This is a genomic window from Nitrosospira sp. CT, from assembly GCF_059489795.1.
Map to the genome: position 1 here is coordinate 1 of NZ_JCAHZJ010000046.1, position 41,760 is coordinate 41,760.

The following is a 41,760-nucleotide window of genomic DNA, read 5'->3' on the forward strand; positions in this document are numbered from 1 at the left end:
CAAGCTTGTGCAGGTCGCCAAGATGGTGAAAGCGGCAATGACGGGCAAGCGTCCCACGGATATGGGGGAGCACGCGCAAGTTCGAGGCGACTGAAGTCTATTGAGCTAATCGTTCTTGAGAAGGAAGCAGGACGTGCCTCTGGGATAGTCGAATAGGGGCTCTGTTGTAACGATGACACCCGAATTGCGATTCGAGGTGAGTCGGCGCATTCGGGAAGAGTTTAACAAAGGCAAGCACTATTACGACCTCCACGGTCACCAGATCCAACTTCCATCAGATTGGCCAGCCTCCGAATCCTGATGCCCTGCACTGGCACAATGAAAATTGTCTTAAGGGATGAGTAATGGGATCGATCATCTCTGAGAACACCGATACCCTAATACGTATGGCGGCGTTCAACCAGGTCCGCAGGCTTGGAGAAATCCACGATCACCTCACTGCGGCCGAGTTGAACCCAGGTTTTGTCTTTCAAGGAGAGCGATTTCCCCTCATTAATCCGCAACGCGGCATTTTCAAGCCGCAACAGATGCGGTATCTGCTGTCGATCAAGACTGTATTTCCCAAGCCGGGAGCAAAGGTCTGGTACGACGACCAGCGCGACGTCCATCGACAGATTTTCGAGGGTGATGAGACCGTGGGCTATGCATTTATGGGCCAGAATCCGGACGCCGCCGACAACCGTTGGCTTCGGGAGGCATTTGAAAACCACATACCGATCATTTACTTTCTCGGTATTGCGCCGGGGCGCTATCAAGCCGTGTTGCCGGTCTTCATTTCTGGGTGGGATGCCAAGGCCTTAAAGGCACGCGTCGCATTCGGCGTTACCGACCAGACGGTGCTTGCACCGCCGGAGAATGCCCTCGAACGACGCTATGCACTGCGTGCGGTCAAACAACGCCTCCACCAGGCTTCTTTTCGGGAGGCGGTCATCACGGCCTACAACGGCCGCTGCGCACTTTCTGGATTACCGGAGGCGTTGTTGCTGGATGCCGCGCACATCATCCAAGACAAAGACGAGCAGTTCGGCCAGCCAGTCGTGCCGAATGGCATCCCGTTATCCAAAATTCATCACGCCGCATTTGACGCGCATCTGATCGGTATTGACCCGGACTATCGATTGCACGTCTCGGAACGTCTGCTGGTGCAGAAAGATGGTCCAATGCTCGAAGCCCTGAAACGACTGGACGGTGGGATGCTTCATCTGCCCGTGCGCAGCAAAGACCGGCCGGATCGCAATCGGCTGGCACAACGGTACGAGCGATTCGTGGCGGCAACTTGAGATAGCTGCATCATATGTTCAGCATCGGCTATTCCATGATGGCTGTTCAAAGGGCTAACCGAGGACGGTTCCCATGGTGGTTGGATCAATCACGGATTTCCACTCCCTTTTTCCAACACTGAAACTTCTCAAATATGCTCAAGTCCCCAGGCCCGGCGTAACTTCCCGCTAACGACGCAATGCCGCCTGTAAAGCCCGATCTTGTGGACTTGCTCGTAAACCTTTGTCATCTGCTTTCCTCCAGAGATACTCTTCGTAAACTCATCTGGATTACGGCCTATCGGATATTTATAAACGGTAGGCATAGGTTGTCCTGTTCGCATGCGATCTGGCTTCAAACTGCTTCCAAGGAAGAATGAGCATTTACACCTGCGGTAACGGTGTAGTCGATGTTTCCGGTTGTGCCTTTTCTTATCAATGCCGGCCCTTGCTGAAAGGCCCATATTCCCATGTTGTCATGACGCAGATTTCGGCTACTGTTGAAAAATGCCCGAACCATAATGGGACCTGTTGTCAGCCCTGTGATTGAATTTATCCTGATCCTGTAGCTCGGCGTATTCCCATTGGGCCGCCCAACATCATCTGAATGAATGGAGTCGAGCACTGGCATTGCGGGACTCAGTGAGCGAGGCGTGACTGGCAGCAGCAGATTCGCCCATGAGGAATCGTAGGATAAGGTCACAACATCGTTTTCCACGTGCAGACGAAGCGCGTCTACATCATGCCGGACATTGTCAATAAACATGGTGGAAATCTGGAGGAGTCGCACCGACTCGAACGTTCTTGTCTGCATGGGATCCGGTATCACGTCCTCTGTGAATTCAAACGTACCTGCCACATGGAGTATGGTAGCCAGGTCATGCGGCTCTTCCAGGGTCAAGAGCCAGGTGAGCGCCATGATCTGATTGGTCTTACCGCTTTTGAGTGAACGATTTGTGCGGGACGCCGTAATCCTGATCAGCAACCTGCCCGTGCCATTCTGATTGAGCTGGGAGGTGTCAATGGCAACGCGCTCCAACTGGGGATGAAAGAATAAGGTCTTTTCTGGACAGGAAGTCGATGTGCCGGAGATTGCCGGGCCGAGGACCAGGCTCTGACCGAACGGCAGCGGTGGGGTGGGATCAGCTCCGGGCTTGAGCCGCAGATAACCGGAAGAGTAGAGAACAAGAACCTGGGGGAAACGGCTTGTATTGGATGCGCGTTTCGCAAAGGATAAAAGCCTGGCCATCCCCATTGGCGCGCCGTCGACCAGGACTTCGAATGGATCTTCTGGAATGGCGGCTCGCAGCTTTTTTATAATCCACACGCCATCATGAAAAATCTCTGCCTTTTTCAAGACGTTGTCACCTTCCAAATCCAGTTACAGAATCCTTGAATTTCGAAGAACACATTAGATTGAGGCAATCGGTACTTGGTGATTTTCCTTAGGCGCTGCTGCGAGGATGGGGTATATGGGGCTTCCCCAATGTTCAGTTGAACAGCAATAGCAACCTTCGTCATCCCCTTTCCTGCAAGACGGACTACCTCCTGCCTGATTGCGTCGGGGGTTGGTTTTCTTCCTTTGTATTTACCTGCTGCCTTGGCCCTGGCCACACCTTCCCTCTGCCGCTCGAGCATCATTTCCCTCTCAAACTGGGCGATACCTCCCAATACGGTCAACATCAATTTTCCAGTAGGGGTGCTCGTATCCATTCCCAGATTAAGAACCCCTCATGTCATTCCAGGTTTGGTTCTAATCCCTCTGTCTTTGTTTTGTTCCTGCTGGGTTTTTTTCTTGCGCCACCGATTGCTGCCGGGGAAGGGGAGAACTTAAAGCGCTAGACTAAGAGTCTTATAGGGCGCGGCCTGAATCTAGCGGTTACAAAATGGTTACATTTTAGAAATACGATAAGGGCACGAAAACCGCTTAAACGCTGTAACCCCTATAAACACTGGCGCCCTGAACACGAATCGAACGTGTGACCTACCCCTTAGGAGGGGGTCGCTCTATCCACTGAGCTACCAGGGCGGTAACCGGGCATTTTACGCTAATATTCGGGTATGGAAAAACCCGATCAGATAGCCCTGCCCCAGCAACCTGTCCCCCAGAAAAAACTGCCCCGCACCGTGATCGTTCTCGGGCTGGTGAGTTTCTTCAACGATTTTGCTTCGGATATGGTCATTCCGCTCATTCCGATCCTGCTGGCGACGGTACTGGCAGCGGGACCGATAGCGCTCGGATTGATCGAAGGCGTTGCGGATGCGGTGGCGAGCCTGCTCAAGCTGTGGGCGGGACGGCACTCGGATATCATGAGCGGTCGGCGCAAGGGGCTTGCGGTCGCAGGATATACGCTTTCGAACATTACCCGTCCAATGCTCGGGCTGGCGGGCTCCTGGCCCTTGATTCTGGTATTGCGCAGCATCGACCGGGTAGGCAAGGGTTTGCGCAGCGCGCCGCGTGATGCGCTGGTCGCGGATGCGACGCCGCCGGGAATGCACGGCTACGCCTTCGGCTACCATCGCGCAATGGACAATGGGGGCGCCGTTGCAGGCAGCCTGGCCGCGGCGGCTGTGCTGGCATGGTCCGGCTTGAGCCTCACGGAGGTGATCCTCTGGTCCGCGGTACCAGGCGTCATCGCCGTGCTGCTGCTCGGTGTGGGAGTGAAGGAAGAAAAGGAAAATAAGAAAGAAGAGGAGGATGCGGCCAGTCATCGTGCAGCTTCTCCTGCCGAGCTTCCACCCTTGCGCTGGTCGCTCTTATCCCTCCCCATGCGACGCTATCTTCTGGTGCTGATGCTGTTTACGTTTGCCCGCACCTCGGAAACCTTCATCCTGCTGCTGGGACATGAGTTAGGGGTTGGAACCGTTGAATTACTGCTGCTGTGGTCGGCGCTGAGTCTCTGCAAAGCCGCAACCTCCATCTGGGGAGGCCAACTGGCGGATAGTCTGGGGCGTGGGACGTTGATGCTGATAGGCTGGTCCACGTTTTCGCTTTCGTTCCTGATGCTGGGTCAGGTAGCGGGGAGTAACGGATTATGGGCGGTAAGCATTTTTTACGGTTTATGCGCCGGGATGAGCGAGGGAGCGGAGCGCGCCATTATCAGCGATTATGCGCTGCCGCGGGAACGGGGGACTGCTTTTGGCTGGTATCACCTGATGGTGGGACTCGCGGCAATTCCCGCGGGACTGCTGTTCGGATCGCTCTGGCAGTTTCAGAGTGCGGCCACGGCGTTCTTTTTCGCGGGAGGACTGGCGACGGTAGCAGCGGTGCTGTTGCGGATGTGGGCGTTGCCCGCAAGAAAATTGAATGCGGGCTGAAGGGTGAGCTTCGGAGAAGCTCGCAAGGCATCGAACAAGTCAAGCCATACGTTTCATCAGCAGGCTGCGCTTTTGCTCTACTCACTATACGTTTATTTGCTTTCGAATAGAAGTTGTGTTGTCCGGGGCACAGTTCGATTCCTTCGAAAGCCCTACTATGCATCCATCGGCCTTCGACAAGCATGTCCTGAGCAGTGTTCGTCCCCTTTGACGGCTTGTCCTGAACCGTTCACTCCCTTCGACAGTTTCAGGGCGAACGGTCTCTGAATTTTGAATTTGCAGCTTGGGAATTTGGTAGAAAAACGTGCTTGCCCGCTTGCGCACTGCTGTCCGGAATAAATCAGCAGTCAATAGATTTCCGTTTTCTCGGAAAAGACCGGAGGGAGGATTTGCGCCTTCGTTCAAACCTGGATGGCTGGTTTCCCCTGCCTCGAGTGCAAACATCTGAACTGTGGATTCGCTTGACTGGGGCATTTGCTTTCCTCTTTCCCGAGGGTGTGTCAGCCGGCAATCTCGATCATAAAGGAATTTATCATGGCACAATTTACTGAAGAGCAATTGGCGCAGTTGAAGGAAGTTCTGCAACAGCGCTATCTGCAACTGCGGGAAGAGGTCCGGGACGAACTGGAGAGTTCGGGCGACCAGCACTATGCCGATCTGGCGGGCAGTGTCGCTGATCCGGGTGATGCTTCGGTAGCGGATATGCTGGTGGACGTGGATGCCAACCTCGTGGATCGCCAGGTGAACGAGATACGTGAGGTGGAAGCGGCGCTAAAACGCCTGGCGGAGCTGGATTACGGTGATTGTATCGACTGTGGGGGCGAAATAGGGTTCGAGCGGCTCATGGCTTATCCCACTGCGCAACGTTGTGTACGCTGTCAGGAAGTGCATGAGAAGACTTACATGCACGAGAACAAGCCCACCCTTTAAGCAAGTCGCTTTAAGCAGCGTCCCTGGATATCCTTTATATTTCATTGGGTTACTGACTGACTGCCCGAGGATGTTCTGAGCAGCACGAGCACAGCGCCGCTGCCGCCCTCCGCCGGACTTGCCTGGCAGAAAGCCAGCACATCCTCCCGTTGCGAGAGCCAGCCGCCAATCCGGGTTTTCAGGACCGGCTCCCGATTCTGCGATCCGAACCCCTTGCCGTGTATCACTCGCAGGCAGCGCTTGCCGCTTTCGCCGCTCGCATCCATGAACGCCACCAGCGCGAGCCTTGCTTCCTCCCGCGTAAACCCGTGCAGATCAAGTTGTGCCTCTATTTTCCAATAGCCTCGCCGCAGCCGGCGCAAGGTCTGGCGCGAGAGGCCGGGGCGCAAAAAAGCCCATTCATCACCTAGCTCCATCGGGCGGATATCGTCCGATAGCGCGTCATGGGCAGTAGAGCGGGCGGGTTGAAACTGAAGGGGTATGGGTGGGGGATGGCTGGCCGAAAGGATGGCCTTATCGGTTGGGGCAAGGGGCGCGACATCGCGCATGGCGTCACGAAACAGGGCAGCATCATTATCCCCGATGGATGCAGCGGTTCCCTCCCGCTTATCGCCCTCGGCAGCAGTTTCTGCCCACGGAGTGGTATGGATGCCAGGTTTTCTTTCCCGCCGTCTCATCTCGGTCCTGCGCAATTCCCCTCGGGTCAATTTCCCTCGGCGCCATGGATAACTTTAGATATCGATCGCGCCCCGGAAGACTCCAAAGCATGCGTGAGCCGGCAGATTATGCGAAAGTCCTGCTTCTGATTGCCGCTCGCCGCCTCAGGTCAAAACATCCAGGTATTTTTCGGCGTCCAGCGCGGCCATGCAGCCGGATCCCGCGCTGGTTACCGCCTGCCGGTAGATGTGGTCCTGTACGTCGCCGGCGGCAAAAACGCCGGGAATGCTGGTGGCAGTGGCGTTGCCATGTGTTCCCGCCTGCGTCGTGATGTAACCGTTTTCCATTTTTAGCTGGCCCTGAAAAATATCGGTGTTCGGCTTGTGACCAATGGCGATGAACACCCCCTGCAAGTCGATCGTTTTAGTCGAACTATCAAGAACGTTCTTTATGCGCATTCCCGTAACACCGCTATCGTCGCCAAGCACTTCGTCAAGCACATAGTGGAGTTCCAGCTTGATGTTGCCGTTTTTTGCCTTGTCCATCAGCTTGTCTATCAGGATTTTTTCGGAACGGAATTTATCGCGCCGGTGAACGACAGTCACGTTGCGGGCAATATTGGAAAGATAAAGCGCCTCTTCTACCGCTGTGTTGCCGCCTCCTATCACGGCCACCTCCTGCCCTTTGTAGAAAAAGCCGTCACAGGTGGCACAGGCCGAAACCCCCCTGCCCATGTACGCTTCCTCGGATGGCATACCCAGGTAGCGCGCAGAAGCGCCGGTGGCAATAATCAGCGCATCGCACGTGTAGGCACCCTGATCACCAATCAGGGTAAAAGGCTTTTCCGTGAGCCGCGCTGTATGTATGTGGTCGAAAATGATCTCGGTATCGAAACGTTCCGCATGCTTCTGAAAGCGTTCCATCAGTTCCGGGCCTTGCACGCCCATCGCATCCGCAGGCCAATTGTCCACATCCGTTGTGGTCATGAGCTGACCTCCCTGTGCCAGGCCGGTAATGAGCATGGGCTTGAGGTTGGCGCGGGCGGCATAGACCGCGGCGGTATAACCGGCAGGACCGGAACCGAGAATGAGAAGGCGTGCGTGTTTACTGGTCATTCCTGATCAAATTATTAGGGTTATTAAGAGACTTGCTTATAGATGCTGCTCGACCCAGCCGGTGACGCTTTCCAGGGCAGCAGGGAGGTTATCGGGCTCGGTTCCGCCTGCCTGCGCCAGATCGGCACGGCCACCCCCCTTGCCGCCCACCTGCTGGGCTACAAAATTAACGAGTTCACCTGCCTTGAGCCTTGCTGTCAGGTCGCTGGTTACGCCTGCGATCAGCTTGACTTTCCCATCTTCAACGGCAGCCAGCACTGTCACGCAGGATTTGAATTTATTCTTGAACTTGTCCACTGCTTCACGCAGCGTTTTCGGGTCTGCCTCTTCAAGGCACACCGCCAGTACTTTGACACCTTTTATCTCACGCACCCGGTCAGCAACATCGTCACCTTGTGAACTGGCCAGCTTCGATTTCATGCGCCCCAGCTCTCTTTCCAGATGCTTTACGTTATCGAGAATCTGGGTAATGCGTGCAGCGGCATCGTGGGGTTGCGCTTTCACCGCTTCCGCGACGCGCTGCAATTGCAGCTCCTGCTCCTGAATGTAAGTGAGCGCCCGCTCTCCGGTCACCGCTTCCACACGCCGAACTCCGGCGGCCACCCCTGATTCAGCCACGATCTTGAAGAGGCCGATGTCGCCGGTGCGCTTGACGTGGGTGCCACCGCACAACTCGCGCGAAGTACCGATGTCCAGTACACGCACTTCGTCGCCATATTTTTCGCCGAACAGCATCATGGCGCCCGATTTCTTTGCATCCTCGATTCCCATCATGCGCGCTTCGGTCGCAGCATTGACGAGAATTTCGGCATTCACCAGCATTTCCACCTTGCGGATTTCCGCATCCGTCACGGGCTGGTTGTGCGCAAAATCAAAGCGCGTCTTGCTGGCATCCACCAGCGAGCCTTTCTGAAGGACATGGTGACCCAATACTTCGCGCAGCGCCTTGTGCATGAGATGAGTGACCGAATGATTGCGCTCCGTTCGCGCCCGTGCGATGCGATCGACTTCCGCCAGCACGGCATCGCCTGTTACCAGCCGCCCGCTGCGCAGCAATCCCTTATGACCGAACACATCCGCCTGGATTTTCTGGGTGTCGGCAACAGCAAAAGTGCCGTTGGCAGCGAGCAGTTCGCCGCTATCCCCTACCTGGCCGCCAGACTCGGCATAGAAGGGGGTTTTATCAAGCACGATCACTGCCTCATCGCCCGCTTCGATAAACTCGACCCGGCTGCCCTCCTTATAGATAGCAAGAACCTGTCCTTCATGTTGCAGGCTTTCATACCCATGGAACGCCGTTGATGGGCCACTATAAGCAATGGCTTCCTGCATGACGAACTTGCTCGTGGTGCGTGCACGCTCGCGCTGGCGCTCCATTGCCTGGTCAAACCCAGCCTCGTCTATGGCAATCCCACGTTCGCGCGCAATGTCGGCGGTAAGGTCCAACGGAAAGCCGAAGGTATCGTAGAGACGGAACAGGGTTTCGCCATCCAGCATCCTGTCACCTCGCCGCAGCGCAGCTTCCAGTACCTGCATGCCGTTTTCCAGCGTTTCGGCAAAGCGCTCCTCTTCCTGCTTCAGTACCGCCGCCACCCGCGCTTTTGCCTCCATCAGTTCCGGATAGGCCTGCCCCATGACGCTCACCAGGTCTTCCACCAGCAGGTGGAAGAAAGGCTGTTTTTGTCCGAGCTTGTAACCGTGGCGAATAGCGCGCCGGATAATGCGCCGCAGGACATAGCCGCGACCTTCATTGCCTGGAATCACGCCATCGGCAATAAGAAAAGAACAGGCCCGGATATGGTCGGCGATGACATTGAGCGAACTGCTGGACAAATCGGTTGTGCTGGTCGCTCGTGCCGCAGCCTTGATCAATTCCTGAAACAGGTCGATTTCGTAGTTGCTGTGAACCTGTTGCATCACTGCGGAGATACGCTCCAGGCCCATGCCGGTATCGACCGAGGGGCGCGGCAGGGGATGCAAGGTGCCCGCGCTGTCGCGATTGTATTGCATGAACACCAGATTCCAGATTTCCACGTAGCGGTCGCCGTCCGCATTCGGTGTTCCAGGCGGGCCGCCGGGGATTTCCGGACCATGGTCGTAAAAAATCTCGGAACAGGGGCCGCAGGGCCCGGTGTCGCCCATCTGCCAGAAGTTGTCCTGAGTAGCGATACGGGTAAAACGGGAAGAATCAATGCCCACCTCATTCAGCCAGATATCGGCGGCCTCGTCATCCTCGGCATAAACCGTAATCCATAATCTCTCCTGGGGAATTTTCAGGATATCGGTGAGAAACTCCCAGGCGAACCTGATGGCGTTGCGCTTGAAATAGTCTCCAAAGCTGAAGTTGCCAAGCATCTCGAAGAATGTGTGATGGCGCGCGGTATAGCCCACATTCTCCAGATCATTGTGCTTGCCGCCCGCGCGCACGCAGCGCTGTGCACTTGCCGCGCGCACGTAGGGACGTTTGTCCTGGCCGAGAAATACATCCTTGAACTGTACCATGCCGGCATTGGTGAACAGCAATGTCGGATCGTTGCCGGGCACGAGGGGGCTGGATGCGACGATCGTATGACCGTGCACCTCAAAGAATTCAAGAAATTTTTGCCGTACTTCGCTGCTTTTCATCTCGCTTCATTTAATCAGACGGGACAGATTGCTTGCTGCCTGGCTTACTGTCTGGTTTATCCAATCCTTGATGGCCCATTCATGCCTCTCTATTTCCGTTATGGTCGTTCCCAGAGGTTCGCCGTTAATGATTGCAAGATTTTGGACCTTCACCTTGACGCTCAGTTCTTGGCCGCTTTTCGGCAAATCGTGATCAGTGAGGATAGCGATTTCCCCGCTGTCGTCTTTCAATACAAAAGACTTCATATCGATCAGCGGGATCCGCGTCAACTCCGTTACCACGCCATGCAGCACGACCTCCTTCCCATCAAAATTTGCAGGGGAGGTAGTGACTGCGTTGATGGGTGTAGCGCGAAGACGGTCACAACTGCCGAGCAAAATCCCGAGAGCAGCCACGAGGAACACAGCCTGTAGAAATTGAGCCGTGCGCCGGGACAAACGAGACAATTGAGGCAAGCGATTTTTCAACCTTCTTCCTTATCGGGGTGTTGCAACACCCGGCGCACCACTTCCGGCCTGAATCCGCGCCCCAACAGAAACCGTGTCTGCCTGCCGAAGGCTTTCGCATCCGCAGGCATTGCACCAAACTTTTTCCGCCATACTTCGTACGCGCTGCGCTGCTCGGCTTCCCTGAGATCAGGCAGGACTGCAGTGATCAAATTCTCTTCGATGCCTTTTTCGCGCAACTCCTGCACGATTCGCAAACTGCCAAACCTGGCCTTGCGCGTGTGCATTATCTGCTCGACCAGGCGAGCCGCCGACAGAAATCCGCGCTGCTCAAGGCCATCCAGTACAGAGGAAAGTTCTTCCGGAGTTTCGGCATGAGGCGCAAGCTTTTTTTCCAGTTCCAGCCGCGAATGTTCACGCCGGGCCAGATAACCCAACGCACGGGTTTTGAGGCTCACCGCGCGCGTCATGGCACCTTCGGGAATCTGCTTTCGGGATCTAAAAAGCTACACCGCCGCTTGCCACACTCATTCCACGGGTGCAGGTTCGGCCGGGTTGGAAACTCCGACAGCCGCCCGGATTTTCGACTCGATCTCCATGGCAATGTCGTGATGCTCTTTCAGATACTCGCGCGCGTTATCCTTGCCCTGGCCTATCTTGTCTCCCTTGTAGGCATACCAGGCGCCGGATTTATCAATCAGCTTGTGCTGCACGCCCAGTTCGACAATTTCGCCCTCGCGCGAAATGCCTTCTCCGTAGAGAATATCGAATTCCGCCTGCCTGAAGGGGGGCGCCACCTTGTTCTTGACCACCTTCACCCGGGTTTCGCTGCCAATCACCTCTTCGCCCTTCTTGATGGCACCGGTGCGGCGGATATCGAGACGCACGGATGCATAGAATTTCAGCGCATTGCCTCCGGTCGTGGTTTCGGGGCTGCCGAACATGACACCGATTTTCATGCGTATCTGATTGATGAAAATCACCATGGTATTGCTGCGCTTGATGTTACCGGTGAGCTTGCGCAACGCCTGCGACATCAGCCGGGCGTGAAGGCCCATTTGCGGCTCACCCATCTCACCTTCGATTTCCGCCCGCGGGGTGAGGGCCGCGACGGAATCCACAACCACCACATCGATCGAGCCGGAGCGCACCAGCATGTCGGCTATTTCCAGCGCCTGCTCACCGTTGTCCGGCTGTGAGATCAGCAAGTCCTGAACATTGACGCCGAGTTTTTGCGCGTATTGCGAATCCAGCGCGTGTTCCGCATCGATGAATGCCGCTGTGCCGCCCATTTTTTGCATCTCCGCGATTACTTGCAGAGTGAGTGTCGTCTTGCCCGAGGATTCCGGCCCATAGATTTCCACAATCCGCCCGCGTGGCAGGCCACCCACTCCCAGGGCAATATCCAGACCCAGCGAACCGGTGGAGATGACCTGCACGTCCTTGCCGACATCGCTTGCCCCCAGTCGCATGATCGAGCCTTTGCCGAACTGCTTTTCGATCTGGGAAAGCGCCGCCGCCAATGCCTTGCTTCTGTTTTCGTCCATGAAATTTTTTCCTTTGAAGATGGGTCAATTATCGCATACGTGACCCCTGCGGGAAAGCAGGGGAAAAATGACAACGTGTTCAGCGGACACCTGTTTTATCCGTGCCGGAAACATTCTTCTCCTCTAATGAACATTCGCCGGGGATCTTCATGGCAGGATATAAGTGTTGAAATACCGTTCGGCCTTGGACGGGTCCAGCTTGCGCAGCGTCTGGTAGATCTCGCGTATCCTGTCGCGCTCATCCAGAATGGCATAGTCCACCCCCAGGTTGTACCAGGCATCCGCATTCTCCGGCTGGAGCACCACTGTTTTCCGGTATGCCTCAACCGCCTCGCCGTGCAGTTTCAACTCGTCATAGGTCACTCCCAGCTTGTACCAAGCCCTTGAATTTTCCCGGTCGATCTGGAGCGCGTGCCGGTAGGCATGAATGGTATGCGCATATTTTTTGAGGTTATGGTAAGTATTGCCCAGGTCGTACCAGGCCTCGCCATTATCGGGATCCATGCGAAGCGCATCCTCGTAGGCCTGGCTTGCGTTATCGTAGTCTTTGAGATTCGCGTAGGCCGCTCCGAGTTTATGCCAGGCATCAGCATAGCCGGCATGGTGACGGATGGCCTCGCGGTATGCGTTGACCGCCTGGGAATATTGCTTGAGATTGCAGGAAGCAATCCCCACGTTAAACCAGGCAGCCGCATTCGACGGGTCGCGCCTGGTCTCCTGCTGCGAGAGTTTCAACAACCTGCGCCAGTCGCCCTTCTTTTCCAGCGCCAGCGTTTGATTGAGCCAGGCGAGCCCATGCCTTGGGTCCGCTGACTTTGGGTCCGTCGACCCGGGGGCTTGTGTCATTTCCGGGGGACTGCCAAGCCAATCCGACGGCAGGACGAAAGCAAGCGATTCACCTTCTACACGTTGCGGCGAGAGAATTCCGATCAGCCGGCCTTGTTCGTCGAATAGTCCCCCGCCGCTGAAACCCGGCAGGAGGGGTGCCGAAATTCTCATGTAGCGTGACCCTGCGTAGGGGCGCATTGCCGCCACCGCGCCTTCGCTCAGGATCGGGTCACGTCGATGTTCCTCCTGCAGCCTGGCTTTGCTCTCATCGCACATCGGGCAGATCCTCTCGCGCCCATTCCTTCTTTCCTCGCTGCTGTTTCCTTTCAACCTGCCGCCGAGCCTTGCGAGAGGCTGACCGATTGCATTTACCGGCTGTCCCACCCTGAGCTTTTCTACGCTGCCTAAAGCAAGCGACGGAGCGTGCATATCGGCAACATGCAGACGGCAAAGATTGAGATGTGTCTGCGGTGGCGCTGGTGTGGCCTTGAATGCCCTTCCCGACCAGCGCACCCGCGCGCTTTCTCCCTGAATGGCGACATCGCAGGTAGTGATTACCTGATCCGCGCCCAGCGCCACACCACTGCCTTGGGCGAGCAGTTCACCTCGTGCATTCAATATGTCGACAGATACGATACGGCCCCTTTCTTCCGTAAAAACCTGCTCGGGAGTTTTCGCGCTGGCGCGTGGCAAGAGCGGCAAAAACGAGGCAGATGCAAGCGCCACCAGCGCGAGAGGATAAATCGCGGTCATGTGCGCATTCTTCTCTTATTCGGGAGGGGCATGCAAATCATAGTACATAGTACGTCGACGGACTGGCGAAATCACATGAACCATGTGCGATGAAACAGACGGCGTGTAAAATAACAGGTATTTTTCACCGCAAAACCCACAGAACTGAATGAAAATTAACGAGGACTCTAACGATACCAACGACACCCCTCCAACCGTCTACCCCGGGAGGTCAAGAAGGATTCAGCCGCTGGCATATTTCATATTTACCACACGCTGGCTGCAATTGCCCCTGTACCTTGGGCTGATTCTTGCGCAGTGCGTCTACGTTTATCACTTCTGGGTGGAATTACTCGACCTGATCGGAGCAGTGATGGGCCACAAGGAAGCACTGGAGCACACCTTGGATTCGGTCTCCATCGAGGGTGCCGCTCCTCCCAAGAAGATTGGGGAAACGACAATCATGCTGGTCGTACTGGGACTGATCGACGTGGTGATGATCTCCAATCTGCTCATCATGGTGATCATCGGAGGTTATGAGACTTTTGTCTCCCGCATGAATCTGGAAGGACACCCCGATCAGCCGGAGTGGTTATCGCATGTCAACGCGACCGTGCTGAAAGTCAAGCTCTCCACTGCTATTATCGGCATCTCTTCCATTCATCTGCTGAAGACGTTCATCAACGCCAAGGCATATGACGAAAAAACGATCCTGGCCCAGACCGGGATTCACATAGTTTTCCTGTTGTCCGCCATTGCAATCGCCTATAGTGATCGGCTGATGTCCCGTAATGGGACGCATGAGAGCGATCATTGAGCGACGGAGAGTCATGCGACGGCGGGCGGGATACTGTGTAGCAGATCGATCAGGCCTTGCAGCGCTCCCGATACGGATTGGCGCCTTATCTCCTCGCGACTGCCGCTGAAATATCGCGTTTCGGCGAGCGCCATTCCCTCTTTCATTATCCAGGCAAAGCATACCATTCCGACCGGCTTTTCCTCGATACCGCCATCCGGTCCGGCAATACCGGTTACTGACACTGCCACCTGGGCATGACTGCGTGCAATCGCACCCGCGGCCATTTCGGAGGCTGTCTGTTCCGATACCGAACCGTACTGTTCGAGGGTGGCGTTACTCACGCCCAGCATTTCCTGTTTCGAAGCCGTAGCATAGGTAATGAAGCCGCGCTCATACCAGCCGGAACTCCCGGCGACTGAAGTAATGACCTGTCCCAGCCACCCGCCGGTACAGGATTCGGCCGTGACGAGCATCAATTCCTGCTGGGCAAGCGCTGTTCCCACCCGCATCGCCAGATCCTGAAGCATCATATCATCCATGTCGGTTGCTCCTCCTGAAATCCATTTCCCCGATACTTGCTAGAAAAATGCCCGCATCTGCGGCGCCTATTGGAACGTATTGGCTAACCGGTCACATAAGCCTTCCAGAAGGCCAGACACAAAAGCGTGAAGAAAGCCGCCAGCAGGTCGTCGAACATCACACCAAATCCGCCATGCAGTTTTTTTTCGTAGTAACGGATAGGTGCCGGTTTGATTATATCGAACAACCGAAACAGCAGAAATGCGAATGCCTGCCACATCAGGCCCTTGGGTGTAAAGAACAGCACCAGCAGGAAAGCGGTGACCTCATCCCAGACGATACCGCCGTGATCGGGATTCCTCAGTGCCCGGCCTGTCACCCCGCAAGCCCAGATACCGACACTAAACGCGGCAACAAGAAACAGGAGAAAACCGAAGGAATCGAAAATATATTCGAGTGCCCAGAACAGGGGGAACGCGATCAGGGTACCGGCTGTGCCGGGTGCCACGGGACTCAATCCGGCCCCTCCGGCGAAGGCGATGAAATGTGCCACGCTGCTGCGAATGAATGTCTTGTCAGGTATCGGCCGTTCGATCCAGAGGGAAGGCAGGAGCGGAAGAGCCTCTCGTCGGGCTTCATTCCCCTTGTCGATAGAAGGGGCGGGCGTGGATTCCACCTCGACAGGGTTGCGGTCAGGCGAATTATCGCTCCGGTTGTCAGACTTGGAAATGGTCATAGCCTTTGACTCTCGTAGTGACTGTTCTGCCTGCGGAATCGAGCACGACCAAGCCTGCTCCCTCCTCGATACTACCAATACGTGTTAACGGAATGCCTTCCTCGCGCGAAAGCAGTTCCACCTTTGTTCGCTCCGACTTCGGCACGGTAAAGCACAACTCATAATCGTCTCCCCCCGCAAGCAGGCATTCTATCGCCAAAGGGTGGGGAAAATGTTTCTCCATCGCCGCCGAACGCCTTATCTGACCGATTCTGACAACAGCCGCCACTCTTGAACACTCCAGAATGTGTCCGAGGTCGGCCAGCAGACCGTCTGAAATATCGATGGCGCTGTGGGCAAGGCCGATCAGCCGTTGCCCCAACTCCACGCGGGGAATGGGCATCTCAAGCGCGGCCATAAGGACTTCCACTTCCGCAGCTTCCACTGCGGCGGTTTCCACTTCGCCCGGTTCCGGCATAATCTTTTTTTTTCGATAAGCAAGCGCCAGAGCGGCGTCCCCGAGGTAGCCCGAAACCCAGACATCATCACCCGCCCTGGCGCCGCTGCGGCGCAAGGCTTTTCCTTCCGGCACTTCACCAATAATCGTCACGCAGATATTCAGGGGACCGCTGGTGGTATCGCCACCGATCAGGTCCACCTGATGGGCATGAGCAAGCGCGAAAAACCCGTCAGCAAACGCTCGCGGCCATGACTCATCCTTTTGTACCATTGATTCTGGCAGCGCGAGAGAAAGGGTTGCCCAACGGGGACGGGCACCCATTGCCGCCATATCGGAAAGATTCACTGCCAGAGATTTATGACCGAGCTTGTACGGATCCACATCTTCGAAAAAATGGCGCCCGGAAACCAGCATGTCGGCTGAAACTGCCAGTTCCATCCCGCGTGCAGGCCTGATGAGCGCCGCATCGTCCCCTACACCTAATACCGTGGCGGGAGCGGAGCGTGTGAAAAAAGACCGGATGATGTCAAATTCCGACAACACTTTACTTGCGGCCTACAGGATCAATTCATGTCGTCACTTCACGCCAGAAGCGGCGGAAGCGGTCGAGCAGTTCTGGGTACGTCCCGCAGTCAAAGTTTTGCCCCGATCTCGACCGCTCTCAGCTTTGCCGCCAATTTATCTAACACGCCATTGACATATTTATGGCCGTGCGTGCCGCCGTAGGCTTTGGCGAGTTCAACCGCTTCATTGATGACTGCCCGATACGGTATTTCCGGATGTCGCTCCAGCTCATAGGTACCGAGCAGTAATATCGAAATCTCCACCGGACTGAGTTCGTTGAATGGGCGATCGAGACAGGGCTGGATTTCCTTCTCGAGCTCGGGTGCTTCCGTCAACACGCCATGGAGCAGACGGGAGAAATATTCCTCGTCCGTTTTCGGGAACTCGTCCGTGTCCCGTAGCTGCGCTTCGATGGTACCGGCGCTTCCACCCGCTACGCACCACTGATACAACCCCTGCAAAGCCAGTTCACGCGCCAGGCGCCGGCGGCTTTTTCGCGCAGTACCCCTTCCCTGTTTCTCCGCCCGTCTCTCCGCCCGTTTCACTTCCCGCTTCCCACCTGATTCTGCATCGCGTTCTGCTTCTTTTGCCACCCATTGCTCCAGTGTTTCATTGCTCCATTTCATCGAGCGTTCTTTGCAGGTTAGCCATCTCAATCGCGACCCGCGCGGCTTCAGCACCCTTCTGGCTCATGCGCGTCAGTGCCTGGTCGTCGGTATCGGTCGTGAGTATGCCATTGGCGATGGGAATGCCCGTATCCAGTTGCACCGTGGCAACTCCTTTGGTGGATTGCTCGGAAACGACTTCGAAATGGTACGTCTCTCCGCGTATGACTGCGCCCAGAGCGATCAGCGTATCGAACTGGTCAGTCAAGGCCATCTTTTGCAACGCCAGAGGGATTTCAAGCGCCCCCGGGACCGAAACCAGGACGACATTCCCTGCGTCGACACCCTGTTTCATCAGTTCCTCCACGCATGCGCCCAGCAATCCCTCGCCTACCTCGATATTAAAGCGGCTCATGACAATGCCAATGCTGAGATCTTCACCGTCGAGATTGGGTTCGAGCTCAAGAATATTTTCGTATCGTGCCATGTTCGCTCCTGTAACAAGTTCTGATTGCAAAGGTTGGAGAAACGTTCGATGTATCAACCAGCCGCCTCTTATCCATTAGCGGATTGCAGGTTTAAGTTGCGGGTTCAAAAAATTATCAACGAACCGCCTGGCGACCTTCCGCCAGCCGTCTTTTATCTTCCGGCTCCAGATAGCCGGTGACTTCAAGTCCGAAGCCCGCCATGCTCGGCATTTTTCGGGGAACGGCCAGTAAGCGCATCTTCCTCACGTTGAGATCCTTGAGGATCTGCGCGCCAATGCCATAATTGCGCAGGTCAGCCTTGGCCGCCGGACGGTGCGGCAGTTTTGCTGGTAACACCCTTTCCATCAGCTCCGACCCGCTTTCCCTGCGATGAAGCAGTACGATAACACCGCGTTCCGCATCGCTGATGATGCGCAGGGCCTCGTTCAGATTCCAGGAGTGGGTATCATCCTCCAGATCGAGAAGGTCCATGGTCGAAAGCGGCTCATGCACTCTTACCAGGGTTTCATCGTCGGGATCGATCGCTCCCTTTACCAGCGCCAGGTGGACCGTATTGGCGGTTTTGTCCAGGTAGGCAACGAGCTGGAATCTCCCGTGTGCTGTCTGGATGGGACGTTCTACAATGCGTTCTACCAGGCTTTCCGTACGGCTGCGATAATGGATGAGGTCAGCAATGGCACCGATCCTGAGTTGATGCTTTGCCGCAAACTCGACCAGATCAGGGAGGCGCGCCATGCTTCCGTCTTCATTCAGTATTTCGCAGATGACGGAGGCGGGGGTGAGTCCCGCCAGATGCGCCAGATCGCAACCGGCTTCCGTGTGGCCGGCGCGCACAAGCACGCCGCCGTTTTGCGCCATGAGCGGAAAAATATGTCCCGGCTGGACGAGGTCATCCGGTTTTGCATCCCGATTCACGGCAGCCTGTACCGTGCGGGCGCGGTCGGCGGCGGAAATTCCGGTGGTCACGCCGGTCGCGGCTTCGATGGAAACCGTAAAATTGGTACCGAGCGGAGACCGGTTAGCCGCCACCATCAAGGGCAGATTAAGCTGGCGGCAGCGTTCCTCCATCAACGTCAGGCAGATCAGGCCGCGCCCGTACGTGGCCATGAAATTGATGGCTGCCGGTGTAATGAAATCCGCTGCCAGAATCAGGTCTCCCTCGTTTTCGCGGTTTTCCTCGTCGACGAGAATGACCATGCGGCCGGTCTTGATGTCCGCGATGATTTCCTGAACTGAACTGATGATCATGTCTGAATCGAGCGCTCGCTCCTGTGCTTGTCGTCCATTGCCAGCAGGCGCTCCACGTAGCGTGCGAGCATATCCACTTCCACATTTACCCTGGCGCCCGCTTTCAATCCTTTCAGCGTCGTTTCGGCCAGCGTATGAGGAATGAGGTTGATCTCCAATTCGTTACCCTCTACCCGGTTGACCGTCAAACTCACGCCATTCACCGTAATCGAACCTTTTTTGGCAATATATTTCAGTAGCGAATCCGGCAACCGGATCGCAAGCAGGCAGCTTTCGCCCAGGGACTGAAACTTTGTCACCTCTCCAACTCCGTCGACATGGCCGCTGACGAGGTGGCCGCCCAGCCTGTCCGACAGGCGCAGCGATTTTTCGAGATTAACCTTTCCGCCCGGTTTATCCAGTCCTTGCGTGCACTGCAATGTTTCACGGGAGACGTCTACAGATAACAGGTTGTCCGCCAGCGCGGTAACTGTGAGGCATACGCCATTTACCGCGATGCTGTCGCCGACTTTTGTGTCTGCCAGAGACAGCTTGCCTGGTGCAATGCGCAAGCTTAAGCCATTTTCCTGCGGGCTGGCCGTTTTGATCTCGCCGACAGCTTCGACAATTCCTGTGAACATCGGGTCTTTCCTGCTTTCAAATATCCATATCGATATTGTTCCCTTTTCCCTTTTCCAGGACCATGCGGCAATTTGCCGCATGGTCCTGCATGGCAATATACGCTAATGTTCGGGGATAATATAGCGAAGCCTTGGAGAAGCCTCTAGAGAAGCTCATGGAAGTTACTATTAATCCGGCGAGCAAACAGTACAAATGTCATATCGGCGAAAACCGGTATCCAGTGACATTCAAAGTACCCCATTATTGGTTTGCTGGATTCCGGACCAGGCCCGGAATGACAAGATTCATAGTATTTTTTCTGGCCGGATCAAATAAGGCTCCTCATCCGGCATGAGAAAATCAGCGACAAAAATGATTGCTAACCCAGGCCAGCCACCTCTCCGCAAGAATCTGCAACGTTTATTCCTGCTCAGGAATATTGTCATCGCGGCGCAATGCCTGACTTTTGCGCTGGCTTACTGGGGACTCGAGCTGGAATTACCCTGGGCGGAAATGGTCGCGGTAGCGGTTTTGCTGGGGGTGGTAAACCTGGCGACCTGGATACGTCTCCATCGTAAATGGCCGGTTTCCAGCATGGAGTTCTTTGCACAACTCCTAGTGGACGTGCTTGCTTTAAGTACGCTGCTTTACCTCAGCGGCGGCTCGACCAACCCGTTTATCTCGCTATACCTTCTGCCTCTGACTATTGCTGCGGCTGCGCTGCCCTGGGCTTATACCTGGGTGATGGCTGCCATCACCATAAGTTGCTATACGCTGTTGCTGTTTTATTATGTGCCCCTGCCACATAACCATGAAGAACATGGCAGCGAATTCATCATGCACGTGTCCGGGATGTGGCTGGCTTTCGTACTGAGCACGGTATTGATCGCGTGGTTCGTTGTCAAGATGGGCATATCGATCCGCGAACGCGACAAGGACCTGGCATTGGCGCGTGAGCAGGCATTGCGTAATGAACAGATCATTGCACTCGGAACGCTGGCCGCCGGCGCGGCGCATGAACTGGGCACACCGCTGGCAACCATGGCGATAGTCACGGGGGAATTGCAGGACGAATACATCGACAACACCGAATTTCAAGGCAATATCAGAATATTGCGGGATCAGATCGCGCACTGCAAGCGCACCCTGACGCAATTGCTGGCGGATGCGGGCCAGGCACGCGCCGAAGATGTCAGTGGCCAGACAGTCGATCTTTTTTTGCGCCAGGTTCTGGATAAATGGCAATTGATGCGACCTTCCGCCCAGTTTACCTATCGCGGCAGCGGCGTGCAGCCGGCTCCCCAGATTCTGAACACGCAATTACTGAGCCAGTCCATCTTGAATCTGTTGAATAATGCGGCGGACGCATCCTTGAAACACATTGAGATAGAAGTTACCTGGAGTCATCAGGAACTGCATCTGCAGATACTCGACTATGGAGAAGGACTGAGCGGAGAGGCGGCCCAGCGTGCCGGCCAGCCCTTTTTCACCACCAAAACAAAAGGGCAGGGTTTCGGCATCGGCCTGTTTCTGGCAAATGCTAATATCGAGCGGTTTGGCGGCAAGGTGCGCCTGACCAATCGTGAAGGCGGGGCCTGCACCCAGGTCATACTCCCTCTGATACAGCCATCGATATGACAACAACGTTACCCATGACGGAAATGGATGATCGTCCCACCTTGCTGATTGTGGACGACGACCATACCTTTTGTACGGTTCTTGCCAATGCAATGACCAAACGCGGATTCAACGTGAGCTGCGCACATAACGTGGACCAGGCGCTGGAGCTGGCGGAGACCGGCACACCGGAGTACGCTGTTATCGATCTCAGGTTGCCCGGCCCTTCGGGGTTATCCCTGGTCGAAAAGCTGAAAGCACTCGACCCCGGCACGCGTATCGTCATGCTGACGGGCTACGCCAGCATCGCCACCGCGGTCGAGGCGATCAAACTCGGCGCCACTCACTACCTCGCGAAGCCGGTCGACGTCCATGAAATCATGGCGGCGTTCGAGCGCACGACCGGGGACGCAGACGTGCAGATCAGCGCCCACCCCCTGTCCGTCGGCCGGCTCGAGTGGGAGTACATTCAGCGCGTACTCAACGAGAACAAAGGAAACGTTTCTGTAACGGCGCGTGTTCTCAACATGCATCGGCGGACATTGCAGCGCAAGCTTACCAAGTATCCGGCGAAAACATAAACGGATCTTTTGTTCCAGCCATGCGCTGAGTAAGTGTGCGCTTACTTAACCCAGAAGATTTTGAAAGAAGAGAATCGCCCAGGTTAGGGAGCCATCCTGTCAGCAAAACGGGCAATAATGCGGATATCCTGTCCCACGGCGCGTACATCGTGAATCTTGAGGGCACGCTTGTCTTCCAGATTCAAGAGTTCTGGCAATTTGAGCATGTCCTGCGCCCCATTTCCGATCAGACAGGGGGCAAGATAAATGACCAGCTCATCCACCAGATCCGCCTGGAGAAGCCCCCCGTTCAAGCCTCGCCCTGCCTCGACCAGCACTTCGTTTATTTCGAAATCCGCAAGCCGTTGCATCATTGCAGCCAGATCAACGTTGCCAGCACTATCCGGCAACAGGATGACGTGCGCACCCACATCACGTAACGCGACAATTTTGCCTTCACTGGCAGCAGCGGTAAAAATCAGCTCGCCTGCGCCACGCAGCAACCCAGCATCCAGCGGTATATCCAGTCCCCTGTCCACCACTACCGGGACGGGTTGCCTGGAGGTATGGACATGGCGCACCGTGAGCTGCGGGTTATCGGCCACCATCGTCCCAATGCCGGTCATTACCGCGCAGGAACGGGCGCGCCAGCGATGTCCATCACGGCGTGCCGCTTCACTCGTGATCCATTGACTGGACCCGTTGTTGAGGGCTGTCTTGCCGTCAAGACTTGCCGCGATCTTGACTCTGATCCAGGGACGACCGCGGACCATGCGCGAGACAAATCCGATATTCAGTGCTTTCGCTTCAGCTTCCATCAAGCCGGTTTGCACTTCCATCCCCGCCTCTTCCAGAAGGGCACAACCACGGCCGGACACGAGCGGATTCGGGTCCTGCATCGCCGCGATAATTTTGACCACGCCTGCCTGGATCAAGGCATCGGCACAGGGTGGAGTGCGGCCATGGTGACTGCACGGCTCCAGTGTGAGATAAGCGGTCGCACCGCGTGCCGCCGGCCCGGCGGCAGCGAGTGCATTTATTTCCGCATGAGGCTCACCTGCGCGCTTGTGCCACCCGGTACCCACCACCTGTCCATCGCGGACCAGCACGCAGCCCACCCGAGGATTCGGGCTTGTACTATAAAGCCCTTTTTCTGCGAGCCGCAGCGCCTGGGCCATGAAGCGGTAATCGGTTGGCGAGAACATTGGAAACTCCATTGTTCAAATGCGAAGCTGCAAATTCAGTTTGCAACTCAAGTGGCAGCGGCGTCGCTTGGTGGGAAGACGGAATACAGAAGGTGAAACGTATGAATCAGGCTTTGTCCGGTTCTTTCCTGTTGCCAGGTCCTTGCAGTTCCCGGATTGCATCATCGAAATCGGCAGCACCCTGAAAACTTCGATAAACAGAAGCAAAGCGAATGTACGCGACCTTGTCCAGTTTATAGAGTTCTCCCATCACCATCTCGCCAATCTTGTGCGAGGCGATCTCCCGTTCACCCAAGCTTAGCAGCTTCTGGACGACGCGATTCATTGCCGCCTCCACATCCTCTGCCGAAACCGGACGCTTGTGCAATGCCCTCATAAAGCCGGTACGCAATTTTTCGCGGTCGAACTCGGCGCGATTGCCATCCTGTTTCACGACCTGCGGCAAACGCAATTCCACGGTTTCATAGGTGGTGAAGCGTTTGTCACAGTTGGGGCAGCGCCGGCGGCGGCGTATCCTGTCTCCTTCCTCGCTCACCCTGGAGTCGATCACGCTTGTGTCAGGCGCGTTGCAGAAGGGACATTTCATGCGTCGATCTGGAACCGGTCGGCTGACTTCAGCCCTGGAGCCAAAGCAAATTGATCCAGGTGCAGGTCGTCCGCATGGCGAGACATGGAAGCGGCGTCAGTATGCGCCGCTCCATTGCGCGATCAGCCTTGGTAAACGGGAAATTTTGCACATAGTGCTTTTGCCTGGCGTGCAACCTCTGTCAGCACCGAGGAATCTGTCGGCGCCTCCAGTACATCGGCTATCAGATGCGCCAGTTGTTCGGATTCAATTTCGGTAAAGCCGCGGGTGGTGATGGCAGGAGAGCCGATGCGAATCCCGCTGGTGACGAATGGTTTCTGCGGGTCGTTGGGAATCGCATTCTTATTGACGGTGATATGCGCCAGCTCCAGCGATTCCGCAGCCTGCTTGCCGGTAATATACTTGGGGCGGAGGTCCACCAGAAACATGTGGCAGTCGGTGCGCCCCGAGACGATGCGCAATCCGCGCTCCTGCAATACTTTCGCCATTACGCGCGCATTGTCGATTACCTGTTCCTGGTAATTCTTGAACTCCTGGCTGGCGGCTTCCTTGAAGGCTACTGCCTTGGCGGCAATCACGTGCATCAATGGACCTCCCTGGGTTTGCGGGAAAATAGCGGAATTGAGCGCTTTCTCATGTTCCGCCTTGGCCATGATGATGCCGCCCCGGGGACCGCGCAGCGTCTTGTGGGTCGTGCTCGTGACGAAATCGGCGATGCCGACGGGATTGGGATAGTATCCTGCCGCAACCAGCCCCGCATAATGCGCCATATCCACGAACAGATAGGCTCCTATATCGTCCGCAATCTTGCGAAAGCGTTTCCAGTCTATCACTAGCGAGTAAGCCGAAGCCCCTGCCACGATCAGCTTGGGCTTATGTTCGTGCGCCAGGCGCGCAACCTCGTCATAGTCCAGCTCTTCGGTATCAGAACGAAGGCCATAGGAAACGGCATTGAAAATCTTGCCGCTGAGATTGACCGAAGCGCCGTGTGTCAGATGCCCGCCATGCGCAAGCGACATCCCCAGCAGCTTATCTCCCGGCTTCAAGGCGGTCAGATAGACTGCGGCGTTGGCCTGTGAACCGGAATGCGGCTGGACATTGACATACTCTGCGTCGAACAGCGCCCTTACCCGATCGATTGCCAGCTGCTCTACGACATCTACATATTCGCAGCCGCCGTAGTAGCGTTTTCCGGGATAACCCTCCGCATACTTGTTGGTCAGCACCGAGCCCTGCGCCTGCATCACTGCAGGACTCGCATAATTTTCAGACGCGATCAGCTCGATATATTCTTCCTGCCGCTGCATCTCGCCTTTGATGGCCTGCCAGAGATCAGGGTCTACGCTTTCGAGAGTATTGTGTGAGGACAACATATTGTTTTAAAACCTGCGAATAATTTTTATTGAAAAATTGCGAGTTTACCATCTCAAGCTGCCAGATTGCGTCAAGACGCCCTCTATGATGCAGGTAGCCAGTGGCGTCTTCACATATTGGCTTCAAGCCGATGACATATCAGCTAAACATCGAGATTCCTCACTCCCAGCGCATTGTTCTCGATGAACGCGCGCCGCGGTTCCACGATATCGCCCATCAGGGTGGTGAAAATTTCGTCTGCGGCGATGCTGTCCTCTATCTGGGCACGCAGCAGAAGGCGAACCTTCGGGTCCATGGTCGTTTCCCAGAGCTGGGCCGGATTCATCTCACCCAGACCTTTGTAGCGCTGGGTACCGATGCCTTTTTTGACTTCCTCCAGCAGCCAGTCGAGTGCTTGCTTGAAGTCGCTCACCGCCTGTTTCTTTTCGCCGCGCTGCACATAAGCCGCCGGCCCTATCAGACCATCGAGCACCTGGGCGGTTTGCCTGATTTGCGCGTAATCGCCACTTTGCAGAAAATCCCGGTCGATATAGCTGTAGCGAATATTGCCGTGATGCATGCGGGAGATTTTCAGCCGGTACTCTTCTGTGGCGGCGTCGTACTTGGGTACGATAGTGATATTTGCTGCATTGACCTGTTCCGCCAGACGAGCCGCGCTTTCGGTCGCGAGCCCCTCATTACTTAGATCGATGTCGGCATGGCGTAACAACGCATGCATGACTTCGCTATCGATCAGCGAACTCACGCGCTCGATCACGGCTTCCGCCAGCAGATATTCGTTCGCGATGTTTTCCAGCGTTTCTCCGGTCAGCGGCGATTTACCCTCTCCCGTATGCAATTCCGCATCCGTCAACGCCAGGCCCAGCAGGTATTGCTTGAGCTCGTGATCGTCCTTGACGTAGCGTTCCTGCTTGCCGTGCTTGATCTTATATAGCGGGGGTTGGGCAATGAAGATATGGCCGCGCTCGATCAGTTCCGGCATTTGCCGGTAAAAGAAAGTGAGCAGCAAGGTGCGGATATGCGAGCCGTCCACGTCGGCATCCGTCATGATGATGATGCGGTGATAGCGCAATTTGTCCGGGTTATACTCGTCCTTGCCGATGCCGGTGCCAAGCGCTGTGATAAGGGACGCAATTTCCTGCGAGGAAATCAGCTTGTCAAAACGGGCTTTTTCCACATTGAGGATTTTTCCTTTCAACGGCATGATGGCTTGGAACTTGCGGTCGCGTCCCTGCTTGGCGGAGCCCCCGGCGGAATCGCCCTCGACCAGATAAAGCTCGGACAGAGCCGGGTCTTTCTCCTGGCAATCCGCCAGTTTGCCGGGTAGCCCCATGCCGTCCAGCACACCTTTGCGCCGGGTCAATTCCCGCGCCTTGCGCGCGGCCTCGCGCGCCCGGGCTGCTTCGATGATCTTGCCGCAGATGATTTTTGCATCGACCGGATGCTCCATGAGGAATTCCGCCAATTTGAGCGACACGATTTCTTCCACTACCGGCCGCACTTCCGACGATACGAGCTTTTCCTTGGTTTGAGATGAAAACTTGGGTTCGAACAGCTTCACTGACAAAACACATGACAGGCCCTCGCGCATGTCGTCGCCCGAGGTTTCGATTTTGGCTTTTTTTGCGAGATCGCTTTTTTCTATGTAATTGTTCAGGGTGCGCGTCATGGCCGCGCGCAGACCCGTGAGATGAGTACCGCCATCCTTTTGCGGAATATTGTTTGTAAAGCACAGCACCTGCTCGGTATAGCTGTCATTCCACTGCATCGAGACTTCCACCACGATGCGGTCTTTTTCTCCCGCTGCATAGAAAATATTGGGATGAAGCACCGACTTGGTGCGATTGACATATTCGACAAAACTCTTGACTCCGCCCACAAAGGCAAATGTTTCTTCCTTGGCATTGCGCTGGTCTACGAGATGGATTTTGACACCATTGTTGAGAAAGGAAAGTTCCCGGAGCCGCTTGGCAAATATGTCATAGTGGTATTCGATATCTCCGAATATTTCCTTGCTCGCCAGAAAATGTACTTCGGTACCGCGCCTTTCAGTCTTTCCGGTCACGGCCAGTGGTGTCATCGGCACCCCCATGCGAAACTCGATCTGATGAACCTTTCCATCTCGACGAATGGAAAGGCGCAACCATTCCGACAGGGCATTCACGACCGAGACGCCAACCCCATGCAAGCCGCCTGATACCTTGTATGAATCGGAATCGAACTTACCCCCGGCGTGAAGTTCGGTCATGACGATTTCAGCAGCGGAACGCTTGAGCTCGTCATCCTGCTTTATGCCCGTTGGAATGCCGCGACCATTGTCCTGCACCGTAACCGAGTTGTCGGGGTGGATGATGACCGAAATCTCATCGCAATAGCCGGCCAGCGCCTCATCAATCGCATTATCCAATACCTCGAACACCATATGGTGCAGCCCGGTACCGTCGCTGGTATCGCCAATGTACATGCCAGGGCGCTTGCGCACCGCATCCAGCCCTTTCAGGATCTTGATGCTGTCCGAGCCATAATCAGTGGAGCTTTTGCTTTTTTGCTGTAGGGAACGCTCTTTTTCGTTCATTGCTGTATCTTCAGTTGTTTCAGTTATTTGAAACGGAATATTCAATCGCTTCCACACTGATGGATTCGCAATAAAGTTATTGCGAATCCTGCTGACTGCTATCGGAAAACATCTAGAGCAAACGCTACTGAGAGCCGGTTTTCACTCACCTGGGGGATTAAGGCTCAAGAGGCCACTCGGGGAAGGCCCAAGGAAACTCAACAAAGGTCGTAGCTGAGTCTGCAATGCCGGAAAATGCTTCGCAGTAAGCAATAAATTATACCATAAGCGCACCGACGGACGCTTCTGCAGCTTCCCAGCTACAGAAGGGTGTGAAATGACCTGATATTTACCTCATATGCGCATGGGCATGACTACATATTTGAAGCTGTCGTTACCAGGAATGGTGATCAACGCACTGCTGTTGGCGTCGCCAAATGCGCACGTTACTGTTTCACAGTCCGTATTGTTCAGCACATCGAGCAGATAAGTGATGTTGAAACCAATGTCGAGCCCTTCTCCGTCATATTGAAGTTCCAGCTCTTCCTGCGCTTCTTCCTGTTCGCTGTTATTGCAGACGATACGAAGATTGCCGGTGGTGAGGATAAGACGGACTCCGCGAAATTTTTCATTGGACAGGATCGCGGCGCGTTGCAGCGTCTGTAGCAGCAACAGCCGGTTTATATCGAATTGTTTCTGGTAACCGGTGGGGATGACGCGGTTATAGTCCGGAAACTTTCCATCGACCACTTTGGATACCAGAATGACATTGGAGAAGGTAAAACGCACCTGGTTCTGAAGTACTTCTATGGTTACCGGCTCCTCGGTTTCATTCAATAGCCGGGCTAATTCGAGCACCACCTTGCGAGGAAGAATGACCTCCTTTTTTTCCAACGGTGTCTCAAGCATCATCAGGGCGAACGCCAACCGATGACCATCGGTTGCAACCACCTTCAGTTGATTGTTTTCCAGCAATAACAGCAAGCCGTTCAGGTAGTAGCGAATGTCCTGGTGAGCCATGGCATATTGGACCATCGACAGGAGATGTTTCAATTCCTTCTGCTGTACCTTGACTGTTCCCTGCGGTTCATTACTTTCAGGAAATTTTGGAAAATCTTCCGCAGGAAGCGTCTGCAGATTGAAGCGGCTTTTTCCCGCTTTGACCTGAAGCCGGCTGTCGCTGGTTTCCAGCGTCACCTGCACCCTTTCAGGCAGTGCACGCAATATATCCTGAAGTTTTTTTGCAGCAACCGTTACGGAGTATTCCTCATCTGCCTTGCCACCATCGGTGGCGGAGGTAGTAATCTGGATTTCAAGGTCGGTAGCAATAAACGAAATATTTTCCTGCTTGCGTTCAATAAGTACGTTGGAAAGGATAGGTAAAGTATGACGTCGCTCGACAATACCGGTAACTGTCTGCAAAGGTTTCAGCAACGTATCCCTGTCGGTTTCTATCAGTTTCATTTTTTAATTGTAAAGCTAATAATAGTTAATAAGAACTGGCGAAATCCGGTAAAAGTAGGAAAGTTTGCCTTATATCAGTATATTAGATCATTTTCTATTTCTGTATCAATAAGGTATGGGCTGTGGATAGTTTGTGAGCAGAATTAAAGTCTGAACAAAAGCGATGAGTTATCCCCAATTCATCCTGTTTTAAACCTCAGTTTGCAGTTAGCCGCGGAGAATGTGCAGCAAGGTATTGAAGTCACGATTGACGGCAGGGTCGGAAGCGCGCAATTCGGCAATCTTTCGATACCCATGCAATACCGTGGTATGGTCCCGACCCCCGAAAGCTTCCCCGATATCGGGCAGACTCAGAGGGGTAAGTTCCTTGGAGATGGCCATGGCCATTTGGCGGGGGCGGGCAACAACGCGAGAACGCTTTTTGGAGTACATTTCGGCGACCTTGATCTTGTAGTAGTCCGCCACTGTCTTTTGAATGTTTTCAATGGAGATCTGACGGTTCTGTACCGCCAGTAGATCTTTCAATGCTTCCCGCGCCAACTCCAGACTCAGTGCGTGACCGGTGAAGCGTGAGTAAGCGACCACCCTTTTCAATGCGCCTTCCAGTTCGCGTACATTGGAGCGAATGTGTTTTGCGATGAAAAAAGCGACGCTTTCATCCAGGATGATATCTTCCATCAATGCTTTCTTCAGGAGAATCGCGACGCGCATTTCCAGTTCAGGAGGTTCCACTGCTACCGTCAAGCCCCATCCGAAACGCGAAATCAACCGTTCTTCCATGCCGGCGATTTCCTTTGGGTAAGAGTCGCAAGTGATGATGACTTGCTTGTGCGCTTCGATCAGGGCGTTGAATGCGTAGAAAAACTCTTCCTGCGTGCGATTTTTCCCGCCAAAAAACTGGATATCGTCGATCAGCAACAGATCCAGCGAATGATAGTAGCGCTTGAATTCATCAAATGCTTTATGTTGGTAAGCCCTTACTACGTCGGAAACGTATTGTTCCGAGTGAATATAGCGAACCTTGGCACTTGGGTTGTGCTCCACAACGAAATTGCCGATCGCTTGAATCAGATGGGTTTTTCCCAACCCTACCCCCCCATAGATGAAGAAGGGGTTATAAGCAACGCCGGGACGTTCGGCAACCTGAATAGCCCCGGCACGTGCCAACTGGTTTGCCTTTCCTGTGACGAAAGTATTGAAGGTGAAAGAGGGATTCAGCCTGGTTGGATTTTTTTCCTGTTTTTCCTTTGTATCCTTTACATCTTTCGTATCCTTCGGTGCCTTTTGCGGGGATCCTGTCGGCGCATCAAACACCGCGGTAACCGGACGGGAATCCATTCCGTTATTCCCGCCAATCGAAGGAGATGGGCTGGGCGCAACCTGCCCAGCCAGTTCCAACCGCAACTGAACCGGGCGCGCGAAGTGGTTTTCCGCCATCTGCGTGATGCCGCTCAAAAAGTTGTCCTTTACCCATTGGAGGACAAAACGGTTGGGTGCAATCAGCGTGAGGACCGGCTCAGGCGAGTCGTCCGACAGTTGCAGGCGCAGCGGTTTGATCCAGGTATTGAATTGCTGCGCGCTCAGCTCATTTTCAAAATATTCGAGACAGGCAAGCCAAAAGGTATCCGGTGCAAGCATGATATTAATGACTCGTTGGGGAAGAAACGGAAGTTGCGGGCGAGGTGAGCGAAATATTTTAGACCGTTCTTCACAGCTTATCCACAGGAATGGCAAAAAATATCGGTTGACACAGGCCGTCGTAAAGAGTTGTAATGTCGAGTTTTTATTTATCATTATCAGGCACAGGGGTAATAATGAAACGTACTTACCAACCATCCGTGACGCGCAGAAAGCGGACCCACGGTTTCAGGGTCCGCATGAAAACCGTGGGTGGAGCGGCGGTAATCCGGGCTCGGCGCGCCAAAGGACGGGTTCGCCTCGGAGTGCAGTAACGTACCGCATTCCGGGGGGCCGTATTATTCGTTTTCCTAAAACTCATCGCCTGCATAAGGCAGAAGAATTTTCCTCGGTCATCCGGTTCAGGTGTTCCAAAGGCGGTGAATTACTTCAGGTTTTCGCTAAACCCAACGGTTTATTGCATTCCAGATTGGGATTAATAGTGGCAGGTAAAATTGAACGGCTTGCCGTAAACCGCAACCGGGTGAAACGGGTGTTGCGGGAAGTGTTTCGTGCACGCCAGGAGGATATGGCGGGCCTTGATCTGGTGATGCGTCTGCGTTGCCGTGCCAGTGATCGCAGTTCGGTGCAGTTAGCGGACGAAGCACGGCGTCTCATGATTCAATTGCAGCAATGTCGCGAATAATTATTGCGTTTATCAGGCTCTATCAATATTGCCTGAGCCCTTTCCTTGGGCCCTCATGCCGGTTCAGTCCGTCTTGTTCGCATTATGCATGTGAAGCGCTAGCCCGGCATGGGGCCACGCGAGGACTCGTTCTCAGCGTCTGGAGGATAATGCGATGCAATCCCTGGAGCAGGGGGGGATATGACCCAGTTCCTGCGGAACCATCCCGTTGAATGTTTCTGAACGGTTTTTACCTGTCGTAAAAAAATAACTCGCAGAGCAAGATGGATACACAAAGATTCGTACTCTTCCTGATTTTTGCCACATCGCTGTTATTCCTGTGGGATGCGTGGCAGAAAGAACAATATCCTGCAACCCAGGCGCCGACAACGGCAGTGCAGGGCACGGAAAAGCAGGCCGGTGCAGATACTGCCGAAACTCCGGTACCAGGAGATCAGCTTGCTTCATCAGTACCGCAAAGGGGTGCAACCGCGGAAAACGGCGCTCCTGTCAGGGCAGCGGGCAAGCTCGAATCCGGGGACAAAATCACGGTCAAGACCGACATGGTGTTGGCTGAAATCGACACCGCGGGGGGCGATATTCGCCGCCTGGAGTTGCTGCATCAGCCTTCCAAGGAGGATAAAAACAAGCCTTTCGCATTACTGGAGAGCGATCCTGAGCGCGTCTACATAGCGCAATCCGGATTGATCGGCGAAGGTTTACCGACCCACAAGACGCGTTTTACGGCGGAACCGGGTGCATACGAGTTGGCAGCCGGGCAGGATAAAATCCAAATACGGTTGAGCGCGCCGGAGGCCGACGGCGTACAGGTGACTAAAATCTATACGTTTCATCGCGGGAGTTATCTCATCGATGTCAGTTTCGAGGTCGCCAATCAACGGAACGCAGCCATCCAGCCATTTTCCTACTTTCAGATGCTGCGCGACAGCCAGCCTCCAGTAGGTTCGTTCTTCATGGTCCCGACCTATACCGGCGCGGCGCTTTATACCGAAGAGGAAAAATTCAAGAAGATCGAGTTTTCCGCGCTGGACAAGGGCAATGCCAGCTATCCTAAGAATGCAGACAACGGCTGGATTGCCATGCTGCAGCAGTACTTCCTGGCTGCCTGGCTGCCCAAGGACAAGCTGGCGCGCGAATATTACGCGAAACGTCTTGGAGAAAACGAATATACCGCCGGTGTAATCGTACCGGTGGGTCAGATAGAACCTGGCAGTAGCGCCACCGTCACTGTCCCGCTCTATGCGGGACCAGAAGAGCAAAGCAAGCTTGCGTCAATCGCGCCGGGTCTCGATCTCGTTGTGGATTACGGCTGGCTGACCGTGATCGGCGCGCCATTGTTCTGGCTGTTGTCGTTGTTCCATTCCTGGACTGGAAACTGGGGGGTAGCAATCATTCTCCTCACCATGTCAGTCAAGCTTGCATTCTTTCCCCTGTCTGCGGCAGGTTACCGTTCGATGGCGAAGTTGCGTTTAGTGACGCCCAAGCTCCAGCGTTTGCGGGAACAACACGGGAATGACCGGCAACGCATGCACCAGGCTATGATGGATTTCTATAAAACGGAAAAAATCAATCCGATGGGGGGGTGCTTGCCCATCCTGGTGCAGATTCCGGTATTCATTTCGTTGTACTGGGTGCTGCTCTCGAGCGTGGAATTACGCTACGCGTCTTTTGCGTTATGGATAGAGGATCTTTCCGCCCCGGATCCCTATTACGTGCTGCCGGTGATCATGGGCATTTCCATGTTCCTGCAACAGCGACTCAGCCCCCCGGCGACCGATCCCATCCAGGCGAGAGTGATGCAGATCATGCCTTTGGCATTCAGTGTTTTCTTTTTCTTCTTTCCCGCGGGCCTGGTGTTGTATTCCCTGGTAAACAACGTGCTTTCCATCGCGCAGCAGTGGCAGATCACGCGCATGATCGAAGGTTCGGCCGCGAATACGAGCAAGCAGAAGAAAGCAAATTAGCGATCAGGGGAATTGGCGCACCACTCCCCTGCCTTCCTGCCTTCATAAACGGAGTTCATAAACAGAGCTGGCATCGAACTCAGGATGATCCATTCTGATGTGATTGCCGCGATTGCAACGCCCCCAGGCCGGGGAGGTATCGGGGTGGTGCGTGTTTCCGGCAGAAATTTGCAATCGCTTGCTCTCAAGGTCGCAGGCTGTGTGCCGGAGCCCCGGCGCGCCAGCCTCACCCGATTTCGTGACGAAAATGGTCGCGTTATCGATCAGGGAATAGCGCTTTACTTTCCCGCTCCCCAGTCCTATACCGGAGAAGAGGTTCTGGAGCTGCAAGGACACGGCGGCCCTGCAGTCATGAACCTGTTGCTGTCGAGTTGTCTTTCCGCTGGCGCGCGACTGGCGCAGCCGGGGGAGTTTACCCTGCGTGCATTCCTGAATAATAAGCTTGATCTGGCCCAGGCTGAAAGCGTGGCGGACCTTATTGACGCCAGTACCGAGGAAGCTGCCCGCTGCGCCATCCGTTCCCTCCAAGGGGAATTTTCCAATACTATTCATGCTTTGGTGCAAGCACTTACTGACCTGAGAATGCTTGTGGAGACTGCCCTTGATTTTTCGGAGGAGGAAATTGAGGTCATTTCTGGAAAGGAGCTGGAAGTCAGGCTGGAGCATATCCGCCGCCAACTTGAACAGGTATTCAGCTCCGCTCGGCAGGGTAGCCTGCTGCGGGAAGGAACATGGATTGCTTTGGTCGGGCAGCCGAATGTTGGAAAATCCAGTCTCCTGAATCGTCTCGCCGGAGAAGAGGTTGCTATCGTTACGGAAATTCCGGGCACGACACGGGACGTTATCCGCCAAGTCATAGAGATTGAAGGTGTGCCCTTGCATCTTCTGGATACCGCCGGCTTGCGGGAGACGGAGGATGCGGTCGAAAAAATGGGTATGGCACGCACCCGTTCCGCGATCGATAAAGCCAGTATTGTCCTGCTGGTTGTGGATAGCCGAGTGGGAGTAACGCCAGAAGATCGCGCCATCCTCGCCTCGCTTCCCGCGGGCCTGCGGCTCATTGTCGTTCGTAACAAAACCGATCTGCTCGAACCGGCACCGAGTTCTGCCACCTCTACCACATCCCCCACAGATATCTGGGTTTCCGCTAAAACGGGCGCAGGAATCGGATTGCTGCGGCAAAGACTGCTGGAGATGATTGGATGGCAGGCGTCAGCAGGAGAAGGTGCCTTTATGGCCCGCCAACGTCATCTTTCTGCATTGACAACTGCCCAGGCACATCTTGAAGCTGCCTGTGCCCTAGCAGATGGGGTGGATCAAGTCGATCTTTTTGCTGAGGAACTACGGCTTGCCCAACTCGCTCTATCGTCGATTACCGGCGAATTCAGTGCGGACGACCTGCTGGGCGAAATTTTTTCCCGCTTCTGCATAGGGAAGTAGCAGGGCTTCTCGCTTCCTGAGGATCTCCTCCCACTCAAGTTTCAGGCTGACTCTCGCTCGATCTGTTCTCGCCGCGTTTATCGTCGCTGGACATCATATGGCGTGCCCCCGCACGCAATCCTTTCGAACGGTTGGCCAGGTCGCGTGACTTTGCATCGATGCGCTTGCGGGTTTTAACACCAGCGCTGTATATCTTGTCTCTTGCCAATGCCCGGCGGCGTCTTCCTTTGTCAGGGTCAAGGAGGAACATGGTAAGCGCGCCGAGCGCGAGCCCGCTGAACAACCAGTTTGCCCTGCCAGTCGAGTGTAGATTCATCTTCGTCTCCTTCTCATCAGGTTTCTGCTTCATGGAACTTGATTAGCTACTGGCTGCAATCAATCGGGTGCAGCAGACAGTCCCAGTTCAAGCACGGCCTATACGCTGTGATCTTTATCGAAGCCAGAAGTGAAACGCTCCGTAGCCGTGGATTAATTTCATGGTAGTACATATTTTTCAAAAGTACAGGCGGGACTGCTCTTGGGGGCTATCTACTAAAAAAAAGGTAAATGGAGAAGTACAACAGAAGACCATGTTATCTCAAGTTGCCGGTACTCCAACTCGAGGAGGATTATGGAAATAGACAGGCATGAGAAGCAGACTTACCTTGAGATGCTTCTGAGTGGCCGTCACCGGCCAAGCGTGTCAGCACGGTAGGGTTTGGAGGTTGCTGTGTGGTTGCGCAGCATGCGATTCCGTTGTTAAGTCACCGAACTCTCAAATCCATATGGTACTTGTGAGTCGCCACGATCGGTCTGAATATTCCGGATGATGGAAGTGGGAACGAGAAATGCATGTCAACTCCCTGGAATCTGTTTTCAGACCCATTCCAAGGAAGGTTGCGCGAATAGCAGATGTTATCGGAGAAATAATCGGGTTTCCGCCGATGAGGAAGTTCGGATCAAGGATTTTGGCGATGGAGAGGTGGGTAGCAACGGGATACGTTGCTGTGGCGGTAATATTAGAGGACGCGTCCTGTATCTGGATCGTGAAGATCCGAATAAGCAATGCGTCGTCACGTTGTTTGAACAATCGTGACCGCATCTGATAACGGTCTGAGTTTAGGTATTAGATTACTGCCTGAGGAAACGGCAGCACGACTGGATGAGTATCTGCGCGATGCAAAGGGGTCATTCGTGAGTTTTCTCAGTTCCGTTCACACAGCCTCTGACGAGTTCTCCCTGGACTTTGACGCATCGGAGAGCAGATGCATGGAAGCAACAGGACTTGTTTGGTCGATAGATCCCGTCTACTGCATCGCTTCGATACTGGTAAGCGATGGCGAGTACAGCTTCGGACTGTCCCGGAAGCCTAACCTGACCCCAGGGGAGAGCGAGCCACTCCATAGTTACCTTTATTCACTCGAATTAAAGGAAATGTTCGTCGGTTGCACAAAAAAGCGGCAATCGTAGAGGCTCTGTAATCGATTATTTTGGATGAGTTAAGGCGTCGGTATAGGCTGGAACCAGATCTCAATGGAGAGGCTGGAGAGGCCACAGCAATTGAACAAGAAGTTGAGTGGCTAGTGAAGATCAAAAACTGGGTCAATTTTAAGCGGGGTAAGGCAATCTACCAAGACCATTAACGTTTCTACCGCTGTATGTGTTTCGGAGCGTGCAACTGCCGGTATTGTATTTGCACCCTTACTGGATCGACGCTGCTGGTTAAAGCGGCAGCATGGACTGCTCACAGGGCGCATCATCCTGCATGGCGATTCCAACACTCGCCGTCAGAAGATGCTCAATTAGTGGGAGGATCCTCTGTCATCTTCCTCAATCGTTTCGGTACTCCGTTAGTAGGTGTAATTCCCCTGCCTTTCGACTTCTCCCTGGGGGTTTCCCATTAGCTTTTGTTTCACGTGAAACAAAGAGACCGGGTTTCTTCACAGCAAGATCTCTCCATGATTCTTATCCACTGTTGTATGTGTTCCGTCGCAAGCAGCTGCTGGTATTGTTGCTGGTATTGTATTTGCACCTTCCTGGATCGACGTTGTCGGCCAAGCGTCGGCAATTCCGGGCTACTGGTTAAAGCGGCAGCGTGGACTGATCACGGGCGCGCATCATCCTGCATGGCGATTCCAACACTCGCCGTCAGAAGATGCTCAATTAGCGGGAGGATCCTCTGTCATCTTCCTCAATCGTTTCGGTACTCGGTTAGTAGGTGTAATTCCCTTGCCTTTCGATTTTCCCCTGCGGCTTCTCACTAGCTTTTGTTTCACGTGAAACAACAAGGCAAAACTGTTTCACGTGAAACAAAGAGACACTGAAACTCCTTTACCGCAAGACCTCTCCATGATTCTTACATGGCTCCACGTTTTGCCGTAGAATGGCGCTACTCCATCAGGATTTTCATTTTTGTCCGATTGCTTTCATGACGGTTCCTGAAATATTTGATGTGATAGTTATAGGCGGTGGCCATGCGGGTACCGAGGCGGCGCTTGCTGCCGCTCGCATGGGGCAAAAGACGCTATTGCTATCACACAACATCGAAACCCTGGGGCAGATGTCGTGCAATCCTTCCATAGGCGGGATCGGCAAGGGGCATCTGGTGAAAGAAATCGATGCGCTCGGAGGCCTGATGGCAGAGGCGGCGGATGAGGCAGGCATACAGTTTCGCATCCTCAACTCGCGCAAAGGACCCGCGGTCCGCGCAACGCGCGCCCAGGCTGATCGAGTCCTCTACCGGCAAGCGATCCGGCGTCGGTTGGAAAATCAGCCGAATCTCTGGCTGTTTCAGCAGGGGGTGGACGATCTCGTGCTTGAAGGGGAGCGTGTGGCTGGGGTTGTCACACAGCTTGGCATCCGCTTTAACGCGCGTGCTGTAATCCTTACTGCCGGAACCTTTCTGGCAGGGCTGGCTCATGTAGGCTCGGCAAATTTTCAAGCCGGGCGGGCGGGAGATCTGCCATCCAATAGTCTTGCCGGCCGCCTGCGCGAATTGAAGCTCCCTGTCGGGCGGTTGAAAACCGGTACTCCGCCGCGCATAGATGGCCGTACCATCGATTATTCCGCTGTTGCCGTTCAGCCTGGAGACGAGCCTGTGCCCGTTTTTTCCTTTATGGGCAATGCTGCTTCCCATCCGAAGCAGGTGCCCTGCTGGATCACGCATACTAATAGCCAGACGCACGATATTATTCGCAGCGGCCTGGATCGCTCCCCTCTATTCTCCGGCGCGATCGAGGGTATTGGACCTCGTTATTGTCCCTCTATCGAGGACAAGGTCGTCCGCTTCTCTGCCAAGGAATCGCATCAGGTTTTTCTCGAACCGGAGGGCCTCACGACCCACGAGGTGTATCCGAACGGAATTTCCACGAGTCTCCCTTTTGACATGCAGGTGAAACTGGTGCGTTCCATCAAGGGATTGGAAAGCGCCCATATCACCCGTCCCGGTTATGCGATCGAATATGATTATTTTGATCCGCGTGCCCTGAAAAGCTCCCTTGAAACCAGGATGATCGAAGGTTTGTTTTTTGCGGGACAGATCAATGGCACCACCGGTTATGAAGAGGCTGCGGCGCAGGGATTGCTTGCGGGAATCAACGCCGCGCTAAAAGCGCAGGATAAGGAACGGTGGTGTCCGCGCCGGGATGAAGCCTATCTGGGCGTCCTGGTGGATGATCTCATTACCCGGGGCGTCACTGAACCCTATCGCATGTTCACCAGCCGCGCGGAATACCGCTTGCAATTGCGGGAAGATAACGCCGATTTGCGGCTGACCGAAGCCGGGCGCAGGCTGGGAGTGGTGGGTGACGCGCGCTGGGCGGCGTTCAATACCAAACAAGAGGCTATCGTGCAAGAGCAAAACCGGTTGAAGGCCACCTGGCTCAGCCCAAAAAGCCTTTCCGAAACCGATGCATTGCGTGTCATCGGGAAAAATATCGGGCATGAGTGCTCTCTCCATGCCTTGTTGCGCCGGCCTGATGTATCGTACGCGGAACTCATGACACTGCCTGGCGCAGGTGAACCTGTTGCCGATTTCGCCGTGGCGGAGCAGGTCGAAATCCAGGCGAAGTATCAGGGATACATCGATCGCCAGAAAGACGAAGTGGCGCGTAATGCTTATTATGAGGACATTCGCCTGCCGCAGGACCTGGATTATAAAACCGTGCGCGGCCTTTCGAATGAAGTTCAGCAGAAACTTAATCAGTTCAAGCCTGAAACGGCAGGACAGGCGTCCCGCATTTCCGGAATCACGCCCGCAGCAATTTCGCTATTGCTGGTCCATGTCAAGCGCGGTTTTTCTGGCGCAAATACGAAGAAAAGCGCGTGAATCCCGCCACGCAACTCGCTGACGGAATTGCAGTATTGGGAGTGCCTGTTTCCGAGTCAAATCAGATGCGCCTCCTGCAATACTTGGCGCTCATCCAGAAATGGAACCGGGTGCATAACTTGACGGCAGTGCGCGAACCGGAAGCAATGCTCGCACTGCATGTGCTGGACAGTCTGGCTGTTCTGCCGCACATCAGCGGACTGCGCATCGCGGATGTGGGCAGCGGCGCCGGCCTTCCTGGAATCCCGGTGGCATTGGCCCGTCCGGAGTGGCGCGTGACGCTGGTGGAAAGCAACCACAAAAAAGCCGCCTTCCTGCAACAGGCGCGGATTGAATTGGGGCTTGAAAACGTGGAAATCATCGACGAGCGCATAGAAAGCGTTCGTTCGAGCACCGGCTTTAATACCGTTATTTCGCGCGCTTTTTCCGATCTGGCAGACTTCGTCAAGCTTGCGGGACATTTGTGCGCATTGGGGGAGGAGCAAGGGGCTGACTGTGGGCGGTTGGTGGCGATGAAAGGGGTGTATCCCCACGAAGAGCTTGCACAGTTACCCGAGGCATTCATTGTCGACAAAATATTGTTGCTGGCGGTCCCCGGTCTGAGGGCGAAGCGTCATCTGGTTGTGCTCAAGCATGCCGGGCGCTAAAGTAAGATCCCTTGGCTTTTCGCCAAGTGTTCCATCTCGTATTGATCGGCTTCCGTTATTTCGGTTCTAGGAGTGGCGATGGCGAAAATTCTGGCAGTAACCAATCAAAAAGGTGGCGTAGGTAAAACGACCACTAGCGTTAATCTGGCGGCAAGCCTTGAAGCTGTGAAGCGACGGGTGCTGTTGATAGACCTTGATCCGCAGGGTAACGCCACGATGGGCAGCGGTGTAGACAAGGGCCAGCTGGAGCACACGGTTTATCAGGTCCTGCTGGGAAGCAAGGGCATCGGGGACGTGAGAGTATCCTCCACCAGTGGCAAGTATGATCTGATTCCCGCCAATCGCGAACTTGCCGGGGCGGAAATAGAGTTGATTGATTTGCCGGGGCGGGAAACACGTTTGCGGGAAGCATTGCAGGAAGTCGAGCGGGAATACGACTTTATTCTCATTGATTGTCCGCCTGCTCTCAATCTGCTCACGCTGAATGGTCTGTGTGCAGCTAAGGCTGTGGTGATACCGATGCAGTGCGAGTATTACGCTCTCGAAGGATTGAGCGATCTCGTCAACACCGTTAAGAAAGTGCGCGCTCACTTCAATTCCACCCTGGAGATCGAGGGATTATTGCGCACCATGTTCGATCCACGCAATATCCTGGCACAACAGGTTTCCGATCAGTTGCAGCAGTACTTTGGAGACAGGGTCTACCGCACCGTAATTCCCCGTAACGTGCGATTAGCCGAGGCGCCCAGCTTTGGAATTCCGGCGCTGTACCATGACAGGCTATCCAAAGGTACACGAGCTTACCTGGCGCTGGCACGTGAAATATCAGCCCGATACTTTCCGGAGAGCGTTAAGCCGGACCAGCAGTATGAACAGAAACTTGAAGCCCAGAAGATATGAAGCCAGACGAAAGAAGAGTGAAAGTGAGAGGGTTGGGGAGAGGGCTGGATGCGTTGCTGGCGGGCAGCGGCGATAACGTTGTTGCGGAGGAGGCGCTTCAGAACATCAAGGTCTCGCTGCTGCAGCCGGGGAAATACCAGCCGCGTACGCGCATGGATAAGGAATCGCTGGGGGAGCTGGCGGAATCCATCAAAGCCCAGGGTGTGATGCAGCCAGTACTCGTGCGGCCAGTCGGTGGTGGAAAGTACGAAATTATCGCTGGCGAGCGCCGCTGGCGTGCAGCGCAACTGGCGGGATTGGGCGAGGTGCCGGCCTTGATCCGCGAGGTTGCGGATGAGGCTGCGCTGGCGATGTCACTGATCGAGAACATTCAACGCGAAAATCTCAACCCCCTGGAAGAAGCCCTGGGAATCCAGAGGCTCATCAGCGAGTTTGGCATGACGCACCAGGCTGCCAGCGAAGCCTTGGGCAGTTCGCGCAGCGCGGTTTCCAATCTCCTTAGATTGCTTAATTTGGCGGCGCCTGTCCAGGAACTGCTGATGCAGGGAAAGATCGACATGGGACACGCTCGCGCATTGCTATCACTCTCCGCGGCCAAGCAGATAGAGACGGCAAATCTTGTAGTGCATAAAGGACTTTCAGTACGGGAAACAGAAAAGCTGGTATATCAGATCGAACATCCGGTGGGAAAACATCACCCCCAGCGCGACCGTGATTTACTACGATTGCAGGAGAATTTCTCGGCAAAGCTCGGAGCGCAGGTCGTGATAACACCCGGAAAAAAAGGTAAAGGAACCATACTGATTCATTATGAAAGCCTGGAACAACTGGATGGAATATTGGCGCGGTGGTAATTCGCCGGTTCCGAATAATCCAGAGCCTCTTGCGGAGTAAATGCTCACTTCTACATCACTGACAAACTGCTTGACTTAAGTGTATGGCGGGGAGTAGTCTTTACGGGCTTATGGGTATGTAAAGTACTGGTAGCGGGAATATGGGTGGTACCAGGGAGGGGTGGTATGTTCTGGTTGCCGATATTCGGTGGTACCGGTATGAGTAAGTAAGCGACAGTTTGTTCTTGCAAGCCGGTTTTTTGGAAGTGGAAGCGGCAGCAAGCGGACATCGGAAGTTGGAAGTATCAGGCAGCATGAAGGGCAAGCGCTTCTGCCGGGATTAGAGAGGGAGGAAGCGGCTGCTGGAAGCAAGGCAGTACTTGATTAACAAGATAGCAGGAGGAAGCAAAATGGCAACAACGATGGGAACGTCGAGCCAGGCCAAGACGAGTGGCCGGGACTACGACATGTCGCTGTGGTATGACTCGAAGTGGTACAAGTTTGGTCTGATCACGATGCTGGCGGTAGCGA

39 protein-coding genes and 1 tRNA gene are annotated in these 41,760 nt (G+C 54.6%); 16 read left to right on the forward strand and 24 right to left on the reverse strand.

What is annotated here, in order from left to right; genetic code table 11:
* Positions 1-344: 344 nt before the first annotated feature.
* Entirely contained in the window at positions 345-1,280 is a 936-nt protein-coding gene (locus AC52W5_RS07975; RefSeq protein WP_495670619.1) for an HNH endonuclease, read from the forward strand.
* Between the two features lie 334 nt (positions 1,281-1,614).
* Here the strand turns inward: AC52W5_RS07975 and AC52W5_RS07980 are convergent, their stop codons facing one another.
* The 3 genes from AC52W5_RS07980 to AC52W5_RS07990 form a co-directional block, all read right to left on the reverse strand.
* Complete coding sequence (locus AC52W5_RS07980) at positions 1,615-2,616, reverse strand: hypothetical protein (RefSeq protein ID WP_495670620.1); 1,002 nt, start codon at positions 2,614-2,616, stop codon at positions 1,615-1,617.
* Positions 2,613-2,972: a recombinase family protein gene (locus AC52W5_RS07985; RefSeq protein WP_495670621.1), complete on the reverse strand. Its 360-nt coding sequence runs from the start codon at positions 2,970-2,972 to the stop codon at positions 2,613-2,615. Before AC52W5_RS07985 ends, AC52W5_RS07980 begins: the two co-directional genes overlap by 4 nt.
* A 240-nt stretch (positions 2,973-3,212) precedes the next feature.
* A tRNA-Arg gene (locus tag AC52W5_RS07990) sits at positions 3,213-3,288 on the reverse strand.
* 32 nt (positions 3,289-3,320) lie between these two features.
* Here AC52W5_RS07990 and AC52W5_RS07995 point away from each other — a divergent pair.
* Together AC52W5_RS07995 and AC52W5_RS08000 are read left to right on the forward strand one after the other, a co-directional pair.
* On the forward strand, positions 3,321-4,577 hold the full coding sequence (locus AC52W5_RS07995; protein ID WP_495670622.1) for an MFS transporter: 1,257 nt from the start codon (positions 3,321-3,323) through the stop codon (positions 4,575-4,577).
* Between the two features lie 534 nt (positions 4,578-5,111).
* Entirely contained in the window at positions 5,112-5,507 is a 396-nt protein-coding gene (locus tag AC52W5_RS08000) for a TraR/DksA family transcriptional regulator (RefSeq protein ID WP_074975655.1), read from the forward strand.
* A gap of 41 nt (positions 5,508-5,548) precedes the next feature.
* Here the strand turns inward: AC52W5_RS08000 and AC52W5_RS08005 are convergent, their stop codons facing one another.
* The 7 genes from AC52W5_RS08005 to AC52W5_RS08035 form a co-directional block, all read right to left on the reverse strand.
* Entirely contained in the window at positions 5,549-6,184 is a 636-nt protein-coding gene (locus AC52W5_RS08005) for a Smr/MutS family protein (RefSeq protein ID WP_495670623.1), read from the reverse strand.
* A 144-nt stretch (positions 6,185-6,328) separates the two neighbouring features.
* The gene (trxB, locus tag AC52W5_RS08010; protein WP_495670624.1) at positions 6,329-7,279 is read right to left on the reverse strand and encodes a thioredoxin-disulfide reductase; all 951 of its coding nucleotides are present in this window, start codon (positions 7,277-7,279) and stop codon (positions 6,329-6,331) included.
* Between the two features lie 36 nt (positions 7,280-7,315).
* On the reverse strand, positions 7,316-9,904 hold the full coding sequence (gene alaS / locus AC52W5_RS08015) for an alanine--tRNA ligase (protein ID WP_495670625.1): 2,589 nt from the start codon (positions 9,902-9,904) through the stop codon (positions 7,316-7,318).
* A gap of 6 nt (positions 9,905-9,910) precedes the next feature.
* Positions 9,911-10,372: a hypothetical protein gene (locus AC52W5_RS08020; protein ID WP_495670626.1), complete on the reverse strand. Its 462-nt coding sequence runs from the start codon at positions 10,370-10,372 to the stop codon at positions 9,911-9,913.
* Complete coding sequence (recX, locus tag AC52W5_RS08025; protein WP_495670627.1) at positions 10,369-10,821, reverse strand: recombination regulator RecX; 453 nt, start codon at positions 10,819-10,821, stop codon at positions 10,369-10,371. The genes AC52W5_RS08020 and recX overlap by 4 nt, the downstream gene beginning before the upstream one ends.
* Positions 10,822-10,878: 57 nt before the next feature.
* A complete protein-coding gene (gene recA / locus AC52W5_RS08030) occupies positions 10,879-11,898 on the reverse strand; it encodes a recombinase RecA (protein ID WP_074975675.1) in 1,020 nt (339 codons plus the stop codon).
* 147 nt (positions 11,899-12,045) lie between these two features.
* Positions 12,046-13,479: a tetratricopeptide repeat-containing S1 family peptidase gene (locus tag AC52W5_RS08035; RefSeq protein WP_495670628.1), complete on the reverse strand. Its 1,434-nt coding sequence runs from the start codon at positions 13,477-13,479 to the stop codon at positions 12,046-12,048.
* 148 nt (positions 13,480-13,627) lie between these two features.
* Here AC52W5_RS08035 and AC52W5_RS08040 point away from each other — a divergent pair, with 148 nt between their 5' ends.
* Positions 13,628-14,275 (forward strand): TIGR00645 family protein, encoded by a 648-nt coding sequence (locus AC52W5_RS08040; RefSeq protein WP_074975648.1) that lies wholly within the window; start codon positions 13,628-13,630, stop codon positions 14,273-14,275.
* An 11-nt stretch (positions 14,276-14,286) separates the two neighbouring features.
* Here AC52W5_RS08040 and AC52W5_RS08045 read toward each other — a convergent pair whose 3' ends face one another.
* The 7 genes from AC52W5_RS08045 to AC52W5_RS08075 all read right to left on the reverse strand — a co-directional run bounded on the left by AC52W5_RS08045 (position 14,287) and on the right by AC52W5_RS08075 (position 19,476).
* Entirely contained in the window at positions 14,287-14,796 is a 510-nt protein-coding gene (locus tag AC52W5_RS08045; protein ID WP_074975647.1) for a CinA family protein, read from the reverse strand.
* Between the two features lie 83 nt (positions 14,797-14,879).
* A complete protein-coding gene (locus tag AC52W5_RS08050) occupies positions 14,880-15,512 on the reverse strand; it encodes a phosphatidylglycerophosphatase A family protein (protein WP_495670629.1) in 633 nt (210 codons plus the stop codon).
* Positions 15,493-16,494: a thiamine-phosphate kinase gene (gene thiL, locus AC52W5_RS08055; RefSeq protein WP_495670630.1), complete on the reverse strand. Its 1,002-nt coding sequence runs from the start codon at positions 16,492-16,494 to the stop codon at positions 15,493-15,495. The genes AC52W5_RS08050 and thiL overlap by 20 nt, the downstream gene beginning before the upstream one ends.
* Before the next feature lie 89 nt (positions 16,495-16,583).
* On the reverse strand, positions 16,584-17,060 hold the full coding sequence (gene nusB / locus AC52W5_RS08060; RefSeq protein WP_495670644.1) for a transcription antitermination factor NusB: 477 nt from the start codon (positions 17,058-17,060) through the stop codon (positions 16,584-16,586).
* Between the two features lie 64 nt (positions 17,061-17,124).
* On the reverse strand, positions 17,125-17,607 hold the full coding sequence (gene ribH / locus AC52W5_RS08065; protein ID WP_074975645.1) for a 6,7-dimethyl-8-ribityllumazine synthase: 483 nt from the start codon (positions 17,605-17,607) through the stop codon (positions 17,125-17,127).
* A gap of 115 nt (positions 17,608-17,722) precedes the next feature.
* Positions 17,723-18,856 carry a bifunctional 3,4-dihydroxy-2-butanone-4-phosphate synthase/GTP cyclohydrolase II gene (gene ribBA, locus AC52W5_RS08070; RefSeq protein ID WP_495670631.1) on the reverse strand — a complete coding sequence of 378 codons (1,134 nt, stop codon included), beginning with the start codon at positions 18,854-18,856 and terminating at the stop codon, positions 17,723-17,725.
* Positions 18,853-19,476 carry a riboflavin synthase gene (locus tag AC52W5_RS08075; RefSeq protein WP_133668773.1) on the reverse strand — a complete coding sequence of 208 codons (624 nt, stop codon included), beginning with the start codon at positions 19,474-19,476 and terminating at the stop codon, positions 18,853-18,855. The genes ribBA and AC52W5_RS08075 overlap by 4 nt, the downstream gene beginning before the upstream one ends.
* 352 nt (positions 19,477-19,828) lie before the next feature.
* Between AC52W5_RS08075 and AC52W5_RS08080 the strand changes: the two genes are divergently transcribed.
* Together AC52W5_RS08080 and AC52W5_RS08085 are read left to right on the forward strand one after the other, a co-directional pair.
* Positions 19,829-21,094 carry an ATP-binding protein gene (locus AC52W5_RS08080; protein WP_495670632.1) on the forward strand — a complete coding sequence of 422 codons (1,266 nt, stop codon included), beginning with the start codon at positions 19,829-19,831 and terminating at the stop codon, positions 21,092-21,094.
* The gene (locus AC52W5_RS08085; protein WP_074975642.1) at positions 21,091-21,654 is read left to right on the forward strand and encodes a response regulator transcription factor; all 564 of its coding nucleotides are present in this window, start codon (positions 21,091-21,093) and stop codon (positions 21,652-21,654) included. Before AC52W5_RS08080 ends, AC52W5_RS08085 begins: the two co-directional genes overlap by 4 nt.
* 83 nt (positions 21,655-21,737) lie before the next feature.
* On the opposite strand, the gene ribD is transcribed toward AC52W5_RS08085, so the two are convergent.
* The 6 genes from ribD to dnaA all read right to left on the reverse strand — a co-directional run bounded on the left by ribD (position 21,738) and on the right by dnaA (position 30,454).
* Positions 21,738-22,838, reverse strand: a complete 1,101-nt coding sequence (gene ribD / locus AC52W5_RS08090; protein ID WP_495670633.1) for a bifunctional diaminohydroxyphosphoribosylaminopyrimidine deaminase/5-amino-6-(5-phosphoribosylamino)uracil reductase RibD — start codon at positions 22,836-22,838, stop codon at positions 21,738-21,740.
* A 106-nt stretch (positions 22,839-22,944) separates the two neighbouring features.
* Complete coding sequence (nrdR, locus tag AC52W5_RS08095) at positions 22,945-23,424, reverse strand: transcriptional regulator NrdR (protein WP_074975640.1); 480 nt, start codon at positions 23,422-23,424, stop codon at positions 22,945-22,947.
* 122 nt (positions 23,425-23,546) lie between these two features.
* Positions 23,547-24,797: a serine hydroxymethyltransferase gene (gene glyA, locus AC52W5_RS08100; protein WP_495670634.1), complete on the reverse strand. Its 1,251-nt coding sequence runs from the start codon at positions 24,795-24,797 to the stop codon at positions 23,547-23,549.
* A 143-nt stretch (positions 24,798-24,940) separates the two neighbouring features.
* On the reverse strand, positions 24,941-27,373 hold the full coding sequence (gyrB, locus tag AC52W5_RS08105) for a DNA topoisomerase (ATP-hydrolyzing) subunit B (protein WP_495670635.1): 2,433 nt from the start codon (positions 27,371-27,373) through the stop codon (positions 24,941-24,943).
* Between the two features lie 333 nt (positions 27,374-27,706).
* Positions 27,707-28,816 (reverse strand): DNA polymerase III subunit beta, encoded by a 1,110-nt coding sequence (gene dnaN, locus AC52W5_RS08110; RefSeq protein WP_495670636.1) that lies wholly within the window; start codon positions 28,814-28,816, stop codon positions 27,707-27,709.
* Between the two features lie 207 nt (positions 28,817-29,023).
* A complete protein-coding gene (gene dnaA / locus AC52W5_RS08115; protein ID WP_495670637.1) occupies positions 29,024-30,454 on the reverse strand; it encodes a chromosomal replication initiator protein DnaA in 1,431 nt (476 codons plus the stop codon).
* A gap of 176 nt (positions 30,455-30,630) precedes the next feature.
* On the opposite strand from dnaA, the gene rpmH reads away from it, so the two are divergent.
* From rpmH to mnmE, 5 genes are all read left to right on the forward strand, one after another.
* The gene (rpmH, locus tag AC52W5_RS08120; protein WP_074975636.1) at positions 30,631-30,768 is read left to right on the forward strand and encodes a 50S ribosomal protein L34; all 138 of its coding nucleotides are present in this window, start codon (positions 30,631-30,633) and stop codon (positions 30,766-30,768) included.
* A gap of 26 nt (positions 30,769-30,794) precedes the next feature.
* On the forward strand, positions 30,795-31,139 hold the full coding sequence (gene rnpA / locus AC52W5_RS08125) for a ribonuclease P protein component (RefSeq protein ID WP_081363657.1): 345 nt from the start codon (positions 30,795-30,797) through the stop codon (positions 31,137-31,139).
* Positions 31,127-31,351: a membrane protein insertion efficiency factor YidD gene (yidD, locus tag AC52W5_RS08130; protein ID WP_074975634.1), complete on the forward strand. Its 225-nt coding sequence runs from the start codon at positions 31,127-31,129 to the stop codon at positions 31,349-31,351. The genes rnpA and yidD overlap by 13 nt, the downstream gene beginning before the upstream one ends.
* A gap of 51 nt (positions 31,352-31,402) precedes the next feature.
* Positions 31,403-33,103, forward strand: a complete 1,701-nt coding sequence (yidC, locus tag AC52W5_RS08135; protein WP_495670638.1) for a membrane protein insertase YidC — start codon at positions 31,403-31,405, stop codon at positions 33,101-33,103.
* A gap of 84 nt (positions 33,104-33,187) precedes the next feature.
* Positions 33,188-34,543 carry a tRNA uridine-5-carboxymethylaminomethyl(34) synthesis GTPase MnmE gene (mnmE, locus tag AC52W5_RS08140; protein WP_074975632.1) on the forward strand — a complete coding sequence of 452 codons (1,356 nt, stop codon included), beginning with the start codon at positions 33,188-33,190 and terminating at the stop codon, positions 34,541-34,543.
* 34 nt (positions 34,544-34,577) lie between these two features.
* Here mnmE and AC52W5_RS08145 read toward each other — a convergent pair whose 3' ends face one another.
* Positions 34,578-34,859 (reverse strand): hypothetical protein, encoded by a 282-nt coding sequence (locus tag AC52W5_RS08145; protein WP_074975670.1) that lies wholly within the window; start codon positions 34,857-34,859, stop codon positions 34,578-34,580.
* A gap of 755 nt (positions 34,860-35,614) precedes the next feature.
* On the opposite strand from AC52W5_RS08145, the gene AC52W5_RS08150 reads away from it, so the two are divergent.
* The 5 genes from AC52W5_RS08150 to AC52W5_RS08170 all read left to right on the forward strand — a co-directional run bounded on the left by AC52W5_RS08150 (position 35,615) and on the right by AC52W5_RS08170 (position 41,250).
* Positions 35,615-35,992 carry a hypothetical protein gene (locus AC52W5_RS08150; protein WP_495670639.1) on the forward strand — a complete coding sequence of 126 codons (378 nt, stop codon included), beginning with the start codon at positions 35,615-35,617 and terminating at the stop codon, positions 35,990-35,992.
* Positions 35,993-36,950: 958 nt separating this feature from the next.
* A complete protein-coding gene (mnmG, locus tag AC52W5_RS08155) occupies positions 36,951-38,849 on the forward strand; it encodes a tRNA uridine-5-carboxymethylaminomethyl(34) synthesis enzyme MnmG (RefSeq protein WP_495670640.1) in 1,899 nt (632 codons plus the stop codon).
* Complete coding sequence (rsmG, locus tag AC52W5_RS08160; RefSeq protein ID WP_495670641.1) at positions 38,846-39,496, forward strand: 16S rRNA (guanine(527)-N(7))-methyltransferase RsmG; 651 nt, start codon at positions 38,846-38,848, stop codon at positions 39,494-39,496. Before mnmG ends, rsmG begins: the two co-directional genes overlap by 4 nt.
* A gap of 78 nt (positions 39,497-39,574) precedes the next feature.
* The gene (locus AC52W5_RS08165) at positions 39,575-40,396 is read left to right on the forward strand and encodes a ParA family protein (protein ID WP_495670642.1); all 822 of its coding nucleotides are present in this window, start codon (positions 39,575-39,577) and stop codon (positions 40,394-40,396) included.
* Complete coding sequence (locus AC52W5_RS08170) at positions 40,393-41,250, forward strand: ParB/RepB/Spo0J family partition protein (protein WP_495670643.1); 858 nt, start codon at positions 40,393-40,395, stop codon at positions 41,248-41,250. Before AC52W5_RS08165 ends, AC52W5_RS08170 begins: the two co-directional genes overlap by 4 nt.
* The last annotated feature ends 510 nt before the right edge of the window (positions 41,251-41,760 follow it).

Coding starts and splice junctions, on each gene's coding strand:
- AC52W5_RS08000 (WP_074975655.1), top strand. CDS start 5,112: ATGGCACAATTTACTGAAGAGCAATTGGCGCAGTTGAAGGAAGTTCTG.
- recA (WP_074975675.1), bottom strand. CDS start 11,898: ATGGACGAAAACAGAAGCAAGGCATTGGCGGCGGCGCTTTCCCAGATC.
- AC52W5_RS08085 (WP_074975642.1), top strand. CDS start 21,091: ATGACAACAACGTTACCCATGACGGAAATGGATGATCGTCCCACCTTG.
- nrdR (WP_074975640.1), bottom strand. CDS start 23,424: ATGAAATGTCCCTTCTGCAACGCGCCTGACACAAGCGTGATCGACTCC.
- gyrB (WP_495670635.1), bottom strand. CDS start 27,373: ATGAACGAAAAAGAGCGTTCCCTACAGCAAAAAAGCAAAAGCTCCACT.
- mnmE (WP_074975632.1), top strand. CDS start 33,188: ATGATCCATTCTGATGTGATTGCCGCGATTGCAACGCCCCCAGGCCGG.
- AC52W5_RS08005 (WP_495670623.1), bottom strand. CDS start 6,184: ATGAGACGGCGGGAAAGAAAACCTGGCATCCATACCACTCCGTGGGCA.
- AC52W5_RS08075 (WP_133668773.1), bottom strand. CDS start 19,476: ATGTTCACAGGAATTGTCGAAGCTGTCGGCGAGATCAAAACGGCCAGC.
- AC52W5_RS08040 (WP_074975648.1), top strand. CDS start 13,628: ATGAAAATTAACGAGGACTCTAACGATACCAACGACACCCCTCCAACC.
- recX (WP_495670627.1), bottom strand. CDS start 10,821: ATGACGCGCGCGGTGAGCCTCAAAACCCGTGCGTTGGGTTATCTGGCC.
- AC52W5_RS08165 (WP_495670642.1), top strand. CDS start 39,575: ATGGCGAAAATTCTGGCAGTAACCAATCAAAAAGGTGGCGTAGGTAAA.
- ribBA (WP_495670631.1), bottom strand. CDS start 18,856: ATGATCATCAGTTCAGTTCAGGAAATCATCGCGGACATCAAGACCGGC.
- AC52W5_RS08045 (WP_074975647.1), bottom strand. CDS start 14,796: ATGGATGATATGATGCTTCAGGATCTGGCGATGCGGGTGGGAACAGCG.
- trxB (WP_495670624.1), bottom strand. CDS start 7,279: ATGACCAGTAAACACGCACGCCTTCTCATTCTCGGTTCCGGTCCTGCC.
- AC52W5_RS07995 (WP_495670622.1), top strand. CDS start 3,321: ATGGAAAAACCCGATCAGATAGCCCTGCCCCAGCAACCTGTCCCCCAG.
- dnaN (WP_495670636.1), bottom strand. CDS start 28,816: ATGAAACTGATAGAAACCGACAGGGATACGTTGCTGAAACCTTTGCAG.
- AC52W5_RS07985 (WP_495670621.1), bottom strand. CDS start 2,972: ATGGATACGAGCACCCCTACTGGAAAATTGATGTTGACCGTATTGGGA.
- dnaA (WP_495670637.1), bottom strand. CDS start 30,454: ATGCTTGCACCGGATACCTTTTGGCTTGCCTGTCTCGAATATTTTGAA.
- AC52W5_RS08145 (WP_074975670.1), bottom strand. CDS start 34,859: ATGAATCTACACTCGACTGGCAGGGCAAACTGGTTGTTCAGCGGGCTC.
- AC52W5_RS07975 (WP_495670619.1), top strand. CDS start 345: ATGGGATCGATCATCTCTGAGAACACCGATACCCTAATACGTATGGCG.
- rpmH (WP_074975636.1), top strand. CDS start 30,631: ATGAAACGTACTTACCAACCATCCGTGACGCGCAGAAAGCGGACCCAC.
- glyA (WP_495670634.1), bottom strand. CDS start 24,797: ATGTTGTCCTCACACAATACTCTCGAAAGCGTAGACCCTGATCTCTGG.
- ribH (WP_074975645.1), bottom strand. CDS start 17,607: ATGGCACGATACGAAAATATTCTTGAGCTCGAACCCAATCTCGACGGT.
- AC52W5_RS08050 (WP_495670629.1), bottom strand. CDS start 15,512: ATGACCATTTCCAAGTCTGACAACCGGAGCGATAATTCGCCTGACCGC.
- AC52W5_RS08035 (WP_495670628.1), bottom strand. CDS start 13,479: ATGACCGCGATTTATCCTCTCGCGCTGGTGGCGCTTGCATCTGCCTCG.
- AC52W5_RS08080 (WP_495670632.1), top strand. CDS start 19,829: ATGATTGCTAACCCAGGCCAGCCACCTCTCCGCAAGAATCTGCAACGT.
- alaS (WP_495670625.1), bottom strand. CDS start 9,904: ATGAAAAGCAGCGAAGTACGGCAAAAATTTCTTGAATTCTTTGAGGTG.
- AC52W5_RS08170 (WP_495670643.1), top strand. CDS start 40,393: ATGAAGCCAGACGAAAGAAGAGTGAAAGTGAGAGGGTTGGGGAGAGGG.
- ribD (WP_495670633.1), bottom strand. CDS start 22,838: ATGTTCTCGCCAACCGATTACCGCTTCATGGCCCAGGCGCTGCGGCTC.
- yidC (WP_495670638.1), top strand. CDS start 31,403: ATGGATACACAAAGATTCGTACTCTTCCTGATTTTTGCCACATCGCTG.
- mnmG (WP_495670640.1), top strand. CDS start 36,951: ATGACGGTTCCTGAAATATTTGATGTGATAGTTATAGGCGGTGGCCAT.
- yidD (WP_074975634.1), top strand. CDS start 31,127: ATGTCGCGAATAATTATTGCGTTTATCAGGCTCTATCAATATTGCCTG.